This is a genomic window from Janthinobacterium sp. GW456P (genome assembly GCF_002127655.1).
Taxonomy (GTDB): Bacteria; Pseudomonadota; Gammaproteobacteria; order Burkholderiales; family Burkholderiaceae_D; genus Janthinobacterium.
This window is the reverse complement of sequence record NZ_NEHB01000031.1, coordinates 1-57,671: the sequence shown is the minus strand read 5'-3', so window position 1 is coordinate 57,671 and position 57,671 is coordinate 1. Positions and strand designations below refer to the sequence as shown.

The 57,671-nt window shown below is 58.9% G+C and carries 46 protein-coding genes (1 of these 46 running past the window's edge); 40 read left to right on the top strand and 6 right to left on the bottom strand.

The window, feature by feature from the left end:
- From CBW66_RS23245 to CBW66_RS28725, 26 genes are all read left to right on the top strand, one after another.
- Window positions 1-523 carry the final stretch of a flagellar basal body P-ring protein FlgI gene (locus CBW66_RS23245; protein ID WP_086139174.1) on the top strand. It extends 596 nt beyond the left edge of the window, so 523 of the gene's 1,119 nt are visible here — the last part of the coding sequence; the start codon falls outside the window, past its left edge; it ends in the stop codon at window positions 521-523.
- Window positions 524-564: 41 nt separating this feature from the next.
- Window positions 565-960 carry a flagellar basal body protein gene (locus tag CBW66_RS23240; RefSeq protein WP_170932968.1) on the top strand — a complete coding sequence of 132 codons (396 nt, stop codon included), beginning with the start codon at window positions 565-567 and terminating at the stop codon, window positions 958-960.
- Window positions 960-1,394, top strand: a complete 435-nt coding sequence (gene flgC / locus CBW66_RS23235; RefSeq protein ID WP_086139172.1) for a flagellar basal body rod protein FlgC — start codon at window positions 960-962, stop codon at window positions 1,392-1,394. Before CBW66_RS23240 ends, flgC begins: the two co-directional genes overlap by 1 nt.
- Window positions 1,394-1,687 carry a flagellar hook-basal body complex protein FliE gene (fliE, locus tag CBW66_RS23230; protein WP_086139171.1) on the top strand — a complete coding sequence of 98 codons (294 nt, stop codon included), beginning with the start codon at window positions 1,394-1,396 and terminating at the stop codon, window positions 1,685-1,687. The genes flgC and fliE overlap by 1 nt, the downstream gene beginning before the upstream one ends.
- 10 nt (window positions 1,688-1,697) lie before the next feature.
- A complete protein-coding gene (fliF, locus tag CBW66_RS23225) occupies window positions 1,698-3,143 on the top strand; it encodes a flagellar basal-body MS-ring/collar protein FliF (protein ID WP_139841696.1) in 1,446 nt (481 codons plus the stop codon).
- On the top strand, window positions 3,140-3,658 hold the full coding sequence (locus tag CBW66_RS23220) for a hypothetical protein (RefSeq protein WP_086139169.1): 519 nt from the start codon (window positions 3,140-3,142) through the stop codon (window positions 3,656-3,658). Before fliF ends, CBW66_RS23220 begins: the two co-directional genes overlap by 4 nt.
- Window positions 3,646-4,407, top strand: a complete 762-nt coding sequence (locus CBW66_RS23215; RefSeq protein WP_086139168.1) for a FliH/SctL family protein — start codon at window positions 3,646-3,648, stop codon at window positions 4,405-4,407. The genes CBW66_RS23220 and CBW66_RS23215 overlap by 13 nt, the downstream gene beginning before the upstream one ends.
- Window positions 4,404-5,723, top strand: coding sequence for a FliI/YscN family ATPase (locus CBW66_RS23210; RefSeq protein ID WP_086139167.1), 1,320 nt, complete (start codon window positions 4,404-4,406; stop codon window positions 5,721-5,723). Before CBW66_RS23215 ends, CBW66_RS23210 begins: the two co-directional genes overlap by 4 nt.
- The gene (locus CBW66_RS23205; RefSeq protein ID WP_086139166.1) at window positions 5,723-6,199 is read left to right on the top strand and encodes a hypothetical protein; all 477 of its coding nucleotides are present in this window, start codon (window positions 5,723-5,725) and stop codon (window positions 6,197-6,199) included. Before CBW66_RS23210 ends, CBW66_RS23205 begins: the two co-directional genes overlap by 1 nt.
- Complete coding sequence (locus CBW66_RS23200) at window positions 6,183-7,019, top strand: hypothetical protein (RefSeq protein WP_139841695.1); 837 nt, start codon at window positions 6,183-6,185, stop codon at window positions 7,017-7,019. Before CBW66_RS23205 ends, CBW66_RS23200 begins: the two co-directional genes overlap by 17 nt.
- A complete protein-coding gene (locus CBW66_RS23195; RefSeq protein ID WP_086139164.1) occupies window positions 7,019-7,423 on the top strand; it encodes a flagellar hook capping FlgD N-terminal domain-containing protein in 405 nt (134 codons plus the stop codon). The genes CBW66_RS23200 and CBW66_RS23195 overlap by 1 nt, the downstream gene beginning before the upstream one ends.
- 11 nt (window positions 7,424-7,434) lie before the next feature.
- Window positions 7,435-8,625 carry a flagellar hook protein FlgE gene (locus tag CBW66_RS23190; protein WP_086139163.1) on the top strand — a complete coding sequence of 397 codons (1,191 nt, stop codon included), beginning with the start codon at window positions 7,435-7,437 and terminating at the stop codon, window positions 8,623-8,625.
- Entirely contained in the window at window positions 8,625-9,398 is a 774-nt protein-coding gene (locus tag CBW66_RS23185; RefSeq protein WP_086139162.1) for a FliM/FliN family flagellar motor C-terminal domain-containing protein, read from the top strand. The genes CBW66_RS23190 and CBW66_RS23185 overlap by 1 nt, the downstream gene beginning before the upstream one ends.
- A gap of 32 nt (window positions 9,399-9,430) precedes the next feature.
- Window positions 9,431-9,778, top strand: coding sequence for a FliM/FliN family flagellar motor switch protein (locus CBW66_RS23180; RefSeq protein ID WP_170932967.1), 348 nt, complete (start codon window positions 9,431-9,433; stop codon window positions 9,776-9,778).
- Complete coding sequence (locus CBW66_RS23175) at window positions 9,775-10,161, top strand: flagellar biosynthetic protein FliO (protein WP_086139160.1); 387 nt, start codon at window positions 9,775-9,777, stop codon at window positions 10,159-10,161. Before CBW66_RS23180 ends, CBW66_RS23175 begins: the two co-directional genes overlap by 4 nt.
- Entirely contained in the window at window positions 10,151-10,933 is a 783-nt protein-coding gene (gene fliP, locus CBW66_RS23170; RefSeq protein ID WP_086139159.1) for a flagellar type III secretion system pore protein FliP, read from the top strand. Before CBW66_RS23175 ends, fliP begins: the two co-directional genes overlap by 11 nt.
- Window positions 10,934-10,941: 8 nt before the next feature.
- Window positions 10,942-11,697, top strand: coding sequence for a sigma-70 family RNA polymerase sigma factor (locus tag CBW66_RS23165; protein WP_086139158.1), 756 nt, complete (start codon window positions 10,942-10,944; stop codon window positions 11,695-11,697).
- 57 nt (window positions 11,698-11,754) lie between these two features.
- Window positions 11,755-12,342, top strand: a complete 588-nt coding sequence (locus CBW66_RS23160) for a hypothetical protein (RefSeq protein WP_139841694.1) — start codon at window positions 11,755-11,757, stop codon at window positions 12,340-12,342.
- Between the two features lie 39 nt (window positions 12,343-12,381).
- On the top strand, window positions 12,382-12,756 hold the full coding sequence (locus tag CBW66_RS23155) for a hypothetical protein (protein WP_086139156.1): 375 nt from the start codon (window positions 12,382-12,384) through the stop codon (window positions 12,754-12,756).
- A 77-nt stretch (window positions 12,757-12,833) separates the two neighbouring features.
- On the top strand, window positions 12,834-14,000 hold the full coding sequence (locus tag CBW66_RS23150) for a tetratricopeptide repeat protein (protein ID WP_086139155.1): 1,167 nt from the start codon (window positions 12,834-12,836) through the stop codon (window positions 13,998-14,000).
- 8 nt (window positions 14,001-14,008) lie between these two features.
- The gene (locus tag CBW66_RS23145) at window positions 14,009-14,263 is read left to right on the top strand and encodes a flagellar biosynthetic protein FliQ (RefSeq protein WP_230492350.1); all 255 of its coding nucleotides are present in this window, start codon (window positions 14,009-14,011) and stop codon (window positions 14,261-14,263) included.
- A gap of 18 nt (window positions 14,264-14,281) precedes the next feature.
- Window positions 14,282-15,046, top strand: coding sequence for a flagellar biosynthetic protein FliR (locus tag CBW66_RS23140; RefSeq protein ID WP_086139153.1), 765 nt, complete (start codon window positions 14,282-14,284; stop codon window positions 15,044-15,046).
- Window positions 15,047-16,132, top strand: a complete 1,086-nt coding sequence (locus tag CBW66_RS23135; protein WP_086139152.1) for a flagellar biosynthesis protein FlhB — start codon at window positions 15,047-15,049, stop codon at window positions 16,130-16,132. It begins immediately after the preceding gene.
- Entirely contained in the window at window positions 16,132-18,177 is a 2,046-nt protein-coding gene (gene flhA, locus CBW66_RS23130; protein WP_086139151.1) for a flagellar biosynthesis protein FlhA, read from the top strand. The genes CBW66_RS23135 and flhA overlap by 1 nt, the downstream gene beginning before the upstream one ends.
- 344 nt (window positions 18,178-18,521) lie before the next feature.
- The gene (locus CBW66_RS23125; RefSeq protein ID WP_170932966.1) at window positions 18,522-19,157 is read left to right on the top strand and encodes an RHS repeat-associated core domain-containing protein; all 636 of its coding nucleotides are present in this window, start codon (window positions 18,522-18,524) and stop codon (window positions 19,155-19,157) included.
- 926 nt (window positions 19,158-20,083) lie between these two features.
- Window positions 20,084-20,638: a hypothetical protein gene (locus CBW66_RS28725; RefSeq protein WP_139841693.1), complete on the top strand. Its 555-nt coding sequence runs from the start codon at window positions 20,084-20,086 to the stop codon at window positions 20,636-20,638.
- A 713-nt stretch (window positions 20,639-21,351) separates the two neighbouring features.
- Here CBW66_RS28725 and CBW66_RS28720 read toward each other — a convergent pair.
- Together CBW66_RS28720 and CBW66_RS23115 are read right to left on the bottom strand one after the other, a co-directional pair.
- On the bottom strand, window positions 21,352-21,552 hold the full coding sequence (locus CBW66_RS28720) for a hypothetical protein (RefSeq protein ID WP_139841692.1): 201 nt from the start codon (window positions 21,550-21,552) through the stop codon (window positions 21,352-21,354).
- A gap of 187 nt (window positions 21,553-21,739) precedes the next feature.
- Window positions 21,740-22,378: an addiction module toxin RelE gene (locus CBW66_RS23115; protein WP_230492351.1), complete on the bottom strand. Its 639-nt coding sequence runs from the start codon at window positions 22,376-22,378 to the stop codon at window positions 21,740-21,742.
- A 694-nt stretch (window positions 22,379-23,072) separates the two neighbouring features.
- On the opposite strand from CBW66_RS23115, the gene CBW66_RS28715 reads away from it, so the two are divergent.
- Together CBW66_RS28715 and CBW66_RS28710 are read left to right on the top strand one after the other, a co-directional pair.
- Window positions 23,073-23,369, top strand: coding sequence for a hypothetical protein (locus CBW66_RS28715; protein WP_139841691.1), 297 nt, complete (start codon window positions 23,073-23,075; stop codon window positions 23,367-23,369).
- Between the two features lie 37 nt (window positions 23,370-23,406).
- Complete coding sequence (locus CBW66_RS28710; protein ID WP_139841690.1) at window positions 23,407-23,880, top strand: hypothetical protein; 474 nt, start codon at window positions 23,407-23,409, stop codon at window positions 23,878-23,880.
- Between the two features lie 582 nt (window positions 23,881-24,462).
- Here CBW66_RS28710 and CBW66_RS29095 read toward each other — a convergent pair.
- The 3 genes from CBW66_RS29095 to CBW66_RS23105 form a co-directional block, all read right to left on the bottom strand.
- A complete protein-coding gene (locus CBW66_RS29095; RefSeq protein WP_170932965.1) occupies window positions 24,463-24,621 on the bottom strand; it encodes a hypothetical protein in 159 nt (52 codons plus the stop codon).
- 69 nt (window positions 24,622-24,690) lie between these two features.
- Window positions 24,691-25,128, bottom strand: coding sequence for a helix-turn-helix transcriptional regulator (locus CBW66_RS29090; protein ID WP_170932964.1), 438 nt, complete (start codon window positions 25,126-25,128; stop codon window positions 24,691-24,693).
- 324 nt (window positions 25,129-25,452) lie between these two features.
- The gene (locus CBW66_RS23105; protein WP_276206271.1) at window positions 25,453-26,010 is read right to left on the bottom strand and encodes a DUF4291 domain-containing protein; all 558 of its coding nucleotides are present in this window, start codon (window positions 26,008-26,010) and stop codon (window positions 25,453-25,455) included.
- Between the two features lie 524 nt (window positions 26,011-26,534).
- On the opposite strand from CBW66_RS23105, the gene CBW66_RS23100 reads away from it, so the two are divergent.
- From CBW66_RS23100 to CBW66_RS23050, 12 genes are all read left to right on the top strand, one after another.
- Complete coding sequence (locus tag CBW66_RS23100) at window positions 26,535-28,307, top strand: ShlB/FhaC/HecB family hemolysin secretion/activation protein (RefSeq protein ID WP_086139145.1); 1,773 nt, start codon at window positions 26,535-26,537, stop codon at window positions 28,305-28,307.
- Between the two features lie 83 nt (window positions 28,308-28,390).
- Entirely contained in the window at window positions 28,391-31,882 is a 3,492-nt protein-coding gene (locus tag CBW66_RS23095; protein ID WP_086153674.1) for a filamentous hemagglutinin N-terminal domain-containing protein, read from the top strand.
- Window positions 31,875-35,888: an S-layer family protein gene (locus tag CBW66_RS23090; RefSeq protein WP_172402992.1), complete on the top strand. Its 4,014-nt coding sequence runs from the start codon at window positions 31,875-31,877 to the stop codon at window positions 35,886-35,888. Before CBW66_RS23095 ends, CBW66_RS23090 begins: the two co-directional genes overlap by 8 nt.
- Window positions 35,876-48,925: a hemagglutinin repeat-containing protein gene (locus tag CBW66_RS23085; RefSeq protein ID WP_086142946.1), complete on the top strand. Its 13,050-nt coding sequence runs from the start codon at window positions 35,876-35,878 to the stop codon at window positions 48,923-48,925. The genes CBW66_RS23090 and CBW66_RS23085 overlap by 13 nt, the downstream gene beginning before the upstream one ends.
- 6 nt (window positions 48,926-48,931) lie before the next feature.
- Window positions 48,932-49,330 (top strand): hypothetical protein, encoded by a 399-nt coding sequence (locus CBW66_RS28705; RefSeq protein WP_139841689.1) that lies wholly within the window; start codon window positions 48,932-48,934, stop codon window positions 49,328-49,330.
- A gap of 870 nt (window positions 49,331-50,200) precedes the next feature.
- Entirely contained in the window at window positions 50,201-51,685 is a 1,485-nt protein-coding gene (locus CBW66_RS23080; RefSeq protein WP_086139142.1) for an FAD-dependent oxidoreductase, read from the top strand.
- Entirely contained in the window at window positions 51,682-52,365 is a 684-nt protein-coding gene (locus tag CBW66_RS23075; protein WP_086139141.1) for a cytochrome c, read from the top strand. Before CBW66_RS23080 ends, CBW66_RS23075 begins: the two co-directional genes overlap by 4 nt.
- A 10-nt stretch (window positions 52,366-52,375) precedes the next feature.
- Window positions 52,376-53,872: an FAD-dependent oxidoreductase gene (locus CBW66_RS23070; protein ID WP_086139140.1), complete on the top strand. Its 1,497-nt coding sequence runs from the start codon at window positions 52,376-52,378 to the stop codon at window positions 53,870-53,872.
- Window positions 53,869-54,555, top strand: coding sequence for a c-type cytochrome (locus CBW66_RS23065; RefSeq protein WP_086139139.1), 687 nt, complete (start codon window positions 53,869-53,871; stop codon window positions 54,553-54,555). Before CBW66_RS23070 ends, CBW66_RS23065 begins: the two co-directional genes overlap by 4 nt.
- Window positions 54,556-54,574: 19 nt before the next feature.
- Window positions 54,575-55,297, top strand: coding sequence for a hypothetical protein (locus tag CBW66_RS23060; protein WP_086139138.1), 723 nt, complete (start codon window positions 54,575-54,577; stop codon window positions 55,295-55,297).
- Between the two features lie 13 nt (window positions 55,298-55,310).
- Window positions 55,311-56,690: an FAD-binding oxidoreductase gene (locus tag CBW66_RS23055; protein ID WP_086139137.1), complete on the top strand. Its 1,380-nt coding sequence runs from the start codon at window positions 55,311-55,313 to the stop codon at window positions 56,688-56,690.
- 58 nt (window positions 56,691-56,748) lie between these two features.
- Window positions 56,749-57,441, top strand: coding sequence for a TetR/AcrR family transcriptional regulator (locus CBW66_RS23050; RefSeq protein ID WP_086139136.1), 693 nt, complete (start codon window positions 56,749-56,751; stop codon window positions 57,439-57,441).
- Here CBW66_RS23050 and CBW66_RS29295 read toward each other — a convergent pair.
- Window positions 57,410-57,671, bottom strand: a 262-nt coding sequence (locus tag CBW66_RS29295; RefSeq protein ID WP_205701171.1) for a hypothetical protein, incomplete at its 5' end; no start/stop codon positions are given. The genes CBW66_RS23050 and CBW66_RS29295 overlap by 32 nt on opposite strands.

Below are 57,671 nucleotides of genomic sequence, written 5' to 3'. Positions count from 1 at the left end.
GACCGCCACGCGGGTCGCCAGCGCCATCAACAGCGCACTGGGCACGGGCCTGGCGGTGGCGCAGGATGCCGCCGGCATCGAGGTGCGCATACCCGAAGCGCGGCGCGGCCGCGTCACCGATTTCCTGACCGCCCTGGAAAACGTCACGGTCGAACCGGACCGCCGTGCCCGCGTCGTGATCAACGAGCGCACCGGCACCGTGGTGTCGGGCGGCGACGTGCGCATTTCCAAGGTGGTGGTGTCGCATGGCGAGTTGAAAGTCACCATCCTTACCGACAATTCGGTATCCCAGCCATTGCTGGTAAGCCGCGTCGGCGATGGTGTGCGCAGCCTGCGCGTCGCCAACAGCCGGGTCGATGTGGAGGAGCGGGGTGAAACGGGTTATGTGGCGGCGACCAGCAATACGGTGGCCGACCTGGTGCAGTCGCTGGCGCGCCTGAAGACGAACACGCGCGACATGATTTCGATCCTGCGTGCCGTCAAAGCCGCCGGGGCGCTGCATGCGGAACTGGTGGTGCAGTAACAAGCGGGCGCCGGCGCCAGTCCATGGCCTCGGCTGTAGTCATGAATGATGAAGCGGGAGTTGGTTCCATGGTATCACTTATCGATAGCAGTACGACCGGGTTGTTGAGTCTGGCATTGGACGCTGCAGGCATGCGGCAGCAGGCGATCGCACAAAATATCGCCAACGCGAATACGCCCGGATATCAGCGCCTGGCTGTCAGTTTTGAAGGCCGGCTGGCGGAACTGTCCCGTAGCACCGGCGGTGCGGCGCCGTCGCTGGCCAGCCTGGGAGATTTCCGGCCGGCGTTTGAACTGGCTGGCAATGGCGAGCCCGTGGCGCTCGATATGGAAGTGGCGGCATTATCAGAGAACACCTTGCACCAGCAAGCGTTGCTGAAGGCACTGAACAAACACTTTGCACTGCTGGGCAGTGCAATCAATGAGGGTAAACGCTGATGGACTATAACGCGGCATTCCAGATCAGCGCCAGCGGCATGCGGGTTGAAAAACTGCGGCTCGACGTGACGGCAGCCAATATCGCCAATATGCACAATGCGGCGCCATCGGCGGCGCAGCTGTACCGGCCCATGCAGGTGCTGGCGCAGCAGGCACCAATGGCGTTCAGCCAGCAGTTCGGCGCGCTGTATGCGGCCGGGCAGGGCGGTGTGCAGGTGGCATCCGTCGAACCGCAAGCGGTGCAGCCGCGCATGGTGTACGAGCCGGGTCATCCCTATGCCGATACCAAGGGTTTCGTGGCGTATCCCGGCGTCAATCATACGGCCGAGATGGTGAATCTGAATACGGCATTGCGTGCGTATGAGGCCAACGTGGTAGCTATGAATGCCGCCAAGACCATGGCGGCGCGCACACTTGAAATCGGGGGGCAGTGATGGCCATCGAATCGATCGCGGCTGCCGCGCTGGTCCAGCCAGGCGTGGCGCCAGTGGCCGCACATCCGCCTGCCGCAGGCTTTGGCCAGTGGTTTGCCGCGGAACTGAAATCGGTCAATGCCAGCCTGGAGCTGGCGGATACGGACGTGAAAAAGCTGGCGGCAGGAGAATCCCAGAGCCTGCACGAGGTGATGATCCATCTTGAAGAGGCCAAATTGTCGTTCCAGTTGTTGGCGCAGGTGAGAAATCGTTTGCTGGACGCGTATCAGGAAGTAATGCGGATGCAGGTATAGGAGCTAGACGGTGACATCATTAGTACAAGCATGGCAGCGCCTGGCAATGCAGGCGCGCATCGGCATCATTGCAGGTGTCGTCCTGATCGCCGGCCTGGTGATCAGCCTCGGGTTCTGGGCATACCGTGCCGATTATCAGGTGCTGTTCTCGGAGGTGGCACCTGCCGACGCAGCGGCAATGACCGCCGAACTCGATCGCATGAAAACGCCCTATCAGCTGACCGATGGCGGCAATACCATCCTGGTACCGAAGGATCTCGTCTATAAGACTCGGCTCAAGTTGATGGGCAAGGAAATGCCATTGCATGGCGCGGTGGGTTTTGAAGTATTTAATAATGCCGATTTCGGCATGACCGAATTTGTGCAAAAAGTAAATTATTTGCGCGCGATTCAGGGCGAACTGACGCGCACCATACTCTCCATCGAAGAGATCCAGGCGGCCCGCGTGCACCTGGCACTGCCTGAGCAGGGACTGTTCAAGAAGGCCGTCACCAAGCCGAAAGCGTCGGTGACGCTGACCATGAAGGCCGGCCGTGTGCTTGGCGCAGCGCAAGTGGCGGGCATCCAGCGGTTGGTCGCGGCATCCGTGCCCGATATTGTCAGCGATGATGTCACCGTACTGAACCAGCATGGCGTGGCGCTGACGCGCATTGCGCAGGCCGATGGTGGTGAGCAGGGCGTTTCGCAGCTCGATTCCAAGCGCAGCACGGAAGAATACCTGGTCAAGAAAGTGACGCAAGTATTGGACCGCACCTTTGGCACCGGCGAGACGGTGGCTAGCGTCGACGTGGTGCTCAATCTCGACCAGAGCAAGATCACGACAGAGGAAGTCTTGCCGGCCAAGGGGCTGGCGGCTGACGTTCAACCTGCCGGCGTGATGGTGCGCGACCGCCAGAGCAGCCGTGAAGGTAATGGCGCACCGGCCGGGGAGCAAAAGGGGCAGGGCGCGGGCGGCAGTAGCAGCGAGTCCGACTACCAGGTCGGGCGTCGTGTCGAGCAACTGGTGCCGGCGAGCGGCACCGTCAAACGCATGACCGTGGCCGTGCTGCTGAAGCAGCCATTGAACGATGTCCAGTTGGAGCATCTGAAAGAAGTGGTCGCGCTGGCGCTTGGCTTCAACAGCCAGCGAGGTGATGCTGTGGTGGTGTATTCGATGGATAAATTCGCCACTGCCGCCAACCGTGCGCCGGCAGTGGCCACACCAGCCGCCGATGTGCCGCTGCAAACCGCGCCATTGAATGCCGCCATTGTGCCGCAGTGGCCGGTAGCGGCCGTGCTGCTGGCTATTTTGGCTGTGCTGGCCTTGGCATGCGCGCTGTATCTGCTGCTCAAACGCCGCAACCGCCGCCGTACTGAAAAGCGGCTGGATCCTGTCGCCAGGCAGCAATTGCTTAACGAGGTCAAGCAATGGATCGCCACGCCTGCTGGCGGCACTTTATATGGAGAGCGCAAGTGAGCGGCTATCGCCAGGCGGCCATTGCGTTGCATGCTGTCGGTGCGGCCGACCGACGGCTGATCCTGGCCGAACTGCCGGCGGCCGACCGCGACACCTTGACCGCCTATTTACGCGAGTTGAAGGAGCTGGGGTTCGATGGCGCGGATGCGGAGGAGGTACTGTCGACACCTGTTCCGCCACCGCCAGCGGTTACTTCGCTTGACCGTATCATGGCCGCCAGTCCTGCGACCATGTTTGCTATTTTCCGGCATGAACCGGCATCCATGGTGGCGCAGTTCCTCGCGCTGGAGGATTGGCCCTGGGCGCCTGCGATGCTCGAGCTGTTTCCAGCGATACAGCGTGAACGCATCCGCGCCGCACGTCCGTGCGCGGTACCCGATGCGCCGGCGCGCCAGCGTTTTGTGTTCGATGCGGTGTTCGCACGTGTTGACGCCACGGCTTGCCAGCAGCCTCAAACACGGCATGCCTCTCCTTTGGCGTCGCTGTTGCGTAAAGTGACATCATGGACCCGATAATCCGCGCTGCGACAGTGTCGTCCGTGCCGCGGCAGTTGCGCGGTGCGGTAAAGCGTGTCGAGGCGGTGCAGGTTGCACCACTGGATGCGCAGATTGTAAAAAATGTCCTGTCTTCGCCGGTAGTGTCAGCGCCGGCACCAGCTCTTCCTCCAGTATCTGCTGACGAGCGCAAGGCATTTGATGCTGTGGTCAAGGAAGTGGCAGAACAGAAAGCGCAATTGTTGCTCAGCAAGAAGAAACTCGATGATGACGCGGCTGCAGTGCTGAAGGACGCGGAGCGCCGGGGCCTGGCGCAGGGGATGGAAAAGGGCGAGCGCGAGGCGCTCACTCTGGTTGCACGCAAGATCGAAGTGCTGGTATCGCTGGCCGACGCCGTGGAAACGTCGCGCGCTCATGCTCTCGGGCAGGCAGAAGACATGCTGGTGGAAATCGCCCATGCGGCAGTGTGCCGCATGGTCGGCGCCACTGCCGCAAGCCGGGACACGCTGCAGGACATGGTGCGCACCATTGCGCGCGATGAACATGCTGCCAAACAATTGCGTATACGCATGCATCCGCAAGACCTGGCTACGCTGCAGGACAACGATACACCGCTCGACGCGCGCATTACCTTGCAGGCCGATAGTGCGGTGGAAATTGGCGGCTGTATGGTCGACAGCGATAAAGGCACGCTTGATGCACGTCTGGAAACCCAGCTGTCACGCCTCGGCGAGGCTTTGCTGGCTGTGAGGAACGGCGGTACCGCATGATGCAGGCTTACCTGGACGCCGTGCATCATGCCGACTTGACTTGCCGCTCAGGGCACGTGCTGAGCATCTCCGGCCAAAGTATCGAAGCGCAGGGGCCTGATGTCAGCATCGGTGAAGTGTGCGAAGTGAGTCTGGCTCAGACGTCAGGCAAGCTGCTGGCCGAAGTGGTTGGCATGCGTCCGGGACGTGTCATCCTGATGCCCTATGGCGACTTGCGTGGGATTGCCGCCGGCAGCCGCGTCGAGGCCGTGCGTCAGGCACCCGGCATTCCGGTTGGAGCCAGCTTGCTGGGCCGCGTCATCGACGCCTTTGGCGTACCGATCGACGGTGGGACGCCATTGGCGGCGCACAAAACGCGCAGTCTGCATGCTGCCCCGATCAATCCGTTGAGCCGGCCGCGCATCAAGGACTTGATGCCTACGGGAGTGCGCGCCATCGATACCATGCTGCCATTAGGGCGGGGCCAGCGCATGGGTATCTTCGCTGGCAGCGGCGTTGGCAAAAGTACATTGCTGGGCATGCTGGCACGCGATGTTCAGGCTGACGTAAACGTGATTGCGCTGATCGGTGAGCGTGGACGTGAAGTCCGCGAATTCGTGGAAAAGCAGCTGGGCCTCAAGGGGCTGGAGCGCAGTGTCGTGGTGGTGGCGACGTCGGATCAGCCGGCGCTGGTACGTACCCGCGCCGCGTACGCTGCGACCGCCATTGCCGAGCATTTTCGTGAGGAAGGCCAGCAGGTGCTGCTGATGATGGATTCAATTACCCGTTTCGCCATGGCGCGACGTGAAATCGGTCTTGCTGCAGGGGAGCCGCCAACCGCGCGCGGATATACGCCGTCGGTCTTTTCCGATATTCCCGCCCTGTGCGAGCGCTGCGGCACGACCGATTCAGGCGGTGCCATCACTGCCCTGTACACGGTGCTGGTGGAAGGCGACGATTTTAACGAGCCTATTTCCGACATTGTGCGGGCTACGCTGGACGGCCATATCATGCTGTCGCGCGAGCTCGCACATGAAGGACATTTTCCGTCGATCGATGTCTTGCAAAGCACCAGCCGGCTGGCTTCGGAACTGGTGGGGCGCGAAGACCAGGACCTCATGCTTACGGTGGTGGAAGCGTTGTCCACTTACCAGCGTAACCGGCAGATGGTGGACATGGGTGCTTACCGTAGCGGCAGCAATGCGGCGATCGACCGCGCCATCGCCCTGCATCCGGCAATTATCGGCGTTCTGCGCCAGTCGGTGCAGGAGTCGACGACACGGGCAGACGCCTTGGCGCGCTTGCGGGCAGCACTTGTCGTGCGGGACGGTGCGTAATGGGCAGCGACCGCCGTTTCCAGTATGCCTTGCAACCAATGCTCCTGACGCGCCAATGGGAACTCGACCGCCTGCGCTCGGAGCTGGGCGAGGTGAACGCGGCATGGGCCGTGCAAGATACCTCTGTCAAGGCGCTGCTGCAGCGCCAACAGGCCTCGATGCAGGAATGGGGCGGCCTGGAAGGCACACCACGACCACTATCGGTGGACCGGTTTGTCATGCTGGCGCGCTATATTGAAGATTGCGGTGCGCAGGCCAGGCGCGCGCAAGAGGCGCTCGATGCCCTGACGCAGCGTCGCGACGACCTGACGGAACGCCTGCATCTGGCGCATCGGGCGCTCGATGCCGTCCATGAGCACCGAGAAAAGATGCAGGTGCGATTCCTGCAAGACAGGATCAGCCTTGTTTTCAAGGCCGCAGATGATCAATGGGGAATGTCGCGCACGACGGAGGCAGCACATGACAGTGAATCTTGAACCGGTCGACGGCCATCTGCCATCGTTTCGCAATCCATCTGCGCCACGGCAGGGACAGCAGGAGCGCTGGCTATTTGAACTGGAAACGGCACTGTTGGAGCAAGGCGTGAAGAAAAATGCTCAGCGTCCGGCTGCCGATACGGGAGAGGGAGCGCGCCCGCCGCAACCGGCAGCCAATCAGACTGCCGCACAGCGCCCGTTGCGCGCTGATGCAGGGGAGCTGAAAGGCAACACGCTGACAGCGCCTGCCTTGCCTGGTGCATTGCCAAACGGCTATACCGTGTACGGCGTAGCCGTTGCTGCGGAGGCAGGCGCACTGCCGCGCGTCGCCATACATGGCACCGTTGCTAGCGATACCCCAGACCGTACAGTGGCTGTCATGCGGCCCTCCGATGGCGACGGTGGCGGCGTGGTGCGCACGCAACCCTTGGCGCTGTTGGCCGGCTTAAGCGCTGGCTCCGCTGCAAATTCGGGCACAGAGCGAATGCTGGAGGCGGAGCCGGCCAATATGCCGCTAACGCAGTTGACGCAGGATGACACGCCAGACTACGCGTTGCGGCAAATGCATCTGTACCGCGAAAGCGGCGGTGTGCGTGCATGGATACGTGATGCATCGCTGAACGCAGTTCAGGAACGGCTGGTGGCGCAGGCCATGCTGCTGGAGCTGCATGGCGCCGGCACGCGCATGACCGCGCTGACTGTGAATGGAAAAGAGATACTTATCAAGCAGAAAGCCTACGCAAGCGCTGACTGCTTTGTTGCCGAGCCCATGCCTACCGGCAGCGCCGGAATCCCACTCATCAATAAGGATGCACTCTGATGGCCGTTAATCCCATTTCTGCGGCAGGCGCGAACCAGCCAGCCCAGTCCAGCAATATCGCCATTCAGGATTTCCTGAAGATCCTGACCGCGCAGCTGAACAGTCAGGATCCACTCAAGCCGGTCGATAACCAGGAGTTCGTGGCGCAGATTGCGCAATTCGCATCGCTGGAGCAAAGCCGCCAGCTCAACGCCAAGATTGATGAGTTGCTGTCGGTGCAGTCGTCGCTGCAATCGGTTGGCCTGCTTGGCAAGACGGTGGATATTAATCAGGGTGGCGGCGTGGTCACCGGTAAGGTGACGGCACTCGATTTTGCCTCCGGCCAGCCGCTGCTGACCCTGCAGACCTCCTCCGGAGCCTTCCAGGACAAGGTGACGCTGTCCCAACTTACGAATGTCCGTTAAAGGAAAACATCATGCTTGATACACTGTTGATCGGTACTTCCGGCTTGTTGGGCTATTCGCAAGGTTTGCGGGTAGTGGGAAACAACCTGGCCAATGTCAATACACCGGGCTTCAAAAAGTCACAGCCAGAGTTCTCCGACTTGTTCGACAAGGGCAGCAACGCCGCGCACGCCAATGGCCGCAGTGGTGGCGGATCGCGCGGTGTCGGCTTGAATACCTTGGGGGCACAGATCAACTTCAAGAGCGGGATTGATCAGGGTACGGGCAATCCACTTGATGTAATGATTGATGGAAATGGCATGTTTGTCATCCGCCGCGATGATCAATTACTGTATACCCGTGCCGGCGATTTTCAGTTCAATGCCCAGGATATGTTGGTCAATACCAGTGGCGACCATGTCCAGGCCCTTGACAGTAGCGGCAAGCTCGCTGACGTTCAGCTTGGGACATTGGCGCGCAATCCACCCAAGGCAACGAGCACGATCAAAATTAGCGGCAACCTCACCAGCACTGTTGCCACACCCGCCATTGATGCGACGATGACAGGATTGAACATCATTGATGCGGCGGGCGCCAGCCACAATGTCAATCTGATCTTCAAGGACCTGGGCGGCGGCAATTTCAAGGTGACCGTCAACGATGTCGCGACCGGAACGGCAGTCGGTACAGGCGAGCTGAAATTTAATTCCGGCTTCCTGCTGCCGGGATTCGATGTGGTGACCTTTGCGTACAGTTCTGCCACGGTGCCGGCCTTTGACGTCAAGCTCGACTTTACCAGCAACGTGAACTCCTTTCCCACCCCTAGCAGTCTGAGCCTGGTATCCCAGGATGGCTACATGGCGGGCAGCATGACGGAACAGGCAATAGCTGCCGACGGTACGCTGTCGATTCGTTATTCCAATAACCAGACGGCGAAGGGGCCGCGCCTGGCACTGGCCAATTTTCATGCCTTGGGTGACTTGATACAGGTTGGCGGTGGTGCATTTTCCGCTGCGGCGCAGCTCCCGGTTCAGTACGGCTATGCCGGCGTTGATGCCTATGGCAAGCTCGCACCGGGCCACCGTGAAGGCTCTAACGTTGATCTTGCCGAGGAATTCAGTAATTTAATTCTGATGCAGCGCGGTTACCAGGCGTCGTCTCACGTGATCAGCACGGCAAATGACATGATCCAGGAGCTGTTCGACATGAAAGGGCGCCGCTGATGTCGGTACAACCGTATTTATTGATATCCGATACCGTGTTGGCGGCAGTAACCGGGCATTTGCGCGCGGCGTTCGATGCCTGGTGCGCGCAGTGGGGCATTGCCGCATCGGAGATGGAATTGGATTGCCTGCGTGCCTGGGAGGCGCCAGCGGTTTCAACTGAAGCATCGTGGCGCGCCTTGCGCAGCAGTGGCGATGATCTCTGGTGGTACGCCTGCACGCCTGATTGGAACCTGCAGTTACGCCAGGCGATGTTTCCACAGGGTATTGCCGAGCCTGTCCAGGCAGCTCAATCCGGAATGGCAGACGAAGTTGCCGAGGCGGCTACCCAGGCCCTGTTCGCATCGTTGAGCGGCACAACGCAGGACGGAACGCCACTGGCGCCGCCAGCGGCAGCCTGGTCGCGCGGCGCGGGCGTTGTCGCATTAAGACTTGGCCTTGGCAAGCAAAGCATGCATGTGATTGTCAGCCAGACCGCCGTATTGCGCATCGCGCAGTGGGCGGGACACGCCGCCGGCCGCTTGCCACCGCTTGCCTCGGTGAACTACCTGCGCGCCTTGCGCGACATCCGTTTGAGCCTGCCATTGGAAGTTGGCCGTGCCGAGGTCGGCCTAGGCAGCCTGATGTTGCTTGGTGTGGGCGATGTGATTCGGCTCGATACGCTGGCAGACCGGCCGCTGACGGTCATGGGGCCGGGAGGTGGCGCATTGTTCGATGCATATCTCGGTCTCGCAGACAAAAAAGTAGCGCTGGAAGTTGTCCGGCGCGATTGACTATGTATCTTGATTCAGCATGGAGCAGTGGAATGAGCAGTACATCAAACAGTAATGGCGCCGCAGTGGCGCAGGCGCAGATCGTTGAATTATCCGAATTCAAGGAACCGGCACCGATCGGACCGGCTATCTTCGGCGGTAACCTGGGCCTGCTCGACAGTGTCAAGGTGACGCTGAACGTCATGGTCGGGGAGGTCCAGACCACCGTTGGGGAGCTGATGGAGTTGAAGGAGGCTGTGGTGCTCAAGACGGACCGCAAGGCTGATTATCCGATCGATATTGTCGTGAACGGCAATGTTGTCGCGCGTGGCCAACTCGTGGTGGTGGATGACCATTTTGGCGTTCGCATCAGTGAACTGGCCGAGGTTGACCACGCATGAGGCGAGGCATCATCGCCGTTCTGGCTTGCTCATGGTCTGGCGGCGCGGCGCTGGCGGCGCAATCGATTCCCTTCAAGCGCGATACTGAGGCCGGCACTCTGCCTGGTTCCGGTAGCATGGCCGTGTTGCTGGTGTCGCTGCTGGCAATCGTGGTGATCGTGTTCGTCCGCAAGCGTCTCAAGCTGGGCTTGCGGGCGAACGGCGCACCGGCGCTGCTGCGTGTATTGGAAACGCGCCGGTTGGGCCCTCGTTCGCTGATTTCCGTGGTCGAATTTGGTGGCAAGCAGCATTTGCTTGTGCAAGGTGAGCATGGCATTACGTGTATCGATACGATCATGGTGGATGCTCCGCCAGGCGACCGGGAGCTTAGCGATGCGCGTTGAGTTGCGGCAGTGCGCCTTGCTGGGAATTTTATTGGCCACTGTCTGTGGCGGGATGGCGGCGGCCTGGGCTGGTGGCGTAACGGAACCGGCGCTTGCGCTGCCGGGTTTGCAGGTACGTTTGGCCGAAGGGGGGGGCACACCGGCCGATGTCTCTTCGGCAATCAAAATATTGCTTGGCCTGACGATACTGAGCCTGGCGCCAGCAATCCTGATGTCGATGACCTCGTTTATCCGGATTGTGATTGTCTTGTCCATGTTGCGCCACGCGCTGGGCATGCCGGAAACGCCGCCCAATACCGTCATTATCAGTCTGGCGCTGTTCTTGACTTTTTTCACCATGTCGCCAGCCTTGCAGGAGGTCAATACCAAGGCACTGCAGCCGTACATCGCTGGTTCGCTCAGCACCGAGGCCGCCGCCGGGCGTGCCGTGTTGCCATTGCGCGAATTTATGGTCCGCCAGACACGGGAACAGGATCTTGCGCTGATGGTCGAGCTATCCAAGGCTGAAGCACCTAAGGTGATCGACGATATCAGCATGGTGCAGCTGATTCCGGCGTTCATGCTGTCGGAATTGCGTTCGGCATTCCAGATCGGCTTTGTGATTTTTCTGCCGTTTCTGCTGATCGACCTGATTGTATCGAGCGCGCTCATGTCACTTGGCATGATGATGGTGCCGCCTGCTTCGATCTCGCTGCCGCTCAAAATTCTGATGTTCGTACTGATTGATGGCTGGAATCTGGTCGTGCGTGCGTTGTTGGGCACTTTTTCTTAGGACGCTACGTGGACTGCGCCCTGCAACCGGAGGTGGTCGCCAGCAATGCTGACATGGCGCTGTTGTGGCGTATGTTCCAGAATAATCGCGATGGTGAACTGCGCAACCGCATCGTAGCGCATTACCTGCGCTTTGCGCGCATCATGGCAGCCAAGTTGTACGCAGGGCGCCATGATGTCAATGCCGAGTTTGCAGACTACGTGCAGTACGCACGTCTTGGGCTGTTGGAAGCGGTCGACCGCTTTGATAGTGCGCGAGGCATCAAGTTTGAAACTTTTGCCGCAAAACGCATCAACGGTGCGGTACTGGATGGTCTGCGCTCGTTCAGCGAGGTGCAGGAGCAGATTGTCGCGCGCAAACGCATTGTTGCCGAACGCGTTGAGACACTGCGCGGCACCGCGCCATATCCTGCCGATCCTGCTGCGTTGTTTGCGCAGCTTGCCGAAATGGCGATCGGATTGGCTGTGGGGTTTGCGCTCGATGATACTGGCATGTATTCTGATACTGGTATCCATTATCAGGACAATACGTATCACGGCATTGAACTGATGCAGTTAAAAGAGAGCATTCAAGTGGCGCTTGTCCAGTTGCAGGGCAAGCAGCGCCAAGTGATTACGTATCATTATTTGCAGCAAGTTGCTTTTGAGGAAATTGCACAGATACTCGGTGTGTCGCGCGGGCGGGTGGCGCAAATACACAAGGAGGCCTTGGGAAAACTTCGCGAGGCCTTGCGAAAGCGCGAAGGCCTGGATTTATATTGTTAGCGCCCACATTGCCCTGTTACTTGTACGTGAAAAAATAAACTTGAATCGGATTTCATTATGACTAGTGCGACCTTGTCCATGCTTGACCAAGCCGAATTGCTGCAACTGGCCTTGAATGCCAGCGCTGCCGGTGATTCGGGCGCCGCGATCGGCTATCTGAAAGAAGCCGTATCGCGCCCCGATGGCAGCGCCGCCGCGCACTACATGCTGGGGGCCGAATATGCACAAATTAAGATGTATGCGAGGGCTATTGACGAAATGGAAGCTTCACTGGCCCTGGATCCAGCCCTGTCCGTGGCACGGCTGCAACTCGGATTGCTGCGGCTGGCGGGAAATGACAGCGTGCGCGCTGCTGAAGTACTCGCTGGATTGGATGCAGTGGGTCCGCAGGATCCGTTACATCACTTTGGGCGCGGCTTGCAATGCCTGATACGTGAGGAATTGGCTGAAGCAGAAGATTCGTTAAGGCAGGGTATTGGCCTGAATCAAAGTAATCCTGCACTCAATGGTGATATGCAAAAAGTCATGGATGAGATCGCCATATTGCGCGCGGCTGCGCCACCGGCAGTATCGAAAGCAGCCGAAATTGGTGAGGGGGAACGCAGTATTTTGCTGTCCGCCTATACCGGCAATCAAAGCCATTGACCATGCGCAGCATGATTATCTCACTTGATATGGACTGACATGACATCGTCGATTGCTTCGGTTACGCAACTCGTCACGCTGATCCAGACGCAACTGGGCGGTGCTGCGTCCGTGCAGGAACGCAAAGGACGCACCGCGCCCCGCAAAGTGGCCGAGGACGATTACGCGGCGCATAAGTTGAGCGGCCTGATTCAACAGCGCGTGAAGCAAATCGCACAGGATGACCCGCAGCGTGGCCGCAAGGCATTCCGGGTATTCCTAGAGGCTGTGCTGTTGGCGCATTTCGGCGAAGCATTGGCGCACGATCCGAAGTTTTATCAAGTGCTCGATGATATCCAGTCGGCCATGGAGAATGATGCCGTCAGCGCAGTAATGATACAGAGCGCCATCGGTCATTTGCTGGCCGGAGGGTAGCGGGCGGCGCAATGAAGCGCCCCTATGTTTGATGTGTGACCAGGATAGTCCTGGTTTTTGAATGAGATTTGACACCTATGCAGCCAGAACCAAGCAATCTGACGGAAGCGGTAAGCCGGCTTGAGCGCACCGAACAATATTTGAAATCGGATCCCGTCAACCGCAACCTGTTGGCGACGGTGATTGATCAATGCCTGGAATTGGGCCGCCTGGAGGCAGCCGCTGGCTATGCCGACGCTGCGCTGGCGCTGTTTCCAGGAGATGCTTTTTTCCAGTCGCTGCGCGGCAATGTACTGATGGCGCAGCAGCGCTGGGACGACGCTGCAACCGTGTTTGTTCCATTGCTCGCGCTTCATGCCGACATGCATCTGGCCTATAACCTGGCATATTGCTATTTTTGGCTGGCGCGTTATGCCGATGCGGCCCAGGCACTTGCGCCATTCGGCTTGGCCGCCGGCATATGGCCAGAGGCCGTGACCTTGCTGTTGCGTGCGCTGCATCATGCGGGCAGGATGGATGAGGCGGTCGCGTTGATCGCGGCGCAGGAATCGCATTGCAGTACCGACCACCGCTTCCTGTCCGTGGCGAGCCTGGTCTACATGGATGCCGGCGATGCGGCTCAGGCTGAGCGCCTGAGCTTGGCCGCTCTGGCAGATCCGATGCCGCCGCTCGAGGCACTGATGGTAAGTGGCTCGATGGCACTGGCACGGTTCGATACAGCTGCCGCGGTGGAGCGTTTCGGACAAGTCATTGCACGTCATCCGCAGGAGGGGCGCAGCTGGGCCGGGCTTGGCATGAGTAGCCTGCTCGTTAACGATCTGAGCGCGGCGCGGACGCAGCTGGAACAAGCGGTCAAGTTTCTACCGTCGCATATCGGCAGCTGGCACTTGCTCGGCTGGTGCCGGTTGTTCGAGCAGGACCTAGCGGGTGCACGGCAGGTATTCGAGCAGGCACTGGCAATGGACCGCAATTTTGGCGAAAGTCACGGGGCACTGGCTGTGGTCCAGGCGCAACTGGGTGAGCGGGACCAGGCTGAAAAGAGCATCGAACGGGCCCTGGGACTGGATCCACGCGGTTTGTCTGCCCGCTATGCCCAGATGATACTGGCCGGAGATACGGTCGATCCTCTCGCATTCCGCCAGCTGGCTTTCAAATTGCTTTCGTCACAGAAGGGTGTATTTGAGGATGACTTGGGCAAAGTGGTGCAGGGTGTTGTGCAACAAAACGCAAGGAGCGACGGTTGAGGCCGGACTTGGCGCTGCAACTGCTGGCCGACGTATTGTGGAATGCCGTGTTGATTGCTGCACCGTTGCTGGCGGTAACGCTGGCAGTCGGTTTGCTGGTCAGCGTGGTGCAAGTGGTGACCCAGGTGCAGGAAGCATCCCTCACGTTCATTCCCAAAATTATCGCTGCGGTGGTCGTTCTGGTGGTGTGCGGACCGTGGATGCTGAAGCGGCTGATTGCGTTTTCAGTCACATTGATCAGTAATATACCCACCTATTTTTAATACATCCGGATTTGTCTTATGGCTGTCGATATCGATCCGGCATGGTTCATGGCCGTCTTCTATACAGCGCTGCGGATCGGGGTCGTGCTGGTGATGACGCCCATTTTCTCCAGCCTGACCGGCATGGTGACGGTGCGCGTGCTGTTTACGCTGGCGTTGAGCGTGATGCTGGTGGCCGGACTGGATGTCCGGCCTTCCACTGCGCCACTGGCGATGGGGCCGGTGGTGCTGGCTGCCATGGCCGAGGTGGCCAATGGCGCTACATTGGCGTTTGGCGTTTTCGCTGCCTTCGGTGCATTTTCTCTCGCTGGCAAGATATTGGATATTCAGAGCGGCTTCGGTATCGGCAATGTGTATGATCCCGTGGCACGTACCAGCGCCCCCTTGTTTGCGAGCATGCTCAACCTGCTTGCTGTGGCTGTATTTTTTGGCATGGATGGCCATCATGCACTGCTGCGCGGACTAGCTTTTTCGTTACAGGTCACTGCGCCAGGAGGCGGCTTTGCCGGTTTTGCGCTCGACGCCGTGATACGTCAGTTTGGTGTGATGTTCTCTCTGGGCGTGGCGCTGATCATTCCCGTCATTTTTTGCTTGCTGCTGGCAGAGACAGCACTGGCCGTGGTCTCACGTGTGTTGCCGCAAATGAATGTATTCGTGGTCGGGGTACCCGTGAAGATTTTTACCGGTGTGGCGGTGCTGGCCCTGACCGTCGGCTCGATGGGGCCGGCCATGGGGCGCGTCTACAGTTCGATTTTTAGTTATTGGGAACAGGTGCTGACCTAAATGTCCAGTCAAGATGCAGATTTATCGGAACAGGCTACCCCCCACAAACTGGATGAGGCGCGCAAGAAGGGGTCTGTGCCGCGTAGCAATGACCTCAATGCCTTGGCTATGCTGGCTGCGGTGGTGGTGACTATCTATGGCAGCGGGTGGGATGCATGGCAACGTATTGGTTTGCTGCAGCATAAAATTCTGTCCCATGGCAATCAAGCGGACTGGAGCGTTGATGGCATGGCTGCCTGGATAGCCCAGTTGCTGACAGATATGCTGAGCATCATGGGGACGTTGTTCCTGACTTTGGCTGTCGTCGCCGTCTTGATCAACTTATTTCAGACGGGGCCGATATTCAGTTTTCATCCGTTGATTCCGGATTTGAACCGGCTCAACCCGGCAACTGGCCTGAAGCGCGTGTTTTCCATGCGGACCCTGTTTGAGACGGCCAAGAGCCTGATCAAGTTGGCGATTCTTGGCACGGTGGCGTACTTCCTGGTGCGCGACCTCATCCCGGGGCTGATGGGGTTGCCATCGCTGGATGCCAAGGCTTACTCGCGCCTGCTGATCGGCTTGATAGGAACCTTGCTGGTCAAGTTGGTGCTGACCTTGTTGTTCATTGGCTTGGTCGATTTTGGATTTACCCGCTGGGAATTTGCCAAGCGCATGCGCATGAGCAAACGCGACGTCAAGGATGAGTCAAAGAACCGCGAGGGGGATCCGCGCATCCGTGCGCGCATCCGTGAGTTGCGCAAGGAAGTATTGAAACGTAGCAAGGGCTTGGCGAACGTGCCGTCGGCCGACGTATTGATCACCAATCCGACCCGGTTGGCAGTAGCATTACGGTATCAGCACGGGAAGTCTAGCGCCCCGCAGGTGGTTGCCAAAGGGGCGGGCGAGATGGCGCGGCGCATGCGGGAGCTGGCGGGACGCCATAATATTCCTGTTGTGCAAAATAAAATGTTGGCGCGGATATTATTTCGGGAAGTCGGCGAAGAAGCGTTTGTGCCCGAGAAACTTTATCCGCAGATCGCCAAGATCATGATCTGGGTTTATACAATGCGCGATGCAAGGCGTGCTTCTGGAAAGGTAGTTTGATGTCAGCTTTACGTCGTATTTTTAGCAGCAATACGGACCTAGTGATGGTGTTACTGGTGGTGGGCATATTGACGGTACTATTTGTGCCAATACCGTCGGCTGTGCTTGATTTCCTGATACTGACCAACGTCAGCTTTGCCTTGCTGATCCTGTTGCTGACGTTTTATATCAGCAGGCCCGTGGAGTTTTCCACCTTTCCCTCGCTGCTGCTGATCGCCACCCTGTTCCGCCTATCGCTCAATGTGGCGGCGACGCGCTTGATTCTGTCCGACGCTGATGCAGGTCGCGTAATTGCCTCGATCGGCGCCTATGTCGTGGGCGGCAATTATGTGATTGGACTGATCGTTTTCCTGATTTTGGTGGTAGTGCAGTATGTCGTCGTGACGAATGGCGCTCAGCGCGTGTCGGAAGTGGCGGCGCGTTTTACCCTCGACAGCATGCCTGGCCAGCAAATGAGTATCGATGCGGACCTGAACATGGGTTTCATCGATCAGGAAGAGGCCAAGCGGCGGCGCAAAACGCTGGAAAAGGAAACTGGGTTTTATGGGGCGATGGATGGCGCCAGTAAATTCGTCAAAGGGGACGCGATCGCTGGTATTGTGATTCTCTTGATTAATATTATTGGCGGCCTGGTGATTGGCGTCATGCAAATGGGCATGCGCTGGGACCAGGCATTGCAAACCTTTACCTTGTTGACGGTCGGCGACGGTATCGTGACCCAGGTGCCAGCGCTGGTGATCGCAGTTGGCACCGGCATTATTGTGACCCGCTCTGCTTCCGATGGGAATCTGAGTGCAGAAGTGCTGCGGCAGCTGACTTCTTTTCCGAAGACGTTGCTGGTGGTGGCCGCTGCACTGTGTATTTTAATTTTCTTGCCTGGTATTCCGGTGCTGCCGGTGCTGTCCATTATTGCCGTATTGTTGTTGGCCGCCATCCTGGTGCATAAGCGTGGTCAAGGTGATGCCGGCAAGGTCGATCTGGACAAGTCGGAGCATAAAGAGGCGGACGATCAGGATGCCTACGAGATGTTGAAAGTGGAGCCGATTGAAGTGTTGGTCGGTGCGGGTCTGTCGCCGCTGGTCGATGGCGAGAAAACGGTTTTCATGGAGCGCATCGCGGCAATACGCAAGCAATATGCGCTGGAGTCGGGCATGGTGTTGCCGCGCGTGCGATTTCGCGCCGCTGCGCATTTATCGGTCAATGCGTATGAGCTGCAGGTATTCGGTGTGCCTGCCGGACGCGGCGAGATCATGAGCGATCGTACCCTGGCCATTCATTCGGGGGGAGAAGCACGGCCGCTGAAGGGGATCGAAACTCGCGAGCCTACATATGGCCTGGCCGCGGTATGGATCGAGGATAGCGAGAAGGAATTTGCGCGTGCTTCCCGCTACACGCTGGTCGACGCCAGTACCGTGTTCATTACGCATTTAAGCGAGGTGCTGAAACAGCAGTCGGCTATGTTGTTGACCCGCGCGGAAACCGAACGGCTGTTGCAACGGGTGCGGCAACAGCAGCCGGGCATGGTCGAAGAGCTGATTCCGACCGTTATGTCGGTTGGCGATGTCCAAAAAGTCCTGCAAAACTTGTTGAGGGAGAAGGTCTCGATCCGTAATCTGGAAGGCATACTGGAAACCTTGATCGATATGGGTAAAAACAGCAAAGACCTGAACTATTTAACGGAGCTGGTGCGTCAGAAGTTGGGATCTGCGATCTGTCAATCTCTGCTTGGGGATACAGCAGCACTTAATGTGTTGACTCTAGATCCTGCCATCGAGCAGAACCTGATGCAAAGCGTGCGCGGCGCCGAATTGGGTAGTACGCTGGTGGTGGAGCCTAAGTATGCGGAACAGCTGCTGACGCGTCTGGCAAGCCAATCCGAACGTATGATGAAGGCAAATATGTTACCGGTGTTGCTGTGTTCACCCGATTTGCGGCGTCATGTTCGCGCTTTGGCCGAGCGGGTGGTTCCACATCTGCGGGTTCTGTCGATGGCGGAAATTCCCAATACCGTGAATTTAAAGGCGTATGGCACCGTCAGTTTGTAGCCAGCGTTGCTGTGGCAACAGTGTTGAACATATCCTTGCTCTCGCTGACTAGTGCAGTGCCGGCATTGCTACGACTCGGTAAACCGTATCACCAGTTCACTGGTAGTGGCGGGAACAAAAGGTGAGGGAGGTCGAAAATAGTCCCGGGCCTTTTACCGAAAATGCGGCCAAGTCACTCCATGACGATGTCCTAATGTAGTGCAATGGGGGGCTATATCAGGTACTTAAGAAGTACGACCAATGCCAATACCCGGCGTCGGTTGTCATAGTGGACATTATTTGTACTAACGACAGTCGGCGCCCCCACGTTCAACTGGACCCATCTGGATCGGCTCGAAAGCGTGGTGGCGATCAGTGATGCTACCGGTGCATTGCGCGAGCGCCTGGCGTACGACAGCTGGGGCAAGAGGCGCAACCTGGGGGGCGACGCAACCCCGGACAGCCTCGATGGCGTGACGGACAACCGTGGCTTTACTGGCCACGAAATGCTTGATCGCCTGGATCTGGTGCACATGAATGGACGCGTGTATGACCTGCAAGTAGCGCGCTTCATGAGTGCTGACCCGATTATCCAAGATCCGGAGCATAGCCAGAGTTATAACCGCTATACTTATGTGTGGAATAACCCGACGAATTTGATGGATCCAACAGGATTTTCAGCATTGGGTAACATAGGATCATGGGTCAGTGGCATTACTGCGCAACTATGCGGTGAAAAGGTCAATTGTCGGATGCAGAATGGCGTCCCAACGGTCACTAATTCTGGGCAAGAGTCTACTGGCTCAAACAGTACGGAAACCAGTGGTGGCAATGGTGCGAAGACACCAAAAGTTTCTTCGGCAATCACAACTCCAACCGTGACGGACAGCGCATCGGCACCTACTGGTTTAATGCGGAGTTCACGAACAACCGTGGGGTGTCATTTAGGGACACAGTTCCAAAGGAACTTGCACTTGCTCGGGACAACAATCCGGAGCTAGTCCGGCTTGAGGATCAAATTTGGAAGGATTCGTAAGGAACTCTCCTGAACGGTTTCTTAGGCATTGGTGAGAAACCTAAAGAGCAGTCCTTGGTTGTGTATGTCAACAATAAGGATGGAAGCCTTCTGTATGACCGGCAATACAACCCTGTCTTTAACCCGAAGACCGGGGAGTACAGCACGATTCCTTTGCCAAAAATTATTCCGGCCCCAGAAGGATATCGAGTCCTGCTGCTCGAGCATACCCACCCGTGGGTCTATAGTTTTGGTGTGTCCTCTGGCCCTGTCAGGGAACGTCCCCGGCGGACGCCTACTGGGCGAAAAATAATCCCGGTGCGTACCATGCCGTGCAGGTGCAACCTCCTGGGGATAATCCCAAGCAAATTTTCTACTATGGCCCGAAGAGGTAAAAGTTATGCATAAATCAGTTCGTATTCCGGCGCCCAAAGGCTTCCCGTCCAAATCTGAGTGGAGCGTCGCTATTAGCAGCATTCTGATCGGATTGCTTTGGCTGTTACCTCGTGTGCAATTGTTGGTCTCGCCAGTTACCGATGAGAGTCTTTTGGACGCTTGGGCTATGCCAATTTCGTATTTCTCGGTGGCCTTGTTTGGTGTGTATCTAATAGCTCTTTTGGGAGCGTTGTATAGGCTTCGCAAAGCGAAGGTGGCTCTGGTATGCCTGCTGTTTATGATGGCCGTCATGGCCATCATTGATAGCGTAACGATAATCCGGTACACCATAGAACTCTCTGGGAGCGAATCAGTACTGCGCTCTGCGAGAAATTTTTGGGAGGTGACCGGAAGTGCCCGGTGGCTCCTTTGGTTCGTATTTAATTATTGGTTTTTCATTAAGCGTGATGCAAACCCCTCAAAAGCGAGCTAGTTGACTCGGCAAACACCAACGACGGCAGTGCGGCTCCTCCTGGTGTGGGAAATGGCCGGGAAACTGCAGCTTCGATTCAGGCTAAATTTGACGGTCTTCCGAATGAGCTTAAGCAACGCTTTAAAGATTTTGGCAATCAACTTATAACTGTTCCGGATTCCGTAGCAGATGCATTCCCAAGTCTCACAGGCAAAACCGCACCGGGTTGGGGAAAAGTTACTTGGGACAAAATCCCCGGGGGGTATATTGATTTCTCTGTGGAGGAAAATGCCTGGAAGAGCCCGCGAGCCTTGGTTGTATCGTTATCTGGGAAGTACGGGAATGGTAGCTCTGATCTCTTCTATCATGAGTTCGGGCACTCGATTGATCCTCGTGGAGTCTTGTCGTCTGCGCCGCTTTTTGATGTTGCGAGAAGGAGGGATTTCTATGGCCGACATGATATCAATCCATATTTTAAAGGTGATCCCAAAGAGCATTTTGCAGAAGGCGTTGCGAGATACTACAGCCGTGATAAATCGCTCAAGCGCGATTGGCCAGAAACCTATGACTATATGAAAAGCCTGCCCAAGTGTTTAAGCGCCAATGGAGGTTGCCAGTGAAATCGATGCGAATCTTGTTTTGTTTTGTTGCAACGCTTTGGTGCGTAATGGCAAGCGGGGCTGACAGTAAGCAGCAACCCTGTGTCGCTTATGTATCCATAGATCGCGCCGGAGTCATTCACCTGAACCTGATCTCAAGTGAAGAGACGCATGGAGGGGCAATGCTTATTCTTGATGAGCGACACCCGTTGTATAGCGAGATGCGGAAGCACATTGGAAAGCTTAAGGTGGGGCGATGGAAGTGCTTGAAATCGCTGCCTGAGGCTGTCGCCGCCGACGAGCCCGCCAAGGAACCTATGGCCACTGTTCCTCAAAAGTAGCTAAGGTCGCAAATCAGGAAATATCGGCCGACTTTGATTCGGCAAACACGCCAAGTCTTCTTGATCGAGCTGACAATCTTTTCAAACAGACTCGAAGAGGAATGCTTGGTGCAATCCCCCTAATCGGTCCAAGTCTAGCCGCAGATGGCGACTTTGATACGCTTAAGGCTGTCGACCCATATCAGGCTACAGTCGACGCCACACGTTCTGTGCAAAAAGGAGAGTATGGCGAAGCTGCGCTGATTGGTGCCAGTGTTTTGGCAAGGCCCGAAAGACCCGCCACGTGCTCCCAGAATCGATCTTGAAATGCGCGCATCGCTGTGTTGTAGGTAAAATGTTGCTCCTTAGGCGTTTGTGCGCCCTTTGTTGAACGAAAGCCGGGATGAATATCCTTCACATACCGCCGACGGGATTTACGACGTAGAAATGCAAATGTGGGTGAGCCTCATCGGTGTGCTCGACCACGGTACGAAGACCATCCCCGAATTCGAGTTGTAGCCATGCGACGGAGGCTTTCTTCCAGTAGTCGTATTCAGTACCGTCGCGTGGATAGGAGGCAACACCGGCCAGCATCACTGAAGCATCCTTACGCATGCGCCGACCAGCGGCGTCGGTGCTCCGGGCATGAATAGCACTTACTTCGGATTCAAGTTCTGCAAGGCTGGGACCATGTAATAATAGTGGTGGTCGTGCCGACGGTACATGCAAGCATGCCTGCGGTTCACGATTGGCTTCAGCAACCGGCCGGGGTCAGGTCCGGCATTCGTACAGGATCTCAGCCTTAGTCGTCTCGATCTGCAGCAGGTTGCGTCTTACTAAATGTCGATACGGCTCGACTGACTGTCCTGCTCGAGACGTGAAAAGCGGCGGCAATATGGGACATGGTAAACGCGGTTGACAGATAAGCGCGTGCCATTGCTTCGCCTCTGTCGCTATAGCGGGCTTGATTTTGCGTGAGTGACAGTGTGACTGCGCGGCGTTGCTGCCTTGGCGCATCTTTGAATGCATTGGATCGCTGCGATTGCTGATGTGCTGAAACGAAGGTGTCATCGCCCAGTAGCACTTGGTGGCAGGTGTGGGCGAGCGGAGTAGTTTCACCCATACCGGCCGCGACAAACCGATAATAGTTGGCGACCGCCTCGTCGCGTGTGGCGCCAAACTGGCTCAAGAGCCAGTCCCGCGTCAACCAGCATGGAGGCACTAAATTGTTCAAAAAGTAGTGATGGCTGCTCCAGTACCAGTCATCGGGTGATGCCACCAGGGGCGCCCGGACTGGATTCAAGATGATGTAGCGGGCCAATTCCAACAGATAGTTTTCTTTCTGCACCAAGATGGCTTTGTAGCGGCTTTGCAATACCTGCCCGACAAGGTTATGGCGTCGGTTGAAATACTGGGTATAAATGCCATTCAGTTGGCGCATACCTTGGGACAGATTCGCATCGACCGTTTAAACGAGTGGGTGATAATGATTGCTCATTTGGCAAAAACTGTGCACGACAAAATGATATCGTTCACACGCCCGTGCCAATACTTCCTGCCAAGCAAGGCGATCGGTACCATCCCGTAAATGGTGCCACGCTGGTCGCCGCGCGAAGTAACGTGGCAAAGGGCACCGGCGAACTCAAGTCTAATTGGTCGCGTCATGCGGTAGACGGTACCTGAGCAATGTGCATTGGCATTGAGGCTGCGTACAGGTTTAGACATCGGCATGGCTGAGTTTGTGTCTGAATGGCGGACCTGACCCCGTTCCACACTGTTAAATCGTTTGCGCGTAATCAACCTGCTATAGCAGAGGAGTTTAAGCCAGATATTTCTTTTAAGCAGTGTTATGAGGTTATAAATAAATTTAATTCATTTGAAGGGCCGATAGGTCCTCAGATTGATCAAATGACTGGTCGTCTTCTCCCCGGTGATAAGAGTATATTGCAGATTGAATTGGATATGAAGTGGAATGTAAGAACGAATTATTTGAAGCCCATTGGTCCACCTGTGTAATTGCCGGATTGTTGGAGTTATAATCTAAAGGGCGTGATATTTTAAAAATAGATTGGTCGATTTGGGATAATAATTCCACTGTTTTATGGGGTTTCAATGCTAATAGTATTAGAGTTGAAATGAAGATGCCTCCGCTTGGGGTTGCCAACTTGAAGAGTAAAAGCTTGATCGCAATTGTTGGTAGATTTGATGAGTTTGGCTCATCAAATCTTCTTTTGTATTCATATGAAGGTATTCTTCAACGGGCATTTAAAGCCCCATCTCTTGGGAAATGTTCGCAATTCACTTCAGTATCGGAAAGTAATGGAATTGTAAGTGTGGGCATTGGTTTTGAGACTGATTCTGAATGGGAGGAAAAATCTGCTCAGTTCAATATCATTGATGGAACATTAACTAATTATCATAGAAGTTATTGATTGGCCAAGTTGTTCCGTTTATTCCTAGGAAATGAAATTGACTGAAATCAAATATTTTTATGATTTGACAAGTTATACGTATCAAATTTCTCCATTTGTTATGGATGGAGTAAGAAATGTAGGCTGGTTAAATATTTTTGAGAAATTCCCAGTTGGGGATGTGCCTACGTCGACACTTCGAAAGCTGAAATTAGTGGTTAGTGGCACTAGTACATTTCAACCTCTAGTTGATCCGCTTCGTGAATCGCCGATTTGTCAGAGTTGCGGAGAATTGGAATTGTTGGACGAAAATGGTAAAGTGTTGCCAAGTGCGGAGGTTTGGATTCCTTCTGAGAAATGCATTTATGCATCACCCATTGAAATAATACACTTGATTGAAGTCCATAAATATTATCCGCCTGAAGAATATATTTCTGCTATTGATTCATTGGATGTAAACTCGAATTTTTTTGCGGATGCAGTCTATAGGGAAAAGCTGATAGAAAGCGGTTGGTTTAATAGGGCGAGATAAAAGAATGGCTGGAATAGATTTGGGAGGCCGGGGTCAGGTTGAGCTAGTCCGCCATTTGTACACGATCTCAGCTTTGGTCGTCTCGATCTGCAGCAAGTTGCCCTTCATCAAATGCCGATATGTCCCGACTGACTGTCCTGCTTGAGACGTGAAAAGCGGCGGCGATATGGGACATGGTAAAAGCGGTTGAGAGATAGGCGCGTGCCATTTCCTCGTCTCTGTCGCTATAGCGGGCCTGATATTGCGCGAGTGACGGTGTGACTGCGCGACGCTGCCGCCTTGGCGCATCTTTGAATGCATTGGACCGCTGTGATTGCTGATGTGCCGAAACGAAGGCATCATCGCTCAGAAGAATCTGCTGGCGGGGGTGAGTGAGTGGACTTTCCTCTCCCATCTCCGCCGGCGACAAACCCGCAATAACGGATTTTGGCGATGAGGGTATTTTTGATGGTATCGGTAATTGAGTAACGTGGAAAACATTGAAAAATCAAGTATATTGCAACTTCATTGACAATCGAGAGGGAGTGATGGGTTCGCTTTAACTGCTTGATTTAAAGTGAAAAATTGATGGCCGTTGATAATTCAAAAAGAATTATCAATGGCCATTTTTTTGATGTGCGTGCGCTTGATCCGTCGCGCCACGGAAATACTTGCATTGACGTCTGCACCGCGATCCCAGGTCAATGACGCCACCCAGCCATCAGGCAGTTTTTTGACTACACAGGTCAGCGCATGAATCACGCTCCGGGTATTTCCGCGAGAGGTGCACCACTCCATCTACCGCGATTTTTCAGCAAGGCAGTGATTCGGCTATTTCTCGCTCTTGCTTGCGGCCTCGGCGCAATCCAAGGCTTTTTTTTGGATGGCATCGAGGCCTTGACGCGCGAGGTCCAGCAGCGCTATTTCGACGGTGCTGCCATTTTGCATGGACAGGTGCGTCACGGCGGCGGCAAGCGCGGGGGGAAGTTCCAGACAATGCAGGATTAGCGCCCCTCCGGCCGGCACTGGCGGGTCGATTTGCGCCCCTCTGGCGATGGGCAATGTCCCATGCACAAGCCAGGCGGTGCTGACGCCGAGGGCCGCGGCAATCTTCTCTGCCGCGTCCATAAGCAGTTTGGCTTTGCCTGATTCATAGCGATACAGTTGCGTGGGATTGATGCCCGCCCGTTCGGCAAGCTGCACTTGTGAGATATGCAGATTCTCGCGGCAGCTTTTGAGGCGCTCAGAAATATGGGTGTTGCCAGACATACATATTGCCTTTCGATATACAACGTTCGTGAATGACCGGCTGCGACGCAGCCGTCTCCACAGTGATGAAAGGAACGAGAGCGTTTTGCCAGTCACAACCTGGACAACAGCAATGATTTTACCGCCCGGGAGCGGCATGGCGGCCTCCCTTGTTTTGTCTTCCTTCCGGTCGATACGGCCAATGTCGAGATCGTGTACGAATGCCGGAGCTGACCCTGCCCCGCGCAGGGGAGGGATCCGGGTGCAGTTGAGCTCGCCAAGAGGCGGCCTGCGTTGCATGGGCTATCTTGCTTGACCTCGCCCTGAGTTCCTGAATATCAGGGTTCAGGGTGGATGAAATACTGACGAATACGGTTTTTCTTGCGGAAGCATGTGCTTTGCTTCCTCAAACTTTTCTTGGGCGAGCAGCGCATGGATTGCGTGGGCCAGCGGCGTCACATCCGCCACCCTGGTTATCCATTGATGTACGTAAAGTTCTACCGCCTTTTTGCTGAGGCCGATCTGAATGGCTCTGTGAGCTTGCGGCCGCAACAGCAGATCCCGCTCCGGGTCCCATTGGATGCGCACGGGCGATGCCTCTTTCCTCGCCGACCATTCCTCCTTGCTCATGGATGCATCCGCGTGGCTTAGGCAACCGTGCTCCAGTGCCCATTCAAATCCCGCTCTGCTGATATCGATCGCCAGTATGCGTTGCTGACCAGCGTCTTTGAATCCCCAGCCCGCGCGATACATCATCCATAAGAAAGACGGTTTAATCCAGGTCATGCGTTCCATCTTGAACGGGGGCGAAGTAAATGTGCCGTTCGTCAATGCTCCATCCGCGATCGCATCCGGATAGGCTTGATAGACACGGATGGTCGATACGTCGTAGGTGGCCCTGATCTGACGTTCAGGGATGGCTCATGTTAGGTGCTGCTGATCATCTTGTTGCATTGTTACCTTGGTTGAAGCCAGGGAGAATCCCGGCGAGTTTACACATGATGCTGACCGTGCTACCCGACTCCTGTGCGTGGCCTAAGCAATCCTTTTGCCAGCCATACGTCGCCGGTGGGTAGCCCATGCCGGAGGACCCACGAAGAGGGTGGCAAGGTGAATGGCCTGACTGGCGAAAGTGGGGCGTGGTCAGCTTGGTAAATCTTACACGACCCTGGCCTTGTCCCGCTGCATGCGCTGGATGCCTAGCTTGCCGATCAAGACGGTTGGGAGGCCGGGGGCATTCTGACGCAATCTTGGTTATGTTAATACGGTACGCATCACCATCGCCTGCTCACCTGTTTTACTAGTGGTAATTGGATAGTTGAATGACAGTTACCAAAGAAGTAAAGTTCTCAAGAAATAAATAAAATTGCCATGTGGAAATAATTATTTTATAATCTACTTAAGAAAATAATTACGTAAGGCAACATATGCACCTGCGCTTGACGCCATGGTGCGGTGTATTTTTGTTTAGCGGCACGCTTTGTGCCGCCGTGTCCGCGCAGACCCGTCCCGACATCGCGCCGCCCCTTTCCAATCCGCCTGGCCTGAGCCAGCGCGACGATGCCAGCCAAGAACTGATACGCCAGCAAGAACGCGAGCGCCTCCTGCGCCAGCAGCAGGAGCGCCAGCCCGACGTGCGCCTGCTCGACGCGCCCGCAGCCGCCTCCGCCAACCGCTTGCCGGCAGGTGAAGCGCCATGCTTTACCATCGATCACCTGGAATTGCGGGGCACGGATGCCGCGCAGTTCCAGTGGGCATTGGATGCCACCAGTCGCGATGAGCTGGGCGCGCCTGATTCTCCGCTGGGGCGCTGCCTGGGGACGCAGGCCATCAATGTGCTGATGGGGCGCATGCAAAACGCCATCATCGCGCGCGGCTATGTCACCACGCGCGTGCTGGCCGAGCCGCAGGACTTGAGCCGTGGCACCCTGGCCTTGAGCGTGATACCTGGGCGCATCCGTCAGATCGGCTTTGCGCCGGGCACCAATCCGCGCGCCACCTGGTGGAACGCCGTGCCGGCGCGGCCGGGCGACTTGCTCAATGTGCGCGACACGGAACAGGCGCTGGAGAATTTCAAGCGCGTGCCGACGGCCGAAGCCGATATCCAGATCATGCCGGCTGAGGGCGGCAACGCCAAGCCGGGCGAGAGCGACTTGCAGATCCAGTGGAAGCAAGGCTTGCCGTTCCGCCTGGCGCTGGGCCTCGACGATGGCGGCTCGCGCTCGACAGGAAAACTGCAGGGCAGCCTGACCCTGTCGTATGACCATTGGCTGACCCTGAACGACTTGTTTTATTTGAGCCTGAACCAGAACGTCGACCGCGACCGCAACGGCCCGCGCGGCACGGGCGGCATGGTGGCCCACTATTCGATTCCCTACGCCTACTGGCTGCTGGCTTTTACGGTGAGCGACAGCCATTACCACCAGTCCGTGGCCGGCATCAGTCAGGACTACAACTACAGCGGCGCCAGCCAGAATCGCGAAGTGAAACTCTCGCGCCAGGTGTACCGCGACGCGTCGCGCAAGACGACGGTGTCCCTGCGCGGCTGGCAGCGCGCCGCGCAAAACTTTATCGACGATACGGAAGTGGAAGTGCAGCGCCGCCGCATGGCGGGCTGGGAACTGGGTATCGGTCATCGCGAATTCCTGGGCCAGGCGACCCTGGACCTGAACCTGCAATACCGGCGCGGCACGGGCGCGATGCATGCGCTGGCGGCGCCCGAGGAAGCGTTCGGCGAAGGCACCTCGCGTTTCAAGCTGCTCCTGGCCGACGCGGCCCTGTCCGCACCGTTCCAGGTCGCCGGCCAGCCGCTGCGCTATTCGGGCAACTGGCGCATGCAGCACAACCGCACGCCGCTGGTGCCGCAAGACCGCTTCGCCATCGGCGGGCGCTACACGGTGCGCGGCTATGACGGCGAAAGCAGCCTGTCGGCCGAGCGCGGCTGGCTGCTGCGCAATGAAGTCGGCATGCCGCTGGGCAGCAGCGGCCAGGAAGCATATGCGGGTGTCGACCATGGCGAAGTGGCCGGGCCATCCGCCGAATGGCTGATTGCGCGCAACCTGACAGGCGCCTTCGTGGGCCTGCGCGGCCAGTGGCTGGGCGTGCAGTACGACGCCTTTGTCGGCTGGCCCGTGCGCAAACCTGAGCTGTTTCGCACCGCCAGCCATACGGCTGGTTTCAGCCTGAACGCCAGCTATTAAAAATTAACGATGTGAGACGCCGCCATCCGCCAGCCGTTCTCTTCTCCCTCTATTGCATTAATTGATTGTCATTAGGACATGTCATGAACAAGAACCTGTACCGCATCATCTTCAACAAACGCCGTGGCCAATTGATGGTCGTCGCTGAAAATGCTTCCTCGCAAGGCAAGGCGGCCAAAGGGGAAGGCGGCCTGGACAGCGGCGTATTTGAGGGCGATGGCGGTGGCGGGATCAATGGCAAGTTGCGGCCGCTGGCCTTGGCCATATTTGGCGCGCTGGGCATGGTGGCCTTTGTGTCCGGTCCGGCCATGGGGCAGATCGTGGCCGACCCGAACGCGCCGGGCCGCCAGCGTCCGACTGTGGTGCAAAGCGCCAATGGCGTGACGCAGGTGAATATCCAGACGCCGAGCGCGGCGGGTGTGTCGCGCAATACCTACAGCCAGTTCGACGTGACGGCCAATGGCGCCATCCTTAACAACAGCCGCGGCAACGTGCAGACGCATACGGGCGGCTGGGTGCAGGGCAACCCATGGCTGGCGGGCGGCAGCGCGCGCGTGATCCTCAACGAAGTCAACTCGGCCAACCCGAGCCAGCTGCGCGGCTACGTCGAGGTGGCGGGCCAACGGGCCGAGGTTGTCATCGCCAACCCGGCCGGCGTGGCCGTCGATGGCGGCGGGTTTATTAACGCCAGCCGGGTGGTGTTGACGACGGGCACGCCTATCCTCAATGGCGGCAACCTGGACGGCTATATGGTGCAGCGCGGCGTGGTCAGCATCAACGGGCGGGGCCTGGACACGTCGCTGAGCGACTACACGGCGATCCTGGCGCGCGCCGCGCAGATCAACGGCGGCATCTGGGCGCAGGAATTGAAAGTGGTGACGGGAACTAACCAGATCGATGCGGCGCATGGCGTGGCGGGCGCCGCGTCTGGCGCGGGCCCGGCACTGGCGTTCGCGCTGGACGTGGCACAACTGGGCGGCATGTATGCGGGCAAGATTACCCTGATCGGCACGGAAGCGGGCCTGGGCGTGCGCAACGCGGGCGTGATGGCGGCCACGGCCGGCAACCTGGTGCTGCAATCGAATGGCTGGCTGAGCAACAGTGGCAATATCCAGTCCGCGGGCGCGGGCAGCCAGACGAGTATTGCCGTCACGGGCGATGTTGCCAACAGCGGCACCGTGTATGCGGGCGGCGACAGCCAGGTGCAGGCGCAGGGCAACATTGCCAACAGCGGCGTGATTGGCGCGCAGAACAATGTCAGCGTGCAAGCAACGGGCGCTGCCTCGCGTATCGATGGTACGGCGGGTTCGGTGCTGGCGGCGGGTTTGAACCTGGATAACACCTTGTCCGGCAGCGGCAAGCTGAACGTTTCCGCTGCCGAGAGCATCGCCGTGCATGGCACGGCGGTTGCCGGTGGCGACAGCAGCCTGGCGGCGCGCCAGCTCGATTTGACTGGGGCGCAAGTGTCGGGCGTGAATGTCGGCCTGGGTGCCAGCGCAGGGGACCTCGACGCCAGCCGCGCGCAGGTCAACGCGCGCGAGCGTCTGCAGCTGGACGCGGCGCAGACCGTGCGCAGCGATGCAGCGCAGCTGACTGGCCAGCAATTGGGCATGAATGCGCACGACTTGTCGAATGTGGGCGGCCAGATCATGCAACTGGGCGCCGGCGACCTGGCGATTCAATTGCCGGGAGGCCTGGACAATACGCGCGGCGTCATCGCCACGAACAGCCAGGCCTTGCGCCTGCAAGCCGCCAGCCTGAGCAACCAGGACGGGACGATCCAGCATGCGGGCACGGGCGCGCTGGAAATCGGCGCGGCGCACATCAATTTGCAGCGCGGCAGCATCGTCAGCAATGGCGCCATGGCGCTGAGCGGCGAACACGTTGACCACCGCGATGCCCGCACGGTAGCGGGGCAGTTAAGCATCGACGCCGGTACCCTGGACAACCGGGGCGGCAGCCTGGCGCAGAGCGGCCAGGGCACGACCGGCGTGCAGGTGCGCGGTGCGCTGGACAACCGGGGCGGTACGCTGGAAAGCAATGGCGCTTTGAGCGTGCAGACGGGGAATGTACAAAACCAGAAGGGCCGCATCGTCACCAGCGGCGACCTGGCTGTGTCGACAGGCGCGCTGGACAACACGGAGGCGACTCTGGCTGCAGGCCGCAAGCTGCGCCTCGACAGCGGCGACGTGGACAATACGCGTGGCCAGATCCAGGCGCTGGCGGGCGATGCCAGCCTGTCCGTGGCAAAACTGAATAATACGGGCGGCAGCGTGTTTGCCGGTGGCAATCTGGCCACGCAGGCCAGCGAAGTGCTCAATAGCGGCAATGTGTACGCGGCCGGCAGCCAGGCGCTGCAGGTGAGCGGTGCCATCAGCAACAGTGGCGTCATCGCAGCGCAGGGCGATAACCGCATCGATGCCAGCCGTATCGACAGCGCGGCTGGCAGCCTGCTGGGCGCCGGCATCCGCGCCGATGGCGGACTGGCCGGCAGCGGCCAGCTGCAGTTGACGGCTGCGCAAGCGATCAATGCGCATGGCCAGAATTTGGCGGCAGGCAAGAACAGCATGCATGCAGCCGCCATCGATATCAGCGGCAGCCAGACGGGCGGCGCGGCCATCGACCTGAATGCCAGCGCCGGCAATGTCGTCACCGATAAGGCGCTGGTAACCACCACTGGTTTATTGTCCGTGACGGCGGCCGGCAGCGGCCAGGCGTTGTCGAACGTGCGCGGTACCCTGAGCGCGGGGCAGCTGGATATCAAGACGGGTTCGCTCGACAACCGTAGCGGCACCTTGATTCAGACGGGCAATGGCGACACTACCTTGCAAGGCAGCACCTTGGACAACACGGGTGGGCGCATTGCCGTCAACAGCGCCAGGCTGGCGCTGCAAGCCGACCAGCTCATCAATCGTGACGGCAGCATCGAACACGCGGGCACGGCTGACCTGGACATTGACGCGGCGCGTTTCGATGACGAACGGGGCAAGGTGACGGGCAATGGTTTAATTGATATCCAGGCGGAGACGATCGATCACCGTCATGCGGTGACCTCCGGGCAACAGGTGCGCGTGCAGGCCGATACGCTGGACAATAGCGACGGCACCTTGCAGCAGACAGGGCCAGGGCAGATGCGCGTGGAGGTGTCGCAGGCCTTGGACAATACGCGCGGCAACATCGCCGGCAATGGCAGCGTGCAGCTACAGGCGGGCGTGCTGGACAACAGCAAGGGCCGCATTACGTCAGCCGCCTCGGCGAGTATTGCCAGCAAGGGTGCGTTGAAGAATACGGATGGCGTGGTGGCAGCGACTGCCGACTTGCACGTCGGCGGCGTGAACATCGACAACACCCGCGGCGTGTTGCAGGCGGACAATTTACGTCTCGAAGCGGTGACCTTGCTGAACCAGCAAGGTACAGTCAGTGCCGCCACGGACCTGACTGCGCGCATCAGCGGCGACTTGAATAACGCCGGCCTGCTGTACGCGGGCCGCAACCAGCAGCTGACAGTGGGCGGCTTGCTGAATAATGCGGGCTCGATCGCCTCCGTCAACAACACTCATATTGACGGTGGGTGATCTGACCATCAACGCCGATGGCGTCTTGCAAGCGAGCGGACAGAACCTGGCGGCGGGCAGCGCCGTGCTGACGGGCGATTCCATTGATCTGTCGGGCAGCCAGACGGGTGCCAGCAATATCGCCATCACGGCACGCGTTGGCGATGTGTTGACGAACAAGGCGGTGGTTTCCGCCAGCAACGTGCTGGCCATCACGGCCAATGCAACTAACGGCCAGTCATTGGTGAATACCTACGGCCAGTTGGTAGGCGGGCAGCTGCAGCTGAACGTGGCCAACCTGAACAACGCCAGCGGCGAGATCGTACAGACGGGCACGGGCGACACCGTCATCAGCACGGGCAAGCTGGACAACACGGCTGGCCGCATTGCCGTCAACAGCGCCAACCTGGCCTTGAATGCGACGGTCTTGACGAACCTCAATGGCAAGCTGGAGCACGCGGGTGCTGGCGTGCTGGCGATCAATGCGGGCCAGTTCAACAACCAGCAAGGCAAGATCACGGGCAATGGCAAGCTGGACATCACGGCGACCACCTTCGACCACCGCAATGCGACGACAGTGGCAAACCAGCTGACGGTCAATGTTGGCACGCTGGACAACCGTAGCGGCAGCCTGGCGCAAACGGGCGCAGGCCTGATGACGGTCAGCGCCACCGGCCAGCTGGACAACACGGGCGGCAAGATCGAGGGCAATGGCGATGCGCTGGTCAAAGCCCAGGTACTGCTGAACACCACGGGCCGCATCGTGGCGGCGCAGGATGCCACATTGAACGTGGGCAGCCTGGACAATACGGAAGGCACGGTGGCGGCAGGCCGCAACCTGGCATTGACTGGTGGCGACATCGCCAACACCAAAGGGCAATTGCAAGCCGTGGCGGGTAACGCCACTTTGAACGTTGCGCACTTGAACAATGCAGCAGGCAACGTGTTTGCCGGCGGCAACCTGAATACCACGCTCGATACCTTGAGCAATACGGGCAGCCTGTATGCGGCTGGGAATCAATCCCTGACCGCAACAGGTGCTGTCATCAACACGGGCGTGATCGCGGCACAGGGCAACAATAATATTACGGCGAAGACGCTCGACAGCAGCGCAAGCAGCCTGATCGGCGCGGGCATGCAGGCCGATGGCAAGCTGGGCGCGGCTGGCGACCTGACGATCAGCACCACGCAAACGCTGAATGCGCACGGCCAAATATTGTCTTCGGGCAATGCAAACTTGACGGGTGCCCATGTTGATATCGCTGGCAGCCAAACCAGCGCGGCCAACATCGGCTTGACGGCAACAACGGGTGACGTCAGCACGAACAAGGCGGTGGTCACGACGCCAGGCACATTGAACGTTACGAGCAATGCCACCCTGCACAACACGGAAGGCACAGTGCAGGCAGGCCAACTCGATCTGCATGTGGGCAACCTGGACAACGCCAAGGGCACTATCTTGCAGACGGGCACGGGCGACACGACCATCGTCACCGGCGATCTAGATAACACGGCTGGCCGCATCGCCGTCAACAGTCAGAACCTGAACATCGATGCAGCCACGCTGACGAACCGCGATGGCAAGATCGAACATGCAGGCACGGGCATTTTGTCGGTGCAAGCGGGCGTGCTGGACAACAGCAAGGGCCGCATCACGTCCGCTGCATCGGCCGATATCGTCAGCAAGGATGTACTGAACAATACAGATGGCGTGATGGCAGCGACTGCCGACTTGCATGTGGGTGGCGCGAATATCGACAACACGCACGGCGTCTTGCAGGCGGACAATTTACGTTTGGATGCCGCGAATGTGCTGAACCAGCAAGGTACGCTCAGCGCCGGCACGGACTTGACGGCGCGCATCAGCGGTGATTTAACGAATGCTGGCCTGCTGTACGCGGGCCGCAACCAGCAACTGACGCTGGGCGGTGTGCTGACCAACAGCGGGTCGATTGCTTCCGTCAACAACACCCATATTACGGCTGGCAAAGTCACCAGCAGCGGTTTGCTGGGTGCCGGCGTGAAGGCGGATGGCAGCCTGGGCACGACAGGGGACTTGACCATCAATGCCGATGGCGTGCTGCAAGCGATCGGGCAGAACCTGGCAGCAGGCAGTGCGACGCTGACGGGTTCCAGTGTGGATTTGTCGAACAGCCAGACGGGCGCGGCAAACATCGCCATCACGGCAGCTACTGGTGATGTCGTAACGAACAAGGCCGTCATTTCGGCCAGCAATGTGCTGGCTATCACCGCCAACGCAAATAACGCCCAGTCGCTGGTAAATAACCAGGGCCAGCTGGTGGCCGGCCAGTTGAAGCTGAATGTGGCCAACTTGAACAACGCCAGCGGCGAGATCGTGCAGACGGGCAGCGGCGACACCGTCATCACGACAGGCAAGTTGGACAACACGGCGGGTCGCATCGCCTCCAACAGCGCGAACCTGGCCCTGAACGCCACGGTATTGACGAACATTAATGGCAAGCTGGAGCATGCTGGCGCTGGCGTGCTGGCGATCAATGCGGGCCAGTTCAATAACCAGTACGGCAAGATCACGGGCAATGGCAAGCTGGACATCACGGCGGCCACCCTCGATCACCGCAATGCGACGACAGTGGCAAACCGGCTGACCGTCAACGCCGGCAGCCTGGATAACCGCAGCGGCAGCCTGGCGCAAACGGGCGCAGGACTGATGACGGTGACGGCTACCGGCCAGCTGGACAATACGGGCGGCAAGATCGAGGGCCATGGCGACGCGCTGGTGAAAGCGGATAGGTTGCTGAACAACACGGGCCGTATCGTGGCGGCGCAGGATGCCACAGTGAACGTGGGCAGCCTGGACAATACGGAAGGCACGGTGGCGGCAGGCCGCAACCTGGGATTGTCCGGTGGCGACATCGACAATACCAAGGGCCAACTGCAAGCCGTGGCCGGCAATGCCACCCTGAAGGTGGCGAACTTGAACAATACCGCAGGCAACGTGTTTGCCGGCGCCAATCTGAACGCGACACTGGCTAGCCTGAACAACACGGGCAGCCTGTACGCAGCAGGTAACCAGACTGTGAACGCCAGCGGCGCCATTGTCAATACGGGCGTGATCGCGGCGCAGGGCAATACCAGCTTGACGGCGAAAACACTCGACAGCAGCGCAAGCAGCTTGCTTGGTGCCGGCATGCAAGCCGATGGCAAGCTGAGCACGGCTGGCGACCTGACGATCAGCACAACACAAACGCTGGCCGCGCATGGCCAGAACCTGGCGGCAGGCAGTGCCAATCTGACCGGTGCCAGCATCGATATCGGCGGCAGCCAGACCAGCGCCGTGAACATCGGCCTGACGGCAACCCAGGGTGACGTCAGCACGAACAAGGCGGTGGTCACGACGCCAGGTGCGCTCAACATCACGACGAGCGCCACCTTGCACAACACGGAAGGCACGTTGCAGGCAGGCCAGCTCGACCTGCACGTGGGCAACCTGGACAACGCCAAGGGCACTATCTTGCAGACGGGTACGGGCGACACGACCATCGTCACCGGCAATCTGGACAATACGGCGGGCCGCATTGCCGTCAACAGCAAGGACTTGAACATCGATGCGACCACGCTGACAAACGGCGATGGCAAGATCGAGCACGCGGGCACGGGTATCTTGAACCTGCAGGCGGGCGTGCTGGACAACAGCAAGGGCCGCATTACGTCGGCTGCCTCGGCGAGTATTGCCAGCAAAGGTGTATTGAACAACACCGATGGCGTGATGGCAGCCACTGCCGATTTGCATGTGGGTGGTGTGAGTATCGACAACACGCGCGGCGTGTTACAGGCGGACAATTTACGTTTGGATGCTGCGAATGTGCTGAACCTGCAGGGTACGGTTAGCGCCGGCACGGACCTGAAGGCGCGCATCAGTGATACGCTGAACAATGCTGGCCTGCTGTATGCAGGCCGCAACCAGCAGCTGACAGTGGGCGGCTTGCTGAATAACACGGGCTCGATTGCCTCCGTGAATCACACGACGATACGGTGGGTGATCTGACCATCAACGCCGATGGCGTCTTGCAAGCGAGCGGACAGAACCTGGCGGCGGGCAGCGCCGTGCTGACGGGCGATTCCATTGATCTGTCGGGCAGCCAGACGGGTGCCAGCAATATCGCCATCACGGCACGCGCTGGCGATGTGTTGACCAACAAAGCCGTCATCTCGGCCGGCAATCTGCTGGCCATCACGGCCAATGCAACTAACGGCCAGTCACTGGTCAATACCCAGGGCCAGCTGGTAGGCGGGCAGCTGCAGCTGAACGTCGCCAACCTGAACAACGCCAGTGGCGAGATCGTGCAGACGGGCACGGGCGACACCGTCATCAGCACGAACAGGCTGGACAACACGGCCGGCCGCATTGCCGTCAATAGCAATAATCTTGCCCTGAACGCGACGGTGCTGACGAACATTAATGGCAAGCTGGAGCACGCGGGTAGCGGCGTGCTGGCGATCAATGCGGGCCAGTTCAACAACCAGCAAGGCAAGATCACGGGCAATGGCAAGCTCGACATCACGGCAGCCATCTTCGATCACCGCAACGCGACGACAGTGGCAAACCAGCTGACGGTCAACGCGGGCGTGCTGGACAACCGCAGCGGCAGCCTGGCGCAAACGGGCGCAGGCCTGATAACGGTGAGCGCCACCGGCCAGCTGGACAACACGGGCGGCAAGATCGAGGGCAATGGCGATGCGCTGGTCAAAGCCCAGGTACTGCTGAACACCACGGGCCGCATCGTGGCGGCGCAGGATGCAGAATTGAATGTGGGCAGCCTGGGCAATACGGAAGGCACAGTGGCGGCAGGCCGTAATTTGGCACTGACCGGTGGCGACATCGACAATACCAAGGGACAATTGCAGGCTGTGGCCGGCAACGCCACCTTGAACGTGGCGAACTTGAACAATGCGGCCGGCAACGTGTTTGCCGGCGGCAACCTGAATACCACGCTCGACACCTTGAACAACACTGGCAGCCTGTATGCGACTGGGAATCAATCCCTGACCGCAACAGGTGCTGTCATCAACACGGGCGTGATCGCGGCACAGGGCAACAATAATATTACGGCGAAGACGCTCGACAGCAGCGCAAGCAGCCTGATCGGCGCGGGCATCCAGGCCGATGGCAAGCTGGGCACGGCTGGCGACCTGACGATCAGCACCACGCAAACGCTGGCCGCGCATGGCCAGAACCTGGCGGCAGGCAGTGCCAATCTGACCGGTGCCAGCATCGATATCGGCGGCAGCCAGACCAGCGCCGCGAACATCGGCCTGACGGCGACAACGGGTGACGTCAGCACGCACAAGGCGGTCGTCACGACGCCAGGCACGCTCAACATCACGAGCAATGCCACTTTGCACAACATGGAAGGCACGGTGCAGGCAGGCCAGCTCGATCTGCACGTGGGCAATCTCGACAACGCTAAAGGTACCGTGATTCAGACGGGCACGGGCGACACCGTCATCCAGACGGGCAATCTCGATAACAGCGCCGGGCGTATCGCCGTCAATAGCGCGAATCTGACTCTGGGCGCGGCCGCCTTGACGAATGCGGGCGGCAAGATCGAGCATGCGGGCGCTGGCACGCTGGCTATTACGGCGGCGAACTTGCAGGGCGCCGGCGGCAGCATTATCGGCAATGGCGCCGTCGATCTGAAGACCGGCCTGTTCGATCACGCCAACGCCACCACCACGGGCCGGTCCCTGAGCGTACAGGCGGATAGCTTGAGCAACCGGGGCGGCCATCTGCTGCAGACGGGCGCTGGCGGTATGTCGGTCGCCGTCACGGGCCAGCTCGATAATACGAACGGGGAAATCGCTGGAAACGGGATCGTGTCGGTACAGACCGGCAGCCTGGACAACACCAAGGGCAAAATTACCTCGGCTACGTCCGCCGACATCGTCAGCACCGGCGCACTCGTCAATACCGACGGCGTAATCGCGGCGGCGACCGATTTGCACCTGGGCGGCGCCATCGACAACAGGCGCGGCTTGCTGCAGGCAGGCACGGGCGCCTTGCGCCTGGATGCGGCCAGCGTGCGCAATGCACAAGGCACGCTCAGCGCGGGTACGGATATCACGGCCAAGGTCAGCGGCGACGTGCTCAACGCGGGCGTGCTGTATGCGGGACGCAACCAGAGCCTGGAGATCGGCGGCTTGCTGAGCAATACGGGTTCGCTGGCCGCTTTGGGCAATACGACGATCGCGGCAGGACAGCTCAGCGGAAACGGCCTGCTGGCGGCAGGCATGCGCGCCGATGGCAGCTTTGCCGCTGCCGGTGACCTGACCGTGACGGGTGTCGCTTTGCAGGCTGGCGGTCAGAATATCGCGGCCGGCCAATTGCAATTGACTGGCGCATCGGTCGACGTGGGCGGCAGCCAGACCAGCGCGGCGAATATCGGCTTGACGGCCCTGGCGGGCAATGTGACGACCAGCAAGGCCGTCGTGTCGACGAATGGCTTGCTGGCCATTACGGCCAATGCCGCCAACGGGCAGACATTGGTGAATCAGGGCGGCAGCCTGAGCGCCGGGCAATTGTCTCTGCGCGTGGGCAACCTGGACAACGCCAAGGGTACCTTGATCCAGACGGGCACAGGCGACACCGTCATCGAGACGGGCGCGCTGGACAATACGGGCGGGCGCATCGCCGTCAACAGCGCCAACCTGCGCCTGCAGGCAGGCGACTTGACGAATGTGGGCGGCAAGATCGAACATGCGGGCAAAGGTTTGCTGGATATCCGCGCCACGAATCTATACGGCCAGCGTGGCCAGCTCACGGGCAATGGCGCGCTGCAAATGGCAGCCAATTACGTCGATCACCGCAACGCCAGCCTGCTGGCGCAGCAGGTGAACGTCTCTGCCGGCATCCTCGACAATCGCCAGGGGCAGATCACGCAACTGGGTACGAGCGCGGCAACAGTGCTGGCCAGCACGCGCTTGGACAACAGCGGCGGCAAGATCGAGGCGAACGGCAATGTGCGCATGGAAACGGGAGAGTTGCTCAACGACCATGGCCGTATTGCATCTGCGCAAGATGTCAATGTGGCCGCGACGGGCAAGCTGGACAATACCAGCGGCGTGATCATTGCCGGCCGCGACCTGACATTGGCCGGCGGCAAGGTGGACAATACCCTGGGCCAGTTGCAGGCGGCGGGCGGCCATGCGCAATTGACGATGGATGAGCTGCTCAATGCACAGGGCAGCATCGTTGCCAGCGGCAATCTGACGACAACGGCGGGCAGCGTGCACAACAGCGGCAGTCTGTTTGCCGGTGCAGAACAGGTACTGACCGTGAAGGGCGCGCTGGAGAATGCCGGCGTGATCCTGGCCCAGGGCAACAACACGATCAGTGCCAAGAGTATAGACAGCGGCGCGGCCAGCCTGATCGGCGCCGGTGTGAAAGCCGATGGCAGTTTGCAGGCCAGCGGCAATCTGCAGGTCACGGCGCAACAGGCGCTAGGCGCGCATGGCCAGGTGCTGGCGGCAGGCAATACCGTCTTGAGTGGCGGCAGCGTCGACCTCGGCGGCAGCCGCAGCAGCGCCGGCAATATCAGCCTCACGGCGACAAGCGGCGATGTCAGCACCAGCGGCGCCGTGGTCACCACGCCGGGCGTCTTGACGATTACATCTGGACAGGCAGGCTGGAGCAACCAGCGCGGCGACGTCAGTGCCGGCCAACTGGCCGTCACAGCCGGCAACCTGAACAACCAGCAAGGCAGCATCGTGCAGACCGGTGCCGGCAATACCGCCATCGACTTGACATCTCCAGCGGGCGTGCTGGACAACACGGGCGGCCGCATCGCCGTCAATAGCGCCAATTTGACCCTGAAGGCGGCCACCCTGACGAATACGGATGGCAAGATCGAACACGCGGGGAGCGGTACCTTGAACCTGCAGGCCACGCAGTTGAACGATCTGCGCGGACAGATCACGGGCAATGGCGCGCTGGTCGTCACAGCCGGCGCCATCGACCATCGCAACGCAAGTACCATAGCGCAGCAAGTGAGCGTGACGGGTAGCACTCTAAATAATGCCGGCGGCAACCTGACCCAGCTGGGTAAAGGCGATACCAGCATTCAAATGACGACCAGCCTGGATAACCGCGGCGGCACCATTGCCAGCAATGGCAACACCAGTATCGTCGCGCCGAGCCTGAACAACCAGGGGGGCAAGCTGCAGGCGGCCGGCACGGCCAATCTGACGGTGACGGCAAGCAACGTGCTCGACAACAGCCATGGCGGCGCCATCGCCGGCGGCGGCAATCTCGTGCTGGGCGCGGGAAATCTGCTGAACCAGGGCGGCAGCGCCACGGCGGGCGGGCAGTTGACGGCGAACCTGGCGCAGGTATTGAACAATGCCGGCGGTATGTTGGCGGCCACGGGCAACGTGAGCGTGAACGCGGCCAGCGTGGACAACAGCGCCGGCGGCAAGCTGGCCTCGGTGCAGGGCCAATTGACGGTCACGTCCACGGGCGTCACCGTCAACGACAGCGGCACCATGCAATCGGGCGGCGACATTATCCTGCGCAATGGCAGCCTGTCGAATGCGCAGGGCACTATCGCGGGCCTGAATATCACGCTCGACACGCATGGACAGATATTCAACAACACACGGGGCACCCTGGCGGGGAAGGGCACCGTCAACTTGCAGACGGGGCTGCTGAATAACGATGGCGGCTTGCTGCAGTCGGGCGGCGCCATGAACATTGACACGCACGGCAACGCTTTACTCAACACCAATGCGAGCGCGTATGCCGTACGCCATCCGGGCAGCGCCGGTGGCATCAGCAGCGGCGCCGGTATCAGCTTGCAAACGGGCAGCTGGAATAATGCGGGTGGCTACTTGGGCGCGGCCGGCAACATCACGGGTAGCGTGGGCCAGCTGGATAATCGCGGCGGCCAGGTCGTCGGCAAGACGGCGCTCGACCTGGCACTGAGCGGTTTGCAAAACCAGGGCGGGCAAATCCAGGTGCTGGGCAATATTGGCTTGAACGCCGGTGGCGGCAGCCTCAACAATCAGCAAGGCTTGATCCGCTCCGGCGCGGCCGTCACCGTGACGGGCGGCGCCATCGACAATGCCAGCACCCTGGGTGCGAACCAGGGCATCGAAGGCATCCATGTCACCCTGAACAGCGCCAATGTCAGCAATGTGCAGGGCGCGGTGCGCGCGGACGGCAACTTGGCGATCAACGGCGCAGGCAGCGTCAACAATACCCTGGGCATGCTCAGTGCCGGTGACACATTGGTGCTAAAGGACACCGGCCCCGGCCTTGGATTGGCCGTCACCAACTCGGGCGGCACCATCATCGGTGGCGTGCGTACCGACATCCGTGCAGGCAGCCTGAGCGGCGACGGCAAGGTGCTGTCACAGAAAGATATGGCGCTGGATCTGGCCGGCAACTTTACGCTGAACGCGGGCGCCGAGATCATGGCCAATGGCAATGCGGATATCACCATCGGCGGGCAGCTGACCAATGCCGGGAAAATCCAGGCGCTCAGCATGCTGACTCTGGGTGCAGCCAATTTCGACAACGCCGCCACCGGCGACATCAACGCAGGCACGACACGCGTCAATGTCGGCGGCGTGCTGAACAACCGGGGCGTGATCGATGGCATCTACACGCAACTGAACGTCGGCACGCTGAACAACGTGGGCACGGGCCGCATCTATGGCGACTATCTGAGCATCGGCGGCGGCACCGTCAACAACGGCGTGGAAGGTGGGATTGCTGCCACCATCGCTGCGCGCGAGCGGCTCGATATTGGCGTCACTACACTCAACAACCGCGAACACGGTCTGATCTTCAGCGGCGGCGACATGGGCATCGGCGGCTACCTGGACGGCAACCGCATCGCCACCGGCTGGGCGGGATCGGTGACGAATGCCAGCGCGACCATCGAGGCGTTGGGGAGTGTTGATCTGGCGGCAGGCCAAGTGAGCGTGATCAATAACCATCTTGTATTTGATGCTGGACGGGAAACGACAGAAAGGATCTCGGAGTATTTAGTCCCTGGAGAAAATCTGAAATTTGTCGAGGGACAGCCGGGTTTTAAATTGGCGGGTGTTCGAGGAGTACCTGAAGGAGTCGCAAATGGAGGGGGGCAGGGTTTTCAAGATCTCTATCGTTTGGAAACTTCTGATGGACGACATTTTGTGGAGTTCACACATCGGGAAGTGATGCGTACAACATACGAGAGTGTTGTTGTCAGTTCCGATCCAGGAAAGATCGTTGCCGGGAGTAATATAAAAATCCGCTCCAACGGTATTATCAATGATAATAGCCATATTATTGCTGGCGGCGCCCTGGATATCGATAGAGCTATATTAGAAAACAGGACCAGCAAGGGCGAAAAATTTGTGCGCGAGACTGGAACCTCTAAATATTATCGTCCGGCTAGATTTGAACCAACGGTATTGGTCACATCGGAGACAACAACACCAATTGACTTGAGGGAGACGCGTTCTCCAACGTCGCAGAGCACGGCACGCAATGAGCAATTCACATCATACGGTGGACAGGGGGCAAGGCCTGCTAACGTTTTAGTCGCCACCGTTGCTACTGCGGGAGAGCGTGCTGGATATACTGCGATCAACGTCAGTACATCGTCTGTTGCGTTGAATGCGATCGGAGCCGGCGTTTCCAGCACTGTGAGTGGAAAGGAAATCTCTCACGTCGACGGGGGGAGCACGATTCAGAAGACTGATCGCGCTGGTAATTCAGCCGTTGATACGGCCGTTGGTGTCGCTCCTGCCAGCCAGCTGAATGGTGCGAAAGGTGTCGCCGCCGATACTGTTTCTGAATTGAATCATGCGTCGACTGTGGCGGCAGGTCTTGTTGCTGGACAAAGCGCAGCGCTGGTTTCCGGTAGTAAGAGCTTGGATGGCAGTGCGCGCACGGGCGATGCGGCCCGCACTGTCGCAGTTGACACTGTGTCCAACGCGCGTGTTGATGCTGCCAACGGCGGCGGCCAGCATGGCGCGGGAGTCGATGGGGCCTTGCTGTCTAGCTCGTCGGTGGGGACGGTCACGGTCGTGCCTGGCGGTAATGGACCCGGTAGCGCTCGTGGCGGCGCCATCGGCCAGGCTGGAGATGTGGGAACGGTGAATTCTGCCCAGTTAAGTGGCATTTCCGGTACGCGTGCCAGTGCACATGCTGGCGTCGTTCCCGTGGCGGGAGTTGGCATTGATGGTAATCAAGTACATGGCAAGAACGGACCAGATGGTATCGCCGATGCAAGCACGATAGGTCGCGCCGCCGAGATCGCAACGCTGGCGTCATCGCTTGTTCCTGGCGTAGACGGAGCACAAGCGCCGGGTGCGGCTGAGCTCGGTTCAGTTACTCGCGTTGGCATAGCGGCAGTTCCGGTTCAGGGGGGAAATGTCCCAGGCAGCGCAGCGAATGCCACGACAATCGGGCAAGGCGGTGAAGTCGGACAGTTGGGTGCGAAGGCTGTGGCCGCTGCTGAAGGCGCGCAAACGGGCGCGGCGACAGGCTTGAGCCCGCTGAAAGACGTGGCAATCGCTGCCTCGACAGGCAGTGCTGCAAACGCAGGCGCTGTCAGCGGCGCGGGACAGGTGCGCATGAATGGCCTTACCCAAGTGAAACTGGGAAATCCTTCCACGCGTGCGCAAGTGGTGCGGACCACTGGTTCATCGCTCCAGATTCCGAATGCCAGCCTGTATAAAGTAAGCTCCGCGCCATCGTCCCGTTATCTGGTGGAAACCGATCCCCGCTTTGCCAGCTATAGGGAATGGATGGGTTCCGACTATCTGCTCAACCAGGTAAAAAGCGATCCATCCGTGACGCAAAAGCGTCTGGGCGATGGCTTCTATGAGCAGCGACTGGTGCGTGAACAAGTGGCCGCGCTGACGGGACAGCGTTTCGTGGGCGACTACAGCAACGACGAACAGCAGTACAAGGCCTTGATGGACCAGGGCATTGCCTTTGCCAAGCAATGGGATCTTCGTCCCGGCATTGCGCTGACCGCGGAGCAAATGGCGGGGCTGACCAGCGATATCGTCTGGCTAGTGGAGCAGGAAGTCGTGCTGGCCGATGGCAGCACGCAAAAAGTGCTGGCGCCGCAAGTGTATGTGCGCGTGCGTGACGGCGATATCGATGGTCAGGGCGGATTATTGGCCGGCAAGGAGGTCAACCTGAATCTGGAAGGCGATTTGGTCAATAGCGGCACGATCGCCGGACGCACGATCGTCAAGCTGAATGCGGAGGATATCGACAACTTGGGCGGGCGCATTACTGGCGACGCCACTTCCGCCAATGCCAGGAAGGACCTGAACAACATCAGCGGCACCATTTCCGCTAATAGCGAGCTGCAAGTCAGTGCCGGCCGGGACATCAACGTGAAGACGTCAACCCTGGTATCCAGCGGCAGCGATGGCAAAAACAGCATCAGTCGTACCAGCCTCGATAGCCTGGCGGGTCTGTACGTGACCGGCAACGGCACGGTCGGCAGCGGCAATCTGCTGGTATCTGCCGGGCGCGATGTGACTATCGCGGGCGCTTCCGTAGTGAATACGGATGCCGGTGGCGGCATTGGCATTGCAGCCGGCCGTGATATTGCCGTCACGACGGTGAGCAGCGGTAGTGAGTTTGAGTTGGCAGGTCCTGGGCAGCGGCATATGACCGACACGTCCAGCAAAGAAACCGCCAGTACGATTGCATCCGCCGGCGATGTTCGCCTGAGTGCCGGTGAAAATATCCAGCTGAAAGCGGCAAATGTCCAGGCGGCGGAAACGCTGCAGTTATCTGCGGAACGCAATATTGATATTGCCACGGCGCGTGATACAGAAACGCGTCAAAGCTGGTATGGCAGCAGCTCGACCAAGAGTGCCAGCCAGGGAAGCGAATTGGGCGGCAAGCAGATCGTCATGCTGGCTGGCAATGACATTAATAATGTTGGCGGTCAGGTCATCGCGACAGACAAGCTCATCGCCAGCGCCGGTCGTGACATCAACGTGGTCACGACCACGGTCAGCAATGCCAGCTCAAAATGGGCCGGCAACAGCGAGACCAGTACCGTCGTCGATAAGGTCGCAGGACTGTACGTGACGGGTACGGGCGACGGCAAGACGTTGGTCGCCCAGGCGGGGCGTGATTTGACGGTCACTGGCGGCATGATTGCCAACGCGGGCGTGAATGGCCAGACGAGCCTGATCGCGGGCCATAACCTGACCCTCAATACCGTCGCCGTCGCTTCTACGCATGACGAAGTGCGCAATAAAGATAATTACCGTAAAGAAAGCAAGTCCGGGGAGGTGGGCAGCCAGATCATGGGCGCCGGCAACGTCAACCTGCAGGCCGGCCATGACCTGACGGCGCGCGCGGCGGATGTGCAAGCGAACGGGGCGCTGGGCCTGGTGGCGGGCAATGACATCAGCCTGGTCAATGGTTTCCAGAATGAAGTGACCGATGTCGCCAGCAAATCCACTAAAAAGGGCTTCTGGAACAAGACGACCACCACCAAGCATGACGTGGTCAATACCACCACGGCGATCGGTACCTCGCTTGGTGGCAGCAGCGTGGTAGTGCAGGCGGGGCACGATCTGCAGGTGACTGGTTCTAGCATCTTGAGCGACGATGCGACGAGACTGCTTGCTGGCAATAACATCACCATTGATGCGGCAACCAATACCGTGTATGAACTGCACCATTCCAGCACCAAGAAAAGCGGGTTCATGAGTGGCGGCGGCATCGGCTTCAGCTATGGCACCAAGACCACGACGGTGGACCAGGAGCGTGACGCCACCTTGCAAAGCGGCGAGGCGCGCAGCTCGATCGGCGCCACGGGCGGTGCGCTGACGATGGTCGCCGGCAATAACGTGACGATAGGCGGCAGCGATATTCTTGCCGCCACCGATCTCGATATCATCGGCAAGAGCGTCACCATCAAGCCTGGCCAGGACAATGAAAAAGGCAAGTTCGAAGTCAAGACGACGCAGGATGGCTTGACCCTGGCCTTGGGCGGCAGCGTGATCAGCGCCATCCAGACCTTGCAAACCATGAGTTCGGCGGCCAGCACGGCCAAGGATGGCCGCGTTACGGCGATGGCGGCGGCCACGGCGGCCATGGCGGCCATGGCCGCCAAGGACGCAGCCAAGGAGATGATGAAGCAAGGCGGTCCAAGCATCAGCATCAGCCTGACGGCGGGCCACTCAGAAAGCGTGCAGACTCAGGCGACGGCCAGCACCACGCATAGTGGCAGCGTATTGACCGGCAATAATATCAACATCACGGCCACGGGTGGCGGCAAGGATAGCAACGTCAATATCCTGGGCAGCGACCTGAACGCGAAGAATGATATCCGCCTGCATGCCGACAACAACGTCAATCTGCTGGCCGCGCAGGATACGGAAAGCCAGCACAGCAAGAGTTCGAGCATGAGTGCGTCGGTGGGCGTGCAAGCCATTGTCAGCACCAAGGGTACCTCATTCGGTTTCACTGCCAGCGTCAGCGGCAGCAAGGGCCATGAGGACGGCGACGGCACGACGCAGCTCAACACGCATGTGAATGCGGGCGACAAGCTGGTGATCACCAGCGGCGGTGACACCAACATCAAGGGCGCTGTGGCCAGCGCCAACCAGGTGATTGGCGACATCAAGGGCAATTTGAACCTGGAGAGTTTGCAAGACCTAGCCAAGTTCGACAGCAAGAGCCAGAGCATTTCCGCCAGTGGCACGGTGGGCATTGGCGCCAGCTTCAGCGGCAGCTATAACCAAAGCAACATGCACAACGACTACGCCAGCGTGCAGGAGCAAAGCGGTATCAGGGCAGGCGACGGCGGCTTCCAGATCAAGGTCGGCGGCAATACGGACTTGAAAGGCGCCATCATCAGCGCGACGGAGGCGGGCAAGCTTGACAGCAGCCTGACTACGTCGACTTTGACGCACAGCGATATAGCCAATCATGCGATATCGAAGGGGAGCAGTGTGGGTGTGTCGGGCGGCTTTTCGGTAGCGGGTAAGGCGACCGAAGAGAATAAGAAGTTGACCAATGTTGGAGGTGATGGCGGTATTACCAAAGGCCTGCCTGCCATTGTCGCACTCAGCGAGAACGCCAGCAGTACTACGCGTAGCGGCATCAGTGGCGGCACTCTGGTCATCACCGACGATGCGGCTCAGCGTGCGGCGACGGGCAAGGGAGCGGAAGAAGCTGTCGCGGGTGTGAACCGCGATGTGACGACTGGGGTGGATTCTAGCGGCAAGATTGGCAATAATTTCGACAAGGCTGCGCTACAGGCGACGATGGAGGTGACGGCGGCTTTTGCGGCCGCTGCTGCAGAGAAGCTGGGGACCTATGCTTCCGATAAGCTGAAAGAAGCGACTGTATTGGCAGATGAAGCATTTAGGCTTCGTGAAACCGATCCTGAAAGAAGTGCAGAGTTAACGCGTCAAAGTGTTGAGTTAACCGAGAATTGGAAAGAGGGTGGGCTAGCGCGGGTCGCGTTGCACACGGCAATTGGCGGACTTGCCGGCGGAACTAGTGGTGCTTTGGGCGCAGGCGCGGCGGCGTTGTCGACAGATAGAATCGCCAAGGAACTGAAGCAAATTGATATGCCTGAAACGCTGCGTGATGCACTGACGCTGGCGGCGGGTGCTGCTGTGGGGGCTGCAGCTGGTGGGGCGACAGGAGCGGCCAGTGCGGCGAATGAGGTAGCGAATAATTATCTGAAGCATGAGGAAATTCTTGAGCTTGGCCAGCAGGAAGCGGCGTGCGATGGTGGTAAAGGTAATGCGGATGCCTGTGAGAAGGCAAATAAATTGAGATTGACCAGTGCAGATCGCGATGCGGAATTGGCGGCATGTACAGGAAATAATGGCGCAAAGTGTGAGGAGCTTCGGAGTTTAGTCCTTGGCTCAGTAATGGGGATAGTTCAACAACGGGATGGACATAGTGATGAAAATTACATCGTAGAAAGTAATAGAACATTTGACATTGCGATTTCGAGTGGAAGTACAGATGGGGTAGATCCTAGGAGTATTTCTTACGATTCGTCAACTGAAGGTGTTCGAATATTTACCCGTGAGGATGAAAATTACAATGCCGGTCAGCGCAACGCCGATCTCTATCCTCCAACTCGTTCATTGATTGGCGACGTATATCGTTTCTCAATGCGGGAAACACTCGATTCAAGCAATTCTTGGGATGTGCGGGCAGGATATGGCACGACGGCGTTGATTTCCGCCATCCCCGGGATGTATAACGATATGTCTTCAGGATTTTTAAATTCACCAAACAATTTGATTGGCGGGTCAAATTATATGGTCGACGGATGGAAGGATGGAAATTGGAATATTTTCTCTGCTGGACTCATGCGTGCTGGCATAGGAGTTTTAGATCTTGGTGGTGGAGTTTTCGTACTTAAAGGCAGCATAACGGCGAATTTAAAAGAACAAGAGTATGCTGTATCTAGTGCTTATTCCAGGTCAACGTACCAGGCAAGCACGACTGCGGAAAATCAGATATTATTGAATCAAAATCCACGGATAATAGTAGGTGCTGAGCCTTCTTCTCTACTTCAACAGCCGGGAGCGGTTGATAATTTGCTTTACGGAGCCAGAGTAGGGGAGGGGTTGCCAGGAGCTCAAGGCGTCGTCATACCTGGACGGCCAACAACTGATCAGTTGGCAAATTTATCAGCAAAGCATAACGTCGAATTTGGAGTGACTTATACGCTAGGTAATGGAAAAGACGGTAGTGGTGGTTTCTATACTTTGTATTCTGGAACCAAGTCGTCGGTCAGTATTGGAGAAATATCAGGGAATAAGATGTTGATTAGTCATACTCACCCTGATGGTGCTGCTTTTGCAAGTGGATATTATGAAATGATTAATGGTCGCGAAGTTTTTAAAGGGGATCAAGGAGTTCTGCAGTTGCTGCAGAATGCTGGATCCCCCCAACGAACATCAACGATAATTCCGCTGGAAAGAAGTGATGGAGTTAAGGCTCCGCCATTTAGATTTTCCGTTGAGGATGGTAATATTGATTATGGAATTAGTAACGGTATAATTGTGCCGAGGAGATAATTTATTATGAGTGGTTTAATTGTAGATAATCCTATTGATTTTGATGTTTGGTGCAAAATAGAAGATGGTAGTCAAAAGCTTGCAGCGACCTGGACTGCAAATATGAACTCTCAATATATAATAGATGCGTTCAAAATTGTTCGTGATTCTATAAAAATAGATGGTTATATACAGATTTTTGTGAGGTGTGGCTGGGGTGATATTCCAGATTTGCTATTGAAGCTTCCAGATTTTGTGCGGAAAGACACTTTTATTATTACCCAGTCTTCTTATCGTCCATCAGATTGTCCACGTTACTGCGAGATACATTCGCTGCGATATGTTGCTCAACTATGTCCGGTTTGTAATGGTTTTTATGTAAGTAACGTTATTAAGGGGAAGCGATTTGTCGCCTCGAAAAATTGAGATCGAGCAGTGAGCTGGAGCAGGCCGGGGTCAGGTCCGCCATTCGTACACGAGCTCAACCTTGGCCGTCTCGATCTGCCGCAAGGTGCGCTTTATTAAATGCAGATACGGCTCGACTGACTGTTTTGCTCGAGATGTGAAAAGCGGCGGCGATATGTGACCGCGGGCGGGGTCAGGTCCGCCTTTCGTACACGGTCTCAACCTTTGCCGTCTCGATCTACAGCAAGCTGCGCTTTATTAAATTCCGATACGGCTCGACTGACTGTCTTGCTCGAGACGTGAAAAGCGGCGGTAATGTGGGGCATGGTAAAAGCGGTAGATAGATAAGTGCGTCCCATTGTTTCGTCTCTGTCGCTATAGCGGGCCTGATATTACGCGAGTGAAAGGGGGACAGCGTGGCTCTGAAGATCGGCGTATCCTTAAATTCATCGGAGCGCTTCGATTGCTGCTGTGCTGAAATGAAGGCGTTGTCGCCCAGAAGAATCGGATGACAGGTGCGAGCAAGCGGACTAGTGTCATCCATTCCGGCCGCGACAAACCGGCAATAGCGGATTTTGCTGGTGAGGGTATTTTTGAGGGTATCAGTAACTGAATGGTTTGGAAAACACTGAAAAATCAAGCGCTTAGCCACCTCATTGACCATCGAGTGGGAATGATGAATTCGCTATAACTAGCTGATTTTTAAGCAAAAAATAGAAGGCCGTTGATGATGCAGTTGGCATCATCAGCGGCCTTTTTCATTTTTGGCGGCGCGGGCCACTCTTCTATAAAAAAACGACAGAAAAGAGCGGGGAAAAATATTCTCAAATCTTTGTTTGTCTTCTTGACCTAAGTTTGGTAGTCTGTACTAATAACTACTTGGGAGATGATATGGAAGACATTGCTACTGAGCGGGATGAGGCGCCGGATCAGGCGAAACTCTCGCGTCGTGGTTTTCTCGGCATGGCCGCATCCGTGACGGCAGGTGCGACTGTGGCCGTCCTGCCAAAACTGGCAACGGCGGGCGATGAGCGCGATGTGCTCGATGTCGCCATCATCGGCGCCGGGCTGGCCGGGCTGACGGCGGCACGCGACCTGCGGCGCGCCGGCTGCGAATCCTTCGTGGTGCTGGAAGCGCGCGACCGCGTCGGCGGCCGCACGCTGAACCATGACCTCGGCAACGGCTATTTCTCGGAAGCGGGCGGGCAGTGGATCGGTCCGGGCCAGACGGCCGTCGCCGACCTGGCGCGCGAGCTGGGCGTCGGCACCTTCCTGACCCACTGGCAAGGCAAGATCGTCATGCTGGCGGGCGATGTGCGCGCCACCGTCGAATGCGATGGCGGCTTGTCCACGGATCCGACATTGCGCAAGGAACTGGAAGACTTGGCGCGCAGCGTGCCAACTGCTGCGCCGTGGACCTCGCCGCGTGCAGCCGAGTTCGACTCCATGTCACTGGCTGACTGGCTGGCGAAAAAGAATCTCAGCGCGGAAGATCAGCTCGGCTGGGCGCTGGGCGCGCAGCTGACGACAGGCACCACGCCAAACAAGCTCTCCCTGCTGCACTATCTCTCACTGATCAATTCCGCTGATTGCGACTACCGGAAGCTGGAGGCCATCAAGGACGGCGCGCAGGAGAGCCGCATCGCGGGTGGGTCGCAGATCCTGTCCATCAAGATGGCCGAGGCGCTGAGAGACAAGCTGCGCTTGTCCAGCCCCGTGCTGCGCATCGAGAACTGGCAAAACGGTCCGGCCGCCATCCACACGGCCAGCGGGGTGATCCGCGCGCGCAGCGTGATCGTGGCGCTCGGGCCGCCACTGTGCCAGCAGATAACCTTCGACCCGCCGCTGCCGGAAAAGCGCCGCGAAATGCAGCGCCGCTGGCCCGCGTTTGCGCCGATGCGCAAGACGGCGCACGTCTACAAGAAGGCGTTCTGGCGTGAGAAAGGCTACAACGGTGCTGTCATTCCACTCAACAGTCCACTTCAATTTGCTTTCGATAACTCCCCGGAGGACGTCTCGTTTGGCGTGATCTCGGCCTTCATCAATCCCGGTATGCTGCCGACCGACAAGAAGGCGGCCGAGGCCGAGCTGTCGCGCATCTATGCCCAGGCTTTCGGTGAAGAGGCGCTGCATCCGGTCGCCTATCACGACCACGACTGGGGCAAGGCGGATCAATGGTCGCTGAGCTGCACCTCGCCGATACCGCCCGGTTTTCTCACCAAGTACGGTGATGTGCTGCACCCGTCCATTGGCCGCCTGATCTGGGCGGGCACGGAAACCGCCGAAATCTGGATCACCACCATGGACGGCGCCATCCGCTCCGGCCACAAGGCAGCCTTGCAGGCGCTGCGAGCCGTAGCAGGAAGGAGGGCATGATGGGCAAGGCATCCAAACCGCGCAGCCTCGGCAAGCGCATCCTGCTGCTGACGGGCGGCCTGCTGCTCGCGGCCACGGCCGTCGCCGCCGTCCTCTACGGTCCGCAACTGCTGGGCCTGATCCAGCTGGGCAAGAAGCTGGATGAGATCGCCAGCGAGAACACGCGCACCGGCGGACCATGGCCGCGCGCCAGCGAGGCCTGCGTGTCCTGCCACGGCCTCAATGGCAACGCGCGTGCCCAGACTTATCCGCGTCTGGCCGCGCAGCCGGAAGCCTATCTGAAGCAGCAGCTCCAGGCCTTCGTCAGCGGCGAGCGCAGCGACCCGACCATGACGCCAATGGCGCTGAGCATGTCGGAGCGTGAGCTAAACGGGCTGGCCGCGCACTTTTCGAAGATGAAGCCCTTGCTCAATACGACGTTCCATGCCGATCCGGCGCAGGTGAAGCGTGGCGAAGCGCTGGCCAAGGCGAACAACTGCGCAGCCTGTCATGGCCAGCAACTGGAGGGCAAGGACGTCTATCCGCGCCTGGCCGGGCAGGGCTACAGCTATCTGCAGACGCAGCTGACGCGCTTCAAGAGCGGTGCGCGGCGCGACGCCAGCGGCGCGATGCCCGCCGTGGCGGCGGCGCTGTCTGCCCAGGATATCGACGACCTTGCACAATTCATCGCGAGCCGCTAAGGAAAAAGTAATGGACGATGACGTAAAAATTCAAGACGCGGACATGGCACATGGGCGGGTCAGCCGTCGCGGCTTTCTCGGCATGGCCGCATCCGTAACGGTCGCTGCCACGGCAGCGGTTCTGCCCGAGGCGGTCAGCGCCGCCGTGGCCGCCAGCGATGAGCGCGACGTGCTTGACGTCGCCATCATCGGCGCCGGCCTGGCAGGGCTGACGGCGGCGCGCGATCTGCGCCGCGCCGGCTGCGATTCTTTCGTGGTGTTGGAAGCGCGCGGCCGCGTCGGTGGCCGCACGCTGAACCATGATCTCGGCAAAGGCTATTTCTCGGAAGCGGGCGGCCAGTGGATTGGCCCCGGCCAGACCGCCGTCGCCGACTTGGCGCGCGAGCTCGGTGTCGGCACTTTCCCCACCTACTGGCAGGGCAAGTCCACGCTGCTGGCCAAGGGCGCTCGCGCCGCGGTCGACACCGAGGGCGGATTCGGCACCGATCCCAAGATCGCGCACGAACTGGAAAAACTGGCGAAAAGCGTGCCGTGTGGCGCGCCTTGGAAGTCGCCGCGCGCCGCCGAGTTCGACGGCATGTCGGTAGGCGAATGGCTGGCCAAAAGGAATATCGAGCCTGCGGACCAAGTCGGCTGGTCCGCGGGCCTGGCGATCACGGGCGGCGCTTCGCCTGCGCGGCTGTCGCTGCTGCACTGGTTGTCGATGGTCAATTCGGCCGAATGTAATTACGACCGGCTCGAAGCGGTAAAGGACGGCGCCCAGCAAACCCGCATCTCGGGTGGCTCGCAAATCCTGTCGATCAAGATGGCCGAGGCGCTGGGCGACAAGATTCGCCTGAAGAGCCCGGTGCAGCGCATCGAGCAGTGGCAGAACGGCCCGGTGGCGATTCACACGCCGCAAGGCGTGATCCGCGCGCGTCACGTCATCATGGCGCTGTCGCCGGCGCTGTGCCAGCAGATCGCTTACGACCCGCCATTGCCGGAACAGCGTCGCGAAATGCAGCGTCGCTGGCCCGCTTTTGCGCCGGGACGCAAGACGGCACATGTCTACAAGAAGCCCTTCTGGCGCGAGAAAGGTTTGAACGGCTGGATCTTCCAGCCGGGCGGGGCGGTCCTATGGGCTTACGACAATTCGCCGGAGGATCTCTCGTTTGGCGTGATCAACGCCTTCGTACAGATCAGCATGCTGCCGACCGACCCGAAGGCGGCCGAGGCCGAGCTGTCGCGCATCTACGCCCAGGCCTTCGGCGAGGAAGCGCTGCATCCGCTGGCCTACCACGAGCACGACTGGCGCAAGGCGGACCCATGGACGCTGAGCTGTGTCTCGCCAATGCCGCCGGGCTTCCTGACCAAGTACGGCACAGCCCTGCATCCGGCGGTGGGCCGCTTGATCTGGTCGGGCACGGAGACGGCCGACATTTGGGCAGGCTATATGGATGGCGCGGTGCGTTCCGGCCATAAAGCGGCGTTGCAGGCACTGCAAGCCATCGCGGCAAGGAGGGCATGATGGGTAAGGAGAAAAAGCGTAGCGGGGGCCGCAAGCTTTTCATGCTGTCGGGCGGGATGTTGCTGGCCGTGCTGCTGGTGGCAGGCTTGCGCTACGGACCGGAACTGTATGGCCTGCTGCGGGTGAGTCAGGAAGTCGACACGATTGCCCGTGAAAACGCGCAGCTGGCGGGTCCCTGGCCGCGCGCCACCGACTCCTGCTTCTATTGCCACGACGGTCCGCAAGGCCATGCGCGCACCCAGCTGTATCCGCGCCTGGCAGGGCAGCAGGAAGCCTATCTGCGCAAGCAGCTGCACGCCTTCGCCAGCGGCGAGCGCAACGATCCGACCATGACGCCATTCGCGCTGAGCCTGACTGACAAGGAGTTCGAGGCGATGGTCACGAACTTTGCGCGGATGAAGGCGCAGCCGAATACGGACTTCCATGCCGACCCGGCGCGGGCGGCGCGTGGCGCAGTGCTGGCCACGGCCAACAATTGCGCGGCCTGCCACGGCCCGCAGCTGGAAGGCAAGGATGCCTATCCGCGCCTGGCCGGGCAGAGCTACGACTATCTGGTCGATCAACTGAGCAACTTCAAGACCGGCAAGCGCCGGGATGCGTCAGGCATGATGCCGGCGGTCGTCAATGCGCTTTCGCCTGGGGATATTGAGGACCTCGCGCATTTCCTCGCGAGCCGTCAATAAAAGAAAAGGGAGCAGAGACATGACACAAAAAAATAATTCGAACGACCCGCGCGCCGTGGTCGGCTGGCTGGCGGTGCTTGGCGCGGTACTCGCCTGGAGCATGGCGGTGCTGGTCGGCGCGGCGGCCGGCTTTGATTTCGAGGTCCTTGCACACCCCACCAGGATGCTGGCGTACTCGGCAGAGTCGCAAAATCTGTATCGCTTGTCGATGTGGGCCGATATTCTTGGGTGGTATGTGCCGTTCCTGGCGGTCGGCGGCTACCTGTGGCAACCGATGCGTCAGAAGATGGGCGCCATGGCGGACATCGGCCTGGCCGGATTGATCGTCTACGCAGTGTTGGGGATCACCGGTGCTGGCTTGCTCAGTCTGACGCTGCCGCCAGTGGCCGAACTGGCCGCCAGCACAGCCGGCGCGAAGCCGGCGGCCGATGCCCTGTGGATCACCCTGCAACGCGCGGCGCAAGGCATCTGGAACGCCGAGGCGCCGGTGCTGCTGTTGTGGGGCATCGTGGCGGCGCGCTTCCTGCGTGGCGAAAAGTGGGGCTTTGGCCGCCTGCTCACGTTCGATATCTGCCTGTTTATGCTGGAGCTCGCGTTCAATCTGGTGGGCTGGCACGATATTGGCGAATCCATCCTGATGATCACGCTGGTGATTCATCCGCTGTGGCTGTTCCTGTTCGGCGTCAGCCTGCTGCGCCAGCGCGCGCCGGTGCTGGCGGGCCACTACGCGACCGTCCGCTGAAAAGGAGACCATCATGCACACAAGCAGTTACGCCTTCTCGGCCGATGAGGCCAAAGTGAAAGCCGATCTTGAAAAGTACCGTACGCTGGGCGGCTGGGTGGAAACGCCCGGCGACATGCAGGCGCCGCTGGAGGGCGACGTCAACGCCGACGTGGTCATCATCGGCGCCGGCTACGCGGGCCTTTCCGCCGCGCTGGCGCTGGCGGGGAAGGGCGTCAGGGTGGTTGTCCTGGAGCGGGAGTTTGCGGGCTTTGGCGCCAGCGGCCGCAACGCCGGCTACCTGGCTGGCGCCATCGGCATCGAGTACGAACTGTTCCATAAAAAGGTCGGTCCGGAGACGGGCGCCCGGATCGTCCGCTTCTACGAAGACGCGGTCACCTTCGTCGAAGGCAAGCTCAAGGAATATGGTATCGACTGTGATTACAGGCAGTCGGGCATCATCCGCGCAGCCATTCATCCATCCCAGGAAAAGCGCTTGCGCAAGGGCATGCGGGTCGGCGCCGAATTGGGCTTCGAGTCGACCTTCCTGGACTCGGCGGCGATGCGCGCGCGCGGCATTCCAGCGGCTTTCCTGTTTGGTGAATGTACGGCGCATGGCGGTACCCTGCATCCCGGAAAATATGTGATGGGCTTGCGGCGCGCGGCCATCAAGGCAGGGGTGCAGCTGTACGAAAACACACCGATGCTGTCCTACGCCGAGGGCCCGATGATCAAGGTGCAAACGCCGCGCGGCAGCGTCACTGCGCCAGCCATGCTCTTTGCCAGCAACGCCTACACGCCGCAGAATGGACTGCTTGCCGACAAGGTGGTGGCGCTGCGGGTTTCGGCGATCGAGACCGAACAGCTGTCAGCGGCGCAACTGAAATCCCTGGGCTGGCCAGGACGGGAAGGCATCATGACGGCACACTGGATCATGGAGAGCTTCCGCCTGACGCCGCATAACACGCTGCTGGTGACCACCAAGCGCGTGCAGTCTCCCTACGGCGCGCGGACACCGAATGTGCCTGCCTACGATTCGTATGGCGAGCTCAGGGTTGCATTGCATGACCGTCTTCCGGCCTTGAAGGATATTGCGGTGCGGGCCTGCTGGAGCGGCTATGTCAGTGTCGCCAACGATGCCCTGCCAGTCGTCGGTGTGACGGGGGCGCACCGGAACATCTACTTTAGCGCCGGATGCTCAGGCCACGGCCTGGCGCCCCAGTCGCTGCTCGGGCACTTGATTGCTGAGCGCATGCTCGGCGCCGATCATCCGCTGTTCGCGGCATTGCAGCGCAAGGTCGCGCCGATTCTGCCGGCGCCGCTGCAGTGGTGCGCCACCAAGGCCACGCTGGGACTGGTGGGCATGCTGGATGGCCGTGTCAATCGCAAGGCGAGGGCCACCGGACTCCGGTGAGATTGACTTTTTGGTATACATACCAAACAATCAGGTCTTTTCCACATCCCTTACGACGATGACCAACGTAAAAGAATCCGACGAAAAGCCTGTGCGCAAGAAGCGGGGCAAAGCGAGCCAGGCCACAGGCGAGGCAGCGCACGGCGGCTTGCGCGCGCAGGGCGTGCGTACCCGTAATACGATTGTAGAGGTGGCAAAGCAGGTGCTGCTCGAAGGCGGCAGCCTGGAGTTCTCGCTGCGCGAAGTTGCTTCCCGTGCCGGGATCAGCATCAGCAATCTCCAGTATTACTTCCCGACCAGGCTGTCGGTGCTGCGCGCCGTTGTCGAACCGGTGATCCAGACCTACCTGAGCGAGATGCAACGCGCCTTGGACAACAATCTACCACCCAAGGAAAGGATCATCGCACTGGCCGCGCAGTCGATGCGCGAAGTGAGGAATCCAGAAACGTCGGCGCTGTGGTGGCATTTCGTCTCGTTTGCGATGATCGATGAGGAATGCTCGCGCCTGCTGGACGACTGGTACGAGACCTTGACGCGGGAGGGGGCACAGTTAATCCGCAGCGCTTATCCCCACTACAGCATGGCGGACTGCCTGCACCGTGCGACCCTGCTGATTGCCATCACCGACGGCTTGAATTACCAACTCGGCGCAGGCCGCCGCAAGCGCAGCTACACGCGCGGGCTCGACGCAAAATTCATGGCGACCGTGGACGCCTTGCTCAAGGCACCGCTGACAACGGAGCCTTCATAACAGCGATAAGGCCGCAGTGACGATGAAACGACAGGATTTTCCTGTCGTTTTTTTTGGCTCTGTCATCGGCAAATAGGGGAAATACCGGAATCTTCCCTGCGCTGCGCTGTCTGACTCTGCATACCCACCACGCAGGGAGCCGATCATGCAGCAAGCCAACTGGCTCCGTTTTGTCGCGCAGTGTGCGCAGTTGAACCGGCGCCAGCGGCAGGCAGGCATCGCCTTGTTGC

What these genes read in the sequence shown, in the direction of transcription:
- CBW66_RS23240 (WP_170932968.1), top strand. Translation starts at nt 565, where the DNA reads ATGAATGATGAAGCGGGAGTTGGTTCCATGGTATCACTTATCGATAGC.
- flgC (WP_086139172.1), top strand. Translation starts at nt 960, where the DNA reads ATGGACTATAACGCGGCATTCCAGATCAGCGCCAGCGGCATGCGGGTT.
- fliE (WP_086139171.1), top strand. Translation starts at nt 1,394, where the DNA reads ATGGCCATCGAATCGATCGCGGCTGCCGCGCTGGTCCAGCCAGGCGTG.
- CBW66_RS23215 (WP_086139168.1), top strand. Translation starts at nt 3,646, where the DNA reads ATGGACCCGATAATCCGCGCTGCGACAGTGTCGTCCGTGCCGCGGCAG.
- CBW66_RS23210 (WP_086139167.1), top strand. Translation starts at nt 4,404, where the DNA reads ATGATGCAGGCTTACCTGGACGCCGTGCATCATGCCGACTTGACTTGC.
- CBW66_RS23205 (WP_086139166.1), top strand. Translation starts at nt 5,723, where the DNA reads ATGGGCAGCGACCGCCGTTTCCAGTATGCCTTGCAACCAATGCTCCTG.
- CBW66_RS23200 (WP_139841695.1), top strand. Translation starts at nt 6,183, where the DNA reads ATGACAGTGAATCTTGAACCGGTCGACGGCCATCTGCCATCGTTTCGC.
- CBW66_RS23195 (WP_086139164.1), top strand. Translation starts at nt 7,019, where the DNA reads ATGGCCGTTAATCCCATTTCTGCGGCAGGCGCGAACCAGCCAGCCCAG.
- CBW66_RS23190 (WP_086139163.1), top strand. Translation starts at nt 7,435, where the DNA reads ATGCTTGATACACTGTTGATCGGTACTTCCGGCTTGTTGGGCTATTCG.
- CBW66_RS23185 (WP_086139162.1), top strand. Translation starts at nt 8,625, where the DNA reads ATGTCGGTACAACCGTATTTATTGATATCCGATACCGTGTTGGCGGCA.
- CBW66_RS23180 (WP_170932967.1), top strand. Translation starts at nt 9,431, where the DNA reads ATGAGCAGTACATCAAACAGTAATGGCGCCGCAGTGGCGCAGGCGCAG.
- CBW66_RS23175 (WP_086139160.1), top strand. Translation starts at nt 9,775, where the DNA reads ATGAGGCGAGGCATCATCGCCGTTCTGGCTTGCTCATGGTCTGGCGGC.
- fliP (WP_086139159.1), top strand. Translation starts at nt 10,151, where the DNA reads ATGCGCGTTGAGTTGCGGCAGTGCGCCTTGCTGGGAATTTTATTGGCC.
- CBW66_RS23160 (WP_139841694.1), top strand. Translation starts at nt 11,755, where the DNA reads ATGACTAGTGCGACCTTGTCCATGCTTGACCAAGCCGAATTGCTGCAA.
- CBW66_RS23155 (WP_086139156.1), top strand. Translation starts at nt 12,382, where the DNA reads ATGACATCGTCGATTGCTTCGGTTACGCAACTCGTCACGCTGATCCAG.
- CBW66_RS23150 (WP_086139155.1), top strand. Translation starts at nt 12,834, where the DNA reads ATGCAGCCAGAACCAAGCAATCTGACGGAAGCGGTAAGCCGGCTTGAG.
- CBW66_RS23140 (WP_086139153.1), top strand. Translation starts at nt 14,282, where the DNA reads ATGGCTGTCGATATCGATCCGGCATGGTTCATGGCCGTCTTCTATACA.
- CBW66_RS23135 (WP_086139152.1), top strand. Translation starts at nt 15,047, where the DNA reads ATGTCCAGTCAAGATGCAGATTTATCGGAACAGGCTACCCCCCACAAA.
- flhA (WP_086139151.1), top strand. Translation starts at nt 16,132, where the DNA reads ATGTCAGCTTTACGTCGTATTTTTAGCAGCAATACGGACCTAGTGATG.
- CBW66_RS28720 (WP_139841692.1), bottom strand. Translation starts at nt 21,552, where the DNA reads ATGCGTAAGGATGCTTCAGTGATGCTGGCCGGTGTTGCCTCCTATCCA.
- CBW66_RS23115 (WP_230492351.1), bottom strand. Translation starts at nt 22,378, where the DNA reads ATGCGCCAACTGAATGGCATTTATACCCAGTATTTCAACCGACGCCAT.
- CBW66_RS28715 (WP_139841691.1), top strand. Translation starts at nt 23,073, where the DNA reads ATGAAGATGCCTCCGCTTGGGGTTGCCAACTTGAAGAGTAAAAGCTTG.
- CBW66_RS29090 (WP_170932964.1), bottom strand. Translation starts at nt 25,128, where the DNA reads ATGTCTGGCAACACCCATATTTCTGAGCGCCTCAAAAGCTGCCGCGAG.
- CBW66_RS23100 (WP_086139145.1), top strand. Translation starts at nt 26,535, where the DNA reads ATGCACCTGCGCTTGACGCCATGGTGCGGTGTATTTTTGTTTAGCGGC.
- CBW66_RS23095 (WP_086153674.1), top strand. Translation starts at nt 28,391, where the DNA reads ATGAACAAGAACCTGTACCGCATCATCTTCAACAAACGCCGTGGCCAA.
- CBW66_RS28705 (WP_139841689.1), top strand. Translation starts at nt 48,932, where the DNA reads ATGAGTGGTTTAATTGTAGATAATCCTATTGATTTTGATGTTTGGTGC.
- CBW66_RS23080 (WP_086139142.1), top strand. Translation starts at nt 50,201, where the DNA reads ATGGAAGACATTGCTACTGAGCGGGATGAGGCGCCGGATCAGGCGAAA.
- CBW66_RS23075 (WP_086139141.1), top strand. Translation starts at nt 51,682, where the DNA reads ATGATGGGCAAGGCATCCAAACCGCGCAGCCTCGGCAAGCGCATCCTG.
- CBW66_RS23070 (WP_086139140.1), top strand. Translation starts at nt 52,376, where the DNA reads ATGGACGATGACGTAAAAATTCAAGACGCGGACATGGCACATGGGCGG.
- CBW66_RS23065 (WP_086139139.1), top strand. Translation starts at nt 53,869, where the DNA reads ATGATGGGTAAGGAGAAAAAGCGTAGCGGGGGCCGCAAGCTTTTCATG.
- CBW66_RS23060 (WP_086139138.1), top strand. Translation starts at nt 54,575, where the DNA reads ATGACACAAAAAAATAATTCGAACGACCCGCGCGCCGTGGTCGGCTGG.
- CBW66_RS23055 (WP_086139137.1), top strand. Translation starts at nt 55,311, where the DNA reads ATGCACACAAGCAGTTACGCCTTCTCGGCCGATGAGGCCAAAGTGAAA.
- CBW66_RS23050 (WP_086139136.1), top strand. Translation starts at nt 56,749, where the DNA reads ATGACCAACGTAAAAGAATCCGACGAAAAGCCTGTGCGCAAGAAGCGG.